63 protein-coding genes, 4 tRNA genes and 1 pseudogene (2 of these 68 cut by a window edge) are annotated in these 54,487 nt (G+C 64.9%); 51 read left to right on the top strand and 17 right to left on the bottom strand.

Features of this window, described 5'->3' with window-relative positions:
* The 5 genes from VGM20_03680 to cysS form a co-directional block, all read left to right on the top strand.
* Positions 1 to 1,003: the 3' portion of a carboxypeptidase-like regulatory domain-containing protein gene (locus VGM20_03680; GenBank protein HEY4099958.1), read on the top strand. It extends 149 nt beyond the left edge of the window; the window shows 1,003 of its 1,152 coding nt (coding positions 150-1,152); its start codon lies off the left edge, out of view; the stop codon is at positions 1,001 to 1,003.
* A 117-nt stretch (positions 1,004 to 1,120) separates the two neighbouring features.
* Entirely contained in the window at positions 1,121 to 1,321 is a 201-nt protein-coding gene (locus VGM20_03675; protein ID HEY4099957.1) for a hypothetical protein, read from the top strand.
* 13 nt (positions 1,322 to 1,334) lie between these two features.
* Complete coding sequence (locus VGM20_03670) at positions 1,335 to 3,533, top strand: hypothetical protein (GenBank protein HEY4099956.1); 2,199 nt, start codon at positions 1,335 to 1,337, stop codon at positions 3,531 to 3,533.
* Positions 3,534 to 3,593: 60 nt separating this feature from the next.
* Positions 3,594 to 4,598, top strand: coding sequence for a mechanosensitive ion channel family protein (locus VGM20_03665; protein ID HEY4099955.1), 1,005 nt, complete (start codon positions 3,594 to 3,596; stop codon positions 4,596 to 4,598).
* Positions 4,595 to 6,097 carry a cysteine--tRNA ligase gene (gene cysS / locus VGM20_03660; GenBank protein ID HEY4099954.1) on the top strand — a complete coding sequence of 501 codons (1,503 nt, stop codon included), beginning with the start codon at positions 4,595 to 4,597 and terminating at the stop codon, positions 6,095 to 6,097. The genes VGM20_03665 and cysS overlap by 4 nt, the downstream gene beginning before the upstream one ends.
* 26 nt (positions 6,098 to 6,123) lie before the next feature.
* On the opposite strand, the gene VGM20_03655 is transcribed toward cysS, so the two are convergent.
* The gene (locus tag VGM20_03655; protein ID HEY4099953.1) at positions 6,124 to 6,873 is read right to left on the bottom strand and encodes a c-type cytochrome; all 750 of its coding nucleotides are present in this window, start codon (positions 6,871 to 6,873) and stop codon (positions 6,124 to 6,126) included.
* Between the two features lie 223 nt (positions 6,874 to 7,096).
* Between VGM20_03655 and VGM20_03650 the strand changes: the two genes are divergently transcribed.
* The 16 genes from VGM20_03650 to VGM20_03575 all read left to right on the top strand — a co-directional run bounded on the left by VGM20_03650 (position 7,097) and on the right by VGM20_03575 (position 22,755).
* Positions 7,097 to 7,172: transfer RNA gene (locus VGM20_03650), tRNA-Thr, on the top strand.
* 37 nt (positions 7,173 to 7,209) lie between these two features.
* A tRNA-Tyr gene (locus VGM20_03645) sits at positions 7,210 to 7,293 on the top strand.
* Between the two features lie 36 nt (positions 7,294 to 7,329).
* Positions 7,330 to 7,402 (top strand) — tRNA-Gly (locus VGM20_03640).
* A gap of 70 nt (positions 7,403 to 7,472) precedes the next feature.
* Positions 7,473 to 7,545, top strand: a tRNA-Thr gene (locus VGM20_03635).
* Between the two features lie 121 nt (positions 7,546 to 7,666).
* Positions 7,667 to 8,869, top strand: a complete 1,203-nt coding sequence (gene tuf / locus VGM20_03630) for an elongation factor Tu (GenBank protein HEY4099952.1) — start codon at positions 7,667 to 7,669, stop codon at positions 8,867 to 8,869.
* 77 nt (positions 8,870 to 8,946) lie between these two features.
* Positions 8,947 to 9,135 carry a preprotein translocase subunit SecE gene (secE, locus tag VGM20_03625; GenBank protein HEY4099951.1) on the top strand — a complete coding sequence of 63 codons (189 nt, stop codon included), beginning with the start codon at positions 8,947 to 8,949 and terminating at the stop codon, positions 9,133 to 9,135.
* Positions 9,132 to 9,689 (top strand): transcription termination/antitermination protein NusG, encoded by a 558-nt coding sequence (gene nusG / locus VGM20_03620; GenBank protein HEY4099950.1) that lies wholly within the window; start codon positions 9,132 to 9,134, stop codon positions 9,687 to 9,689. The genes secE and nusG overlap by 4 nt, the downstream gene beginning before the upstream one ends.
* A 138-nt stretch (positions 9,690 to 9,827) precedes the next feature.
* Positions 9,828 to 10,253: a 50S ribosomal protein L11 gene (gene rplK, locus VGM20_03615; protein ID HEY4099949.1), complete on the top strand. Its 426-nt coding sequence runs from the start codon at positions 9,828 to 9,830 to the stop codon at positions 10,251 to 10,253.
* On the top strand, positions 10,253 to 10,942 hold the full coding sequence (gene rplA / locus VGM20_03610) for a 50S ribosomal protein L1 (protein HEY4099948.1): 690 nt from the start codon (positions 10,253 to 10,255) through the stop codon (positions 10,940 to 10,942). Before rplK ends, rplA begins: the two co-directional genes overlap by 1 nt.
* A complete protein-coding gene (rplJ, locus tag VGM20_03605) occupies positions 10,939 to 11,448 on the top strand; it encodes a 50S ribosomal protein L10 (GenBank protein HEY4099947.1) in 510 nt (169 codons plus the stop codon). The genes rplA and rplJ overlap by 4 nt, the downstream gene beginning before the upstream one ends.
* Before the next feature lie 10 nt (positions 11,449 to 11,458).
* A complete protein-coding gene (gene rplL / locus VGM20_03600; GenBank protein HEY4099946.1) occupies positions 11,459 to 11,830 on the top strand; it encodes a 50S ribosomal protein L7/L12 in 372 nt (123 codons plus the stop codon).
* A gap of 189 nt (positions 11,831 to 12,019) precedes the next feature.
* Positions 12,020 to 16,489, top strand: a complete 4,470-nt coding sequence (gene rpoB, locus VGM20_03595; GenBank protein ID HEY4099945.1) for a DNA-directed RNA polymerase subunit beta — start codon at positions 12,020 to 12,022, stop codon at positions 16,487 to 16,489.
* A gap of 3 nt (positions 16,490 to 16,492) precedes the next feature.
* Positions 16,493 to 21,046, top strand: coding sequence for a DNA-directed RNA polymerase subunit beta' (gene rpoC / locus VGM20_03590; GenBank protein ID HEY4099944.1), 4,554 nt, complete (start codon positions 16,493 to 16,495; stop codon positions 21,044 to 21,046).
* A 90-nt stretch (positions 21,047 to 21,136) separates the two neighbouring features.
* Positions 21,137 to 21,436 (top strand): hypothetical protein, encoded by a 300-nt coding sequence (locus tag VGM20_03585; protein HEY4099943.1) that lies wholly within the window; start codon positions 21,137 to 21,139, stop codon positions 21,434 to 21,436.
* Complete coding sequence (locus VGM20_03580) at positions 21,433 to 22,203, top strand: PEP-CTERM sorting domain-containing protein (GenBank protein HEY4099942.1); 771 nt, start codon at positions 21,433 to 21,435, stop codon at positions 22,201 to 22,203. The genes VGM20_03585 and VGM20_03580 overlap by 4 nt, the downstream gene beginning before the upstream one ends.
* 102 nt (positions 22,204 to 22,305) lie before the next feature.
* Positions 22,306 to 22,755 (top strand): pyrimidine dimer DNA glycosylase/endonuclease V, encoded by a 450-nt coding sequence (locus VGM20_03575; GenBank protein HEY4099941.1) that lies wholly within the window; start codon positions 22,306 to 22,308, stop codon positions 22,753 to 22,755.
* 83 nt (positions 22,756 to 22,838) lie between these two features.
* Here VGM20_03575 and VGM20_03570 read toward each other — a convergent pair whose 3' ends face one another.
* Complete coding sequence (locus tag VGM20_03570) at positions 22,839 to 23,618, bottom strand: PEP-CTERM sorting domain-containing protein (GenBank protein ID HEY4099940.1); 780 nt, start codon at positions 23,616 to 23,618, stop codon at positions 22,839 to 22,841.
* 544 nt (positions 23,619 to 24,162) lie between these two features.
* Between VGM20_03570 and VGM20_03565 the strand changes: the two genes are divergently transcribed.
* The 28 genes and pseudogenes from VGM20_03565 (at position 24,163) to map (ending at position 41,788) form a co-directional block, all read left to right on the top strand.
* Positions 24,163 to 24,840: a PEP-CTERM sorting domain-containing protein gene (locus VGM20_03565; protein HEY4099939.1), complete on the top strand. Its 678-nt coding sequence runs from the start codon at positions 24,163 to 24,165 to the stop codon at positions 24,838 to 24,840.
* A gap of 153 nt (positions 24,841 to 24,993) precedes the next feature.
* Positions 24,994 to 25,395, top strand: coding sequence for a 30S ribosomal protein S12 (rpsL, locus tag VGM20_03560; protein ID HEY4099938.1), 402 nt, complete (start codon positions 24,994 to 24,996; stop codon positions 25,393 to 25,395).
* Positions 25,392 to 25,862 carry a 30S ribosomal protein S7 gene (rpsG, locus tag VGM20_03555; protein HEY4099937.1) on the top strand — a complete coding sequence of 157 codons (471 nt, stop codon included), beginning with the start codon at positions 25,392 to 25,394 and terminating at the stop codon, positions 25,860 to 25,862. The genes rpsL and rpsG overlap by 4 nt, the downstream gene beginning before the upstream one ends.
* 261 nt (positions 25,863 to 26,123) lie before the next feature.
* A complete protein-coding gene (gene fusA / locus VGM20_03550) occupies positions 26,124 to 28,247 on the top strand; it encodes an elongation factor G (protein ID HEY4099936.1) in 2,124 nt (707 codons plus the stop codon).
* 36 nt (positions 28,248 to 28,283) lie between these two features.
* The gene (gene tuf / locus VGM20_03545; protein ID HEY4099935.1) at positions 28,284 to 29,486 is read left to right on the top strand and encodes an elongation factor Tu; all 1,203 of its coding nucleotides are present in this window, start codon (positions 28,284 to 28,286) and stop codon (positions 29,484 to 29,486) included.
* 57 nt (positions 29,487 to 29,543) lie between these two features.
* Positions 29,544 to 29,852 (top strand): 30S ribosomal protein S10, encoded by a 309-nt coding sequence (gene rpsJ / locus VGM20_03540; GenBank protein ID HEY4099934.1) that lies wholly within the window; start codon positions 29,544 to 29,546, stop codon positions 29,850 to 29,852.
* A gap of 2 nt (positions 29,853 to 29,854) precedes the next feature.
* Positions 29,855 to 30,478 carry a 50S ribosomal protein L3 gene (rplC, locus tag VGM20_03535; protein HEY4099933.1) on the top strand — a complete coding sequence of 208 codons (624 nt, stop codon included), beginning with the start codon at positions 29,855 to 29,857 and terminating at the stop codon, positions 30,476 to 30,478.
* Positions 30,471 to 31,346 carry a 50S ribosomal protein L4 gene (gene rplD / locus VGM20_03530; protein ID HEY4099932.1) on the top strand — a complete coding sequence of 292 codons (876 nt, stop codon included), beginning with the start codon at positions 30,471 to 30,473 and terminating at the stop codon, positions 31,344 to 31,346. The genes rplC and rplD overlap by 8 nt, the downstream gene beginning before the upstream one ends.
* Positions 31,346 to 31,633, top strand: a complete 288-nt coding sequence (gene rplW, locus VGM20_03525) for a 50S ribosomal protein L23 (GenBank protein ID HEY4099931.1) — start codon at positions 31,346 to 31,348, stop codon at positions 31,631 to 31,633. Before rplD ends, rplW begins: the two co-directional genes overlap by 1 nt.
* A gap of 2 nt (positions 31,634 to 31,635) precedes the next feature.
* Positions 31,636 to 32,475: a 50S ribosomal protein L2 gene (gene rplB / locus VGM20_03520; protein HEY4099930.1), complete on the top strand. Its 840-nt coding sequence runs from the start codon at positions 31,636 to 31,638 to the stop codon at positions 32,473 to 32,475.
* Complete coding sequence (gene rpsS / locus VGM20_03515; protein ID HEY4099929.1) at positions 32,475 to 32,765, top strand: 30S ribosomal protein S19; 291 nt, start codon at positions 32,475 to 32,477, stop codon at positions 32,763 to 32,765. The genes rplB and rpsS overlap by 1 nt, the downstream gene beginning before the upstream one ends.
* A 1-nt stretch (position 32,766) precedes the next feature.
* Positions 32,767 to 33,132, top strand: coding sequence for a 50S ribosomal protein L22 (rplV, locus tag VGM20_03510; GenBank protein HEY4099928.1), 366 nt, complete (start codon positions 32,767 to 32,769; stop codon positions 33,130 to 33,132).
* Entirely contained in the window at positions 33,132 to 33,812 is a 681-nt protein-coding gene (gene rpsC / locus VGM20_03505) for a 30S ribosomal protein S3 (GenBank protein ID HEY4099927.1), read from the top strand. Before rplV ends, rpsC begins: the two co-directional genes overlap by 1 nt.
* Before the next feature lie 4 nt (positions 33,813 to 33,816).
* The gene (gene rplP / locus VGM20_03500) at positions 33,817 to 34,230 is read left to right on the top strand and encodes a 50S ribosomal protein L16 (protein ID HEY4099926.1); all 414 of its coding nucleotides are present in this window, start codon (positions 33,817 to 33,819) and stop codon (positions 34,228 to 34,230) included.
* A 1-nt stretch (position 34,231) separates the two neighbouring features.
* Positions 34,232 to 34,465 (top strand): 50S ribosomal protein L29, encoded by a 234-nt coding sequence (rpmC, locus tag VGM20_03495; protein HEY4099925.1) that lies wholly within the window; start codon positions 34,232 to 34,234, stop codon positions 34,463 to 34,465.
* Positions 34,458 to 34,727: a 30S ribosomal protein S17 gene (gene rpsQ / locus VGM20_03490; GenBank protein ID HEY4099924.1), complete on the top strand. Its 270-nt coding sequence runs from the start codon at positions 34,458 to 34,460 to the stop codon at positions 34,725 to 34,727. Before rpmC ends, rpsQ begins: the two co-directional genes overlap by 8 nt.
* An 18-nt stretch (positions 34,728 to 34,745) precedes the next feature.
* Positions 34,746 to 35,114 carry a 50S ribosomal protein L14 gene (gene rplN, locus VGM20_03485; protein ID HEY4099923.1) on the top strand — a complete coding sequence of 123 codons (369 nt, stop codon included), beginning with the start codon at positions 34,746 to 34,748 and terminating at the stop codon, positions 35,112 to 35,114.
* Position 35,115: 1 nt separating this feature from the next.
* The gene (gene rplX / locus VGM20_03480) at positions 35,116 to 35,499 is read left to right on the top strand and encodes a 50S ribosomal protein L24 (protein ID HEY4099922.1); all 384 of its coding nucleotides are present in this window, start codon (positions 35,116 to 35,118) and stop codon (positions 35,497 to 35,499) included.
* A gap of 146 nt (positions 35,500 to 35,645) precedes the next feature.
* A complete protein-coding gene (gene rplE / locus VGM20_03475; GenBank protein HEY4099921.1) occupies positions 35,646 to 36,203 on the top strand; it encodes a 50S ribosomal protein L5 in 558 nt (185 codons plus the stop codon).
* 47 nt (positions 36,204 to 36,250) lie between these two features.
* Positions 36,251 to 36,646, top strand: a complete 396-nt coding sequence (gene rpsH / locus VGM20_03470; GenBank protein HEY4099920.1) for a 30S ribosomal protein S8 — start codon at positions 36,251 to 36,253, stop codon at positions 36,644 to 36,646.
* Positions 36,647 to 36,654: 8 nt separating this feature from the next.
* Complete coding sequence (rplF, locus tag VGM20_03465; protein ID HEY4099919.1) at positions 36,655 to 37,194, top strand: 50S ribosomal protein L6; 540 nt, start codon at positions 36,655 to 36,657, stop codon at positions 37,192 to 37,194.
* Entirely contained in the window at positions 37,194 to 37,565 is a 372-nt protein-coding gene (rplR, locus tag VGM20_03460) for a 50S ribosomal protein L18 (GenBank protein ID HEY4099918.1), read from the top strand. Before rplF ends, rplR begins: the two co-directional genes overlap by 1 nt.
* Before the next feature lie 263 nt (positions 37,566 to 37,828).
* Positions 37,829 to 38,311, top strand: a pseudogene (rpsE, locus tag VGM20_03455) (30S ribosomal protein S5).
* Positions 38,312 to 38,314: 3 nt separating this feature from the next.
* Positions 38,315 to 38,581: a 50S ribosomal protein L30 gene (rpmD, locus tag VGM20_03450; GenBank protein ID HEY4099917.1), complete on the top strand. Its 267-nt coding sequence runs from the start codon at positions 38,315 to 38,317 to the stop codon at positions 38,579 to 38,581.
* Between the two features lie 2 nt (positions 38,582 to 38,583).
* Positions 38,584 to 39,057, top strand: coding sequence for a 50S ribosomal protein L15 (gene rplO / locus VGM20_03445; protein ID HEY4099916.1), 474 nt, complete (start codon positions 38,584 to 38,586; stop codon positions 39,055 to 39,057).
* Positions 39,057 to 40,379 (top strand): preprotein translocase subunit SecY, encoded by a 1,323-nt coding sequence (secY, locus tag VGM20_03440; GenBank protein ID HEY4099915.1) that lies wholly within the window; start codon positions 39,057 to 39,059, stop codon positions 40,377 to 40,379. The genes rplO and secY overlap by 1 nt, the downstream gene beginning before the upstream one ends.
* A gap of 96 nt (positions 40,380 to 40,475) precedes the next feature.
* Positions 40,476 to 41,042, top strand: coding sequence for an adenylate kinase (locus VGM20_03435; GenBank protein ID HEY4099914.1), 567 nt, complete (start codon positions 40,476 to 40,478; stop codon positions 41,040 to 41,042).
* On the top strand, positions 41,039 to 41,788 hold the full coding sequence (gene map, locus VGM20_03430; GenBank protein ID HEY4099913.1) for a type I methionyl aminopeptidase: 750 nt from the start codon (positions 41,039 to 41,041) through the stop codon (positions 41,786 to 41,788). The genes VGM20_03435 and map overlap by 4 nt, the downstream gene beginning before the upstream one ends.
* 29 nt (positions 41,789 to 41,817) lie before the next feature.
* Here the strand turns inward: map and VGM20_03425 are convergent, their stop codons facing one another.
* Complete coding sequence (locus tag VGM20_03425; GenBank protein HEY4099912.1) at positions 41,818 to 42,855, bottom strand: hypothetical protein; 1,038 nt, start codon at positions 42,853 to 42,855, stop codon at positions 41,818 to 41,820.
* Between the two features lie 131 nt (positions 42,856 to 42,986).
* Complete coding sequence (locus VGM20_03420) at positions 42,987 to 43,697, bottom strand: hypothetical protein (protein ID HEY4099911.1); 711 nt, start codon at positions 43,695 to 43,697, stop codon at positions 42,987 to 42,989.
* Positions 43,698 to 43,773: 76 nt separating this feature from the next.
* Here VGM20_03420 and VGM20_03415 point away from each other — a divergent pair, with 76 nt between their 5' ends.
* A complete protein-coding gene (locus VGM20_03415; GenBank protein ID HEY4099910.1) occupies positions 43,774 to 44,172 on the top strand; it encodes a VOC family protein in 399 nt (132 codons plus the stop codon).
* A 101-nt stretch (positions 44,173 to 44,273) separates the two neighbouring features.
* Here VGM20_03415 and VGM20_03410 read toward each other — a convergent pair whose 3' ends face one another.
* On the bottom strand, positions 44,274 to 44,819 hold the full coding sequence (locus tag VGM20_03410) for a hypothetical protein (GenBank protein HEY4099909.1): 546 nt from the start codon (positions 44,817 to 44,819) through the stop codon (positions 44,274 to 44,276).
* A gap of 83 nt (positions 44,820 to 44,902) precedes the next feature.
* Here VGM20_03410 and VGM20_03405 point away from each other — a divergent pair, with 83 nt between their 5' ends.
* The gene (locus VGM20_03405) at positions 44,903 to 45,571 is read left to right on the top strand and encodes a L,D-transpeptidase (protein HEY4099908.1); all 669 of its coding nucleotides are present in this window, start codon (positions 44,903 to 44,905) and stop codon (positions 45,569 to 45,571) included.
* Here VGM20_03405 and VGM20_03400 read toward each other — a convergent pair.
* From VGM20_03400 to VGM20_03345, 12 genes are all read right to left on the bottom strand, one after another.
* Entirely contained in the window at positions 45,539 to 46,195 is a 657-nt protein-coding gene (locus VGM20_03400) for a DUF998 domain-containing protein (protein HEY4099907.1), read from the bottom strand. The two genes, VGM20_03405 and VGM20_03400, sit on opposite strands and share 33 nt — an antisense overlap.
* A 118-nt stretch (positions 46,196 to 46,313) precedes the next feature.
* A complete protein-coding gene (locus VGM20_03395) occupies positions 46,314 to 47,450 on the bottom strand; it encodes a hypothetical protein (GenBank protein HEY4099906.1) in 1,137 nt (378 codons plus the stop codon).
* Positions 47,451 to 47,475: 25 nt separating this feature from the next.
* Positions 47,476 to 47,889 (bottom strand): NAD(+)--rifampin ADP-ribosyltransferase, encoded by a 414-nt coding sequence (gene arr / locus VGM20_03390; GenBank protein ID HEY4099905.1) that lies wholly within the window; start codon positions 47,887 to 47,889, stop codon positions 47,476 to 47,478.
* Between the two features lie 369 nt (positions 47,890 to 48,258).
* Positions 48,259 to 50,496 (bottom strand): DPP IV N-terminal domain-containing protein, encoded by a 2,238-nt coding sequence (locus tag VGM20_03385; protein ID HEY4099904.1) that lies wholly within the window; start codon positions 50,494 to 50,496, stop codon positions 48,259 to 48,261.
* Positions 50,497 to 50,627: 131 nt separating this feature from the next.
* Positions 50,628 to 51,152, bottom strand: coding sequence for an SRPBCC family protein (locus VGM20_03380; GenBank protein ID HEY4099903.1), 525 nt, complete (start codon positions 51,150 to 51,152; stop codon positions 50,628 to 50,630).
* Positions 51,130 to 51,495 carry a metalloregulator ArsR/SmtB family transcription factor gene (locus VGM20_03375; protein ID HEY4099902.1) on the bottom strand — a complete coding sequence of 122 codons (366 nt, stop codon included), beginning with the start codon at positions 51,493 to 51,495 and terminating at the stop codon, positions 51,130 to 51,132. The genes VGM20_03380 and VGM20_03375 overlap by 23 nt, the downstream gene beginning before the upstream one ends.
* 81 nt (positions 51,496 to 51,576) lie before the next feature.
* Positions 51,577 to 52,296: an NAD(P)H-binding protein gene (locus tag VGM20_03370; protein HEY4099901.1), complete on the bottom strand. Its 720-nt coding sequence runs from the start codon at positions 52,294 to 52,296 to the stop codon at positions 51,577 to 51,579.
* On the bottom strand, positions 52,293 to 52,460 hold the full coding sequence (locus VGM20_03365) for a hypothetical protein (GenBank protein ID HEY4099900.1): 168 nt from the start codon (positions 52,458 to 52,460) through the stop codon (positions 52,293 to 52,295). Before VGM20_03365 ends, VGM20_03370 begins: the two co-directional genes overlap by 4 nt.
* Before the next feature lie 42 nt (positions 52,461 to 52,502).
* Positions 52,503 to 53,267 (bottom strand): hypothetical protein, encoded by a 765-nt coding sequence (locus tag VGM20_03360; GenBank protein HEY4099899.1) that lies wholly within the window; start codon positions 53,265 to 53,267, stop codon positions 52,503 to 52,505.
* 62 nt (positions 53,268 to 53,329) lie between these two features.
* Complete coding sequence (locus VGM20_03355; protein ID HEY4099898.1) at positions 53,330 to 53,887, bottom strand: GNAT family protein; 558 nt, start codon at positions 53,885 to 53,887, stop codon at positions 53,330 to 53,332.
* 33 nt (positions 53,888 to 53,920) lie between these two features.
* Complete coding sequence (locus VGM20_03350; protein ID HEY4099897.1) at positions 53,921 to 54,298, bottom strand: type II toxin-antitoxin system VapC family toxin; 378 nt, start codon at positions 54,296 to 54,298, stop codon at positions 53,921 to 53,923.
* Positions 54,295 to 54,487, bottom strand: the 3' portion of a protein-coding gene (locus VGM20_03345; protein ID HEY4099896.1) for an AbrB/MazE/SpoVT family DNA-binding domain-containing protein. The gene runs 14 nt beyond the window's last position; only the last 193 of its 207 coding nucleotides appear in the window; its start codon lies off the right edge, out of view; its stop codon occupies positions 54,295 to 54,297. The genes VGM20_03350 and VGM20_03345 overlap by 4 nt, the downstream gene beginning before the upstream one ends.

Below are 54,487 nucleotides of genomic sequence, written 5' to 3'. Positions count from 1 at the left end.
CGATGGCAAGCTGATCCATCAGGCGTTCACCGGCGCCTCGGGCGGTTGGGAATTCACCGCCGATAGCGGCCGCCGCGTCGAAATCCGTTTTGCGGCGATCGGCTATTCACGCCACGCACCGATCGCGATCGACGTCACGTCGTCGCTCGTCACCGTGCCGGCGGTCGTGCTGTTGCCGACGGTGGTCTCCCTCCCCGAACTGCACGCCCTCGGCGGCAAGCGATCGTGTGGCAAGTCCGAACTGACGCCCGAGACATTCGGTGGACTCTTCGACGCAGCCCACAGCGCGTTGCAGGTGATGGACGCGACGATGCGCTCGAGTCACCTCGCCTTCAACGTGCAGCTGGTGCACACCATCGTCACGAAGAAGAATCGAGACAGCACGGTCTCCTCCGATACCAGTGCCGGCTCACTGCGAACCTGGCCGGTGCGATCGATCGCCCCCGATCTCCTCGCGCAGATCGGATTCGAGCGACCGCTCACCGAAGAGCAGGGGGGCGGGGAACTGTACTACGGTCCCGATCTTCAGGTCCTCTTCTCCGACTGGTTTCTCGAAACGCATTGCTTCACCCTCGAGAAGGACCACGGGAGCGGCGACTCCGTGTTCATCCAGTTCGAGCCCGCCGGCAAGCCGAAGCACGTCGACCTGAACGGCACGATGGTGCTCGACCGCGCGACATTGACCCTCCGGCGGCTGAGCTACGTCCACCGCAACCTGCCGAATGGCATCCCCGACAAATCGGCCGGCGGCGACATGCATTTTGGCGAGCCGTCGCCCGGACTCTGGGTCCCGGTCGAATGGGCCATCTGGGCGCCGATCACCAGGACCTCCCGCATGATCGCGCGGCCGATCATCATTGCGCGCCCCGGCGGCCGCGGGAGCGGCTTTGGACCGCCGATGGTGTCGTCGATTCCGCCCGACCAGAGTACCCTGGTACAGGTGGTCGGGCGGGAAGAAAACCAGGGGCGATTGATCCGGATCGTGCCGGTGTCGGGATCGTGAGTCCGCAGTTGCTGCCGGCATCCCTCGTCGGTCGCGTGGCCACCAATGCTGCGCGCTCCGGTACCGTTCAGCGTTCAGGTGTTGCGACACCGGGCTCGACGACTGCCACTCTTCGGCATGCCTCGCCGACTCCTCCTCCTCGATCTCGATCCATTCGCGCCGGCGCCCGCGCCGCGGATCACGCCGCAGCTTCTCCTCCCCCTCCCCGACAGCCGGGTCGCCATTCCTCTCGGCGACGAGCCGGTCGAAGGGGTCCTCGCCTCGTTGCTCCTCGAAGGGATTCCGATTCGGTCATCACGATTGATCGAGGGAAACTGATGGCGGCAGAGCGATGTTGATCATCCTCCTCGCACTGCAGCAACTGCCGGCGCAGAATTTCCCGGCGATCCCGAAGCCGGGAATCATCGCCGACCTCGGCGCCCTTCTCGACCACGCCTGTCCCAGGTCTGGCGCCCAGAACCGCAACGCACTCCTCGACGCCGAGCGACGTGTGGCGCAGCCGGCAATCACCGGCAAGCCCTCGGCAGATCAATGGGTCGCGCTCGGTTGCGCCCGCGCGCGGCTCGATGCCGATGGCGCGCTGGCGCACGACGGGCCGCTCATGGTTGCGGGGAACTCGTGGAGTCAGGGGAGCCAACGCGCCATGATCGAAGCGCTGAAGGAGCGCCCCACTGACACCCGGGCCGCCGAGGTGCTGTCGATCGAAGCGCTGAACGGCGACGAGCCCGACAACATGCGCGACGCCCTCGCGGCAATTCTCTCAGTCACGCAGCACGGGACGCCGACGGCGCCGACACTTCGCGCCTGCGCCGAGTTGGCGCTGCGCGTCAACAACACCATGGCGGCGAAGAGCTGCGCGACGCGTGGGATCGCCACTGGAAGCGATTCCACCTGGCATCTGCTCCGGCTGGCACGCGTCTCGTTTCGTGCTGCCGACACGGTCAACGGAATGAAGGAGTTTCAGGCCGCTGCGAATGCCGCGCACGACTCGGCCGCGCGCCGCGAAGTTGACTGGCATCTGCAATGGTTTCTGACGCCGGACGAGCGGAAGGAATGGGATACGGTGTCCTCAGGCTCTTACGGGCCGTGGGTTCGCGATCGCCTCCTCTCTCGCGATGTGCGCGACGGCCAGCCGTTCGGGGCGCGGATCGCCGAACACTTCGCAAGGCTCGAGTTCGTGGAAGTGAACTTCCGGCTGCATGTCGCGAAGGTGATGCGGAATTCGCTCCGGACAACACCGGCGGTGCGGGAGGACGGAGGACCGCCCGGCGAAGGTACCGCCGACGACTTGAACAGCGCGCCCGATCCTGGAGCCCAACCTGCTGCGCTCTGGCGGGACTACATGCGGTGGCAGACGGACTACGATGATCGTGGCGTGATCTGGATGCGGTTTGGGCGGCCGGATCAACGCGTACCATGGTCCTGCCCAATCACTCCACCGCCGAAGCCCAAACTGCCACATGACACGGTCCCGGCGAAGGGAGGCGGAATCGGCTGCGGTACGAGTCATGTTGTTCGCGAGGTCTGGAAGTACACGATCGACGGTGAAACCATGCTCCTGAGTTTCGAGGGGGAAGGGTTCGACGGGTCCGTTCAGGCCACTCGCCTCGTGACGGGCGTGGTCGGCGACTATTTCTGCGATGTGGATCCGAAACGGTGTGGCATGACGGACTTGGCTAGAATGAAACTTCTCAAGCCCGAAGACGTGGAACACATCCGTGTTCAGGACCGGCAGGCTATCGCAACCGCCACCACCTTCGACGACAACTCTGTCCGCGCCGACAAGACGATCGACATGCGAGCGCGGCTCCATCGCCTTTGGGATCCAGGCAACGGCTCGTCGATCGCACTGGTGACCTACGCCCTCGACGCCAAGGATGTCGCCATCCAGCCCAACGCCCCGACGCCGACTGCGTCGGTCGAGATGGCGCTTCGAACCTGGAATCCGACTGTCGACAGCTGGACCGACACGGCGTTCACCCGTCGATGGAACGTCCCCGATTCCAACATCCACAATCCCGAACTCGACGGCTTTCTCGTCGTGCACTCGACCCCGGGAGTCACCTCCTGGAGCCTCGTCGCGGCACAGGGAACCAGCCGGCGCGGACGTGCGTGGGATGTGATGACGCCGGGCCTCGCGGCGGGGCCGCTCGCCATATCCGATCTGGTGATTGGCACCGGCGGCGAAACGATGACCTGGCAGCTGCGCGGCGAGCCGATCCCGCTTGCACCGGATGGTGCGGTCGATCGCAAGGTCCCGATGTCGCTCTACTTCCAGATCCGAAGCGATGCGCCGCGGCCCGACCTTCGAGCCACCGTGGCGCTCTATCGGGTCGGTGGGAGCAGCCGGGACACGCTGCCGGCGCTGCAGGTCGGGTTCGCGCAGCAACTCCGCGCCGGGATCGACGAGATCGCGCCGCAGATCGATCTGTCCCAACTCGACCGCGGCGATTATCGGATCGAAGTCCTCCTCGGCGATGCCGACGGACACACCCTCGTACGCCGGAGCGCCATCCTCCAGCTGCGCTGATTCGGCCTTGGCACCGTCCCCTCCGTTGACCGCCTGTCCCGCCCCCCGCAAGTTCCCGGGATGACGGCGCTGCTGCATTCCATCCTCCTCCAGCAGACCTCGCTGCTCGATCGCGTGCTCGCCATGTTCGACACCACGCCGGCGATCGCGCGCATCAAGCTGGTCAACGTCCTGACGATCTGGGTGCTCACCTGGATCGGCTGGCAAGTCGTCAAGCTCCTTGCCAAGCGGATCGTCGCCCTCGCGAGCCTCCACCCCGGCGATTCGCCGACACTGCACGAGAAGCGCGCCAAGACACTGGCACAGCTGCTTCGCAGCACCGGACGCGGCCTGCTCGGCATCCTCGCCGTCGTCCTGACGCTCACCCAGTTCATCAACATCGCGCCGGTCCTCGGCCTCGGAGCCGCCGGTGCGCTGGCCGTTTCGTTCGGCGCACAATCGCTGGTCAAGGACTACTTCGCCGGATTCTTCATTCTGCTCGAAAACCAGTTCGGTGTCGGTGATTCGATCGAAGCGGCGGGGAAGGCCGGGGTGGTCGAACGGTTGACCCTGCGCACCGTGACGCTGCGGGACGTCGAAGGAACGATCCACATCATCCCGAACGGGCAGATCACCACGCTCAGCAACAAGACGCGCGGCTGGTCGCGCGCGATCGTCGACGTCGGCATTTCGTACGACAACGACATCGACACCGTGATCAAGGTGCTCAAGGAAGAGGCCGCGTCGCTCGCCGCCGATCCGGACTGGTCGCCGCGATTCGAAGCGGCACCCCAGGTCCTCGGTGTCGAATCGTTCGGAGACAACGGCGTCAACATTCGCACCATGTTGCAGACCCTCCCCGGCGTGCAGGCCGAGGTCGCGCGCGAATTCCGCCGGCGGGTGATGATTCGTCTCGAGCGCGCGGGGATCAAGGGCGCGCGAGCACAGCAGACGATCAACATTCAGCAGGCGCCGAATTCGTCCGCCGGAACGCCGTCCGGTGAACCTGCCGGCGAGAAGGCATCGAGCAATCCGGCACCCAAGCCACCTGATCCGAACGCGTCGCCGATTCCGGGAATGTCATGACCTTGCGCCTCTACAACACGCTGACGCGAACTGTCGCCGAATTCGTCCCGCTCGATCCGGGACGGGTGTCGTTGTACACCTGCGGTCCCACGGTGTACAACTACGCCCACATCGGAAACTTCCGGACCTTCCTCTTCGAGGATGTCCTGCGCCGCTGGCTCGAGGCGAGCGGCTACGAAGTCTTCCACGTCATGAACCTCACCGACGTCGACGACAAGATGATCAAGGGCGCGCTGGCGAAGCACGAGTCGATCGACGACCTCGCCGAGCCATTCATTCGCGCCTTCTTCGAGGATCGTGACTACCTCCGGATCCTTCCGGCGGCGGTCTATCCGCGTGCCACGCAGTTCATCCCGCAGCAGATCGCGCTCGTGTCCGATCTCCTCGACCGCGGCGTTGCCTATCGCGGCGACGATGGCTCGACCTACTTCTCGATCGATCGGTTTCCCGCGTACGGCCGCCTCTCGCAGCTCGATCGGCGTGAACTGCGGGAAGGCGCCAGCGGCCGCGTGCAGAGCGACGAATACGCCAAGGAGGATGCCCGCGATTTCGTTCTCTGGAAGGCGGTGCGCGACGACGATGAGAAGGTCGGTGCCGCGTGGGATGCGCCGTTCGGCCGCGGCCGCCCCGGATGGCACCTCGAGTGCTCGGCGATGGCGCTGTCGCTGGTGAAGGAGAAGTTCGGCCGCGACGTGCTCGACATTCATGCCGGTGCCGTCGACCTGATCTTTCCGCACCACGAAGACGAGATCGCCCAGAGCTGCGCGCATACCGGCGAGGCCGACTTCGCACGGGTCTGGATGCACGGTGAGTTCCTCACCATGGCCGGCACCAAGATGTCGAAGCGGTTCGGCAACATCCTGACGGCGCGCGATCTCCGCATCGACGGCGTCGATGCCGGGGCGTTGCGGCTCCTCTTTGCCACGACGCACTACCGTCAGAAGCTCGACTTCACCGACGACGCGCTCGATGCCGCGCGCGAAGGATCTCGCCGGTTGAGTGAATTCGACTCGCGATTGCGCCAGCGACCCGCCGCGGACTTGGGCAGCTTCGATCGCATCGCCGTGGTGCTCGACGACGAGTTCACGGCGGCAATGGACGATGATCTCAATACGCCACGCGCGCTGGCGGCGCTGTTCGAGGCGGTGCGCGCCGGAAACCGCGCGCTCGACGGCGACGAGGACGTCACGCGCGCGTTCATCGATGTGTGGAGCAAGATGACCGCGGTGTTGCAGGTGGTCGGATCTTCACCAGCCGCGCTCTCGGGTGTGGTGCAGGACGGGTCTGGCGCCGGCAGTGCCGTCGCACAAGGCGATACTCCGCCCGACGACGCCCGGAGCCAGCAGGACTGGGCGGAATACTGGGCGGGGCAAAGGGTTCAGGCGAAAGGTGCGGCTGACTACCCCGAAGCCGACCGGATCCGCGCGCTCCTCGCCGAGCACGGCTGGGAAGTGCGCGACGCGCGTGACGGGACCGCCACCGTCAGGCGCCGGAGTTAGCGCGCTTCAGTCACGCCGTTGGCGCATCACTTCCGCGTCGGCGGCTGCTTCGTCAACATTTCCGTCATCTGCCTCGCTTCCGGATTCGTCGGCTGCAGCTGCAGCCGCTTCTGGAACGCCGCGACTGCCGACGCCGTGTCATGCTCCGCGAGATAGGCCAGGCCAAGCTGTCGATAGCCGAATCCCGACGTCGGCAGCAACTCGACGTTCAGTTTGTAGAACCGGATCGCATCGGCTCCCTTGCGCTCCGATTGCATCGCTGCAGCGACATCGGTCAGCGGGACCTCCCCGAAATCGTACGCGGCGCTACCGTAGTATCTTGCCCGCAACGTGCGATAGGCCGCCTCTGCACTGTCCGCGCCGCCGCGGTGGTAGCTGTCGAGGACGATCTGCTGGATCGTCCTTGGCTGCGCCACTCCGTGATGGCAGGTGGCGCAGCTCACCGTAATCGGCGGATCCCTCCGGGACGGCAGCGCCGCCAGATACTGCGCGTTGATCGCGGCCACCATCCGGATCATCGTCCGCGCCTTTTCCTTCGAGACCTTCTCGTCGGAGGGAAAGTCGTATTGGTCGAGCGACTGATCTTCGCGGCCGACATGGCAATAGGTGCAACGAACGCCGAGGGCGCGGGTAAACCCCTTCATGGAGTCGATCAACGCCGGGATCGCGATGGTGGACGGGAACGCCTTGATGTTGGTCAGCCGTTCGGGCGGGAACTGGGCCGACGCCGGCGAGGCCAGGGCGAACAGGATCAGGGCAGGACAGGCGCTCTTCATCATTTGCTCCAGGATCCCTAATGATCGGGGGCGGTCGGCAGCCGGGGCCAGTACCCGGAGCGGGGAAAGTGGTCAGGGACCGGCAAGGAAAAGGGCGGAAGGAACGGATTTTCTGGCTGGTTGCAAAACGAAACAGATAGACCTACTGAGGGCCGTATCTCTCGGGTTGACCGACGCTTGCGCCACTCTTATCCTTGGTGTCTGTGCGCGGAACGGGCGTTTTGCTGACGTAGCTCAATTGGTAGAGCACCCGATTTGTAATCGGGCGGTTGCGGGTTCAAGTCCCACCGTCAGCTCCAGTGGAAGCGCAGTGGGGTTCGGTTCGGGCAGCGGTTCGGTGGGGTGGCCGAGTGGCTAATGGCAGCAGACTGTAAATCTGCCGGGCTCTGCCCTACGTAGGTTCGAATCCTACCCCCACCATGTAGCAGCGGTCTGCTGGATGCGGCGAAGAACAACGCGGGTGTAGCTCAGTTGGTAGAGCATCAGCCTTCCAAGCTGAGGGTCGCGGGTTCGAGTCCCGTCGCCCGCTTGTGGTCCCGCGAAGCGGGATCATCCCGAGGGAGCGACGCGACCAAGGGATCGCTTGCCGGACGAGGTTCGCTCGCGTAGCTCAGTCGGTAGAGCGCATCCTTGGTAAGGATGAGGTCAGCGGTTCAATCCCGCTCGCGAGCTCTGGAGTGACGGGAACATTCGCCGGGTTACGGGGGAACCGCTCCGAGCCCGGCGCGTTTGTCGAAGGAATCGGGCAGCTATGTACCACGCGCTCTGGCGCGGTGACTGAAGAGGATCGGACATGTCAAAGGCGAAATTCGAGCGGAACAAGCCGCACGTGAACGTCGGCACGATCGGACACGTCGACCATGGCAAGACGACGTTGACGGCGGCCTTGACCAAAGTATCGGCCGACAAGGGCTATGGCACGAAGTACATCTCGTACGATGAGGTGGCAAAGGCGTCGGCAAGCCAGGGACGTCGCGATGCGACGAAGATCCTGACGATCGCGACCAGCCACGTCGAGTACGAGACGCCGAATCGCCATTACGCACACGTCGACTGCCCGGGGCACGCCGACTACGTCAAGAACATGATCACCGGTGCGGCCCAGATGGATGGCGCGATCCTGGTGGTCAGCGCGGTTGACGGCCCGATGCCGCAGACCCGCGAGCACATCCTGCTGGCGCGTCAGGTGAACGTGCCGTCGATCGTGGTGTTCCTCAACAAGTGCGACCTCGTCGATGACGCCGAGCTGCTCGACCTCGTGGAGCTCGAGGTCCGCGAACTGCTGACGCAGTACAAGTTCCCGGGCGACGACACGCCGGTGATCCGCGGCAGCGCGATCAAGGCGATCGAGGGCGACGCGGGATACATCGCGAAGATCGAGGAGCTGTACAGCACCCTCGACAGCTACATCCCGGAGCCGGTACGCGAGACGGAGAAGCCGTTCCTGATGCCGGTCGAAGATGTCTTCAGCATCACCGGGCGCGGCACGGTCGCGACCGGGCGTATCGAGCGCGGCAGGATCAAGGTGGGCGAAGAGGTGCAGCTGGTCGGCTTCGGCGCCGAGAAGAAGACCACGGTGACCGGCGTCGAGATGTTCCGCAAGCTGCTGGACGAAGGGCACGCCGGCGATAACGTCGGGCTCCTCCTCCGCGGCATTGAAAAGACTGACATCGAGCGGGGAATGGTGCTGGCGAAGCCGGGGAGCATCCCGCCGCACACCACTTTCGAGGCCGAAGTCTACGTCCTGGGCAAGGACGAAGGCGGCCGTCACACGCCGTTCTTCAAGGGCTACCGCCCGCAGTTCTACTTCCGTACCACCGACGTGACCGGCAACGTGGAACTGCCGGCCGGGGTGGAGATGGTCATGCCGGGCGACAACATCGGGATGGTGATCGAGCTGATCACGCCGGTGGCGATGGATCAGGGGCTGCGCTTCGCGATCCGCGAAGGGGGCCGGACCGTCGGCGCCGGTGTTGTCACGAAGATCTTGAAGTAAGAGAGAGACAAGAGACGGTGAAGACCATGGCAGAAGTGGAACCGCAACCAGTCGCGGCGAGCCCGAACAGGCTCGTCATGGCACGTGACTTCCTGGTCGACACTCGCGCCGAGATGGACAAGGTGAGCTGGCCGCCGAAGGACGAGCTGATGCAGGCCACGAAGTTGGTCGTCCTGGCGTCACTCGCCCTCGGGGTCGTGATCGGCGTCGCCGACTGGATCCTGCAGCAAGTCCTCATCGGCGGCGTCGCCATGTTGACGCGGTGACGGGAGTCGCAGTGGAGTATCGATGGTACGCGATCCAGACCACGGCGGGGCATGAGAACAAGGTGCGTTCTCTCCTCGGCCAGCGGATCAAGGACGACCCGCGCCCCGAAGGGCAGAAGCTCGTTGCCCAGGCGCTGGTCCCGACGCAGGAAGTGGTCGAGATCAAGAACGGCAAGAAGGTCACGGTCGAGCGGAAGCTCTATCCGGGCTACGTGATCGTACAGATGGGGATGAGCCAGGAAGCACAGCACCTGGTCAACTCCATCCAGGGCGTCATCAAGTTCGTGGGAACCGGCAAGGCGCCGCTGCCGTTGCGTGACGATGAGGTGAATCGCCTCCTCGGCATCGCTGAGCCGGAAGAAGCCGCCATCGCCAAGGAAGAGATTCCGTTCCTTCCCGGGCAGGCCGTCGAGATCACCGAGGGTCCCTTCTCGGACTTCAACGGGATCGTCGAGGAAGTGCTGGCCGACAAGGGGAAGGTCAAGGTCTCGGTCTCGCTCTTCGGCCGGCCGACCACTGTTGAATTGGATTACCTGCAGCTGCGCGGGCACTAGACCGCGCCGTTGAAGGTGTGCGATATGAGGGTGCAGTTCCCGCGACCGCCCGGGTTCACCGGCGGCAGGCACCGCGCGTGACGCGGTTCCGTTACCCCGGCGCCCCGCCTTGCCAGCTGGCGTCGTGAAAGGAGCGACATGGCGAAGAAGATCGCGGCCATGGTGAAGCTGCAGTGCCCCGCCGGAGCGGCCAACCCCGCCCCGCCGGTCGGTACTGCCCTCGGCCCTCACGGGGTCAACATCATGGAGTTCTGCAAGCAGTTCAACGCACGGACCCAGAGCCAGTCGGGGATGGTGATTCCGGTGGTCGTCACGATCTTCAGCGATCGGACGTTCACCTTCATCACCAAGACGCCGCCGGCGCCGAACCTCCTCCTCAAGGAGGCAGGGATCGAAAAGGGGAGCGCGTCCCCCAACCGGACCAAGGTTGGCAAGGTCTCGCGCGCGTCGTTGAAGAAGATTGCCGAAATCAAGATGGCCGACCTCAACGCCTCCGACCTCGAATCGGCGATGAAGATGATCGCCGGTACCGCACGGTCGATGGGGCTGGAGGTCATTGACTGATGCCACTCGCAGGCAAGAAGTACCGCGCCGCGCTGGAGAAGGTCACCGTCGGCCAGCTGTATTCGATCGAGCAGGCGGTCACGCTGGTCAAGCAGACCAGCTACACCAAGTTCGACGCCACGGTGGACGTCGCCGTTCGTCTCGGCGTCGACCCGCGTCACGCCGATCAGGTTGTCCGCGGGACGGTCGTCCTGCCGCACGGCACCGGCAAGAGCGTCAAGGTGCTGGTGATCGCGCAGGGTGATCGCGCCAAGGAAGCGGAAGCAGCCGGCGCCGATTTTGTCGGTGTCGAGTACCTGCAGAAGCTGAAGGATGGATGGCTCGAGTGTGACGTGATCGTCGCGACGCCCGATGTGATGGGGCAACTCGGCGCCCTCGGCCGCATCCTCGGTCCGCGCGGCCTGATGCCGAACCCGAAGGCGGGTACGGTGACGATGAACGTCACGCAGGCTGTCAAGGAGATCAAGGCGGGCAAGATCGAGTTCCGCGTCGACAAGACCGGAAACCTCCACGCACCGATCGGAAAGGTGTCGTTCTCCGAATCGCAGCTGGCGGGAAATCTTCACGCCTTCATGGACACGATCCTCAAGGCCAAGCCTTCGGCGGCCAAGGGGACCTATATCCGCTCGGCCACCGTGTCCGGCACGATGGGACCCGGGATCAAGCTCGACACGGCGGGGTACCGATGAGCAAGACTGCGCGGCAGGACACAGTGGAAGAGCTGACGGCGCAGATCAAGGCGTCGCCCACACTTTTCGTGACCGATTTCAGCGGCCTCAACGTGCTCAAGATGACGGAGTTCCGCCGTCGTCTCCGCGCGACCGGGGCCCAGTACATCGTCGTCAAGAACACCCTGGCGCAGCGCGCGCTGGCGGCCAACCAGATCGCCGCACTCGACGATCACCTGGCCGGGAACACCGGCATCGTCTTCGCGGGCGCCGATCCCATGGCGGCGGCGAAGGTGATCGGCGAATTCGCCAAGGAACACGAACGCCCCACCGTGCGCGCGGGGTGGGTCGATGGCAAGGCCGTCGCACCGGCATACGTCAAGCGGCTGGGCGAGATCCCGTCGCGCGATGTGCTGCTCTCACAGCTCCTCGGGAGCTTCAACGGAGTTCTCTACCAGCTGGTCGGGGTGCTCGATGCACTTCGCGAACAGCGTCAGCAGGCCGGTCAGGCCGAAGGGCAGGCATAACATGGCAACGATGACGAACGAAGAGATCCTCGACGCGATCGGACAGAAGACCGTGCTGGAACTGGCCGACCTCATCGACTCGTTCAAGACGAAGTTCAATGTGACCGTGGCCGCCGTCGCGGCACCGGCCGGTGGCGGCGCGGCTGGTGGTGCGGCCGCCGTCGAGGAACAATCGGAGTTCACCGTGATCCTCAAGGCCGCCGGTGACAAGAAGATCAATGTCATCAAGGTGATCCGCGAGATCACTTCGCTCGGACTCAAGGAGGCCAAGGACCTGGTCGACGGAGCCCCGAGCACCGTGAAGGAAGGCGTGTCCAAGGGAGACGCCGCGGAAATGAAGAAGAAGCTCGAGGACCAGGGAGCGACCGTCGAGTTGAAGTGACCCGCGCTTCGCGGGTCGTCCCCAGCCGCCGCAGGCGGCGAGGGGCCGGCCCGTCAGGCGTTACACGGTCACTTACAACGAGACGGCAATTGACTCGACGCGACCTCGAAATCCGGATGACGACGGTGCCGTCCCCCGCCATGAGCGGGGGGCGCGGCACTGCCGTCCCCTTTTGCCAGGGATGGGCGCATGCCTGAAGTACTGCCAGTAATCTCGTTTTCGTCGATGCAGGGGGGGATGGATATGCCCCACCTGCTGGATATTCAGACCAAGGCGTTCGAGTCGCTGCTCGTCCCCGATGACGTCGGTGGCGACCGCCAGGACGTCTCGCTGGAGCGCGTCTTCCGCGACCTCTTCCCGATCGGTGACGTCAACGGGAAGTATTCCCTCGAGTTCGTCGGCTACTCGCTCGGCGAACCGAAGTACACCGTCGAGGAGTGCATCGAGCGCGACATGACGTACGCCGCGCCGCTCCGCACCAAGCTGCGGCTCGACGTCTTCGAGGAAGTCGACGGCCAGCGCCGCCTCAACAACGCGATCGAGAAGGAAGTCTATCTCGGCGAACTGCCGATCATGACGCCCCTCGGCACCTTCGTCATCAACGGCGCCGAACGCGTCGTGGTGTCGCAGCTGCACCGCTCGCCGGGCGTGGTGTTCGAAGAGGACACCCACCCCAACGGCCAGCGGCTCTTCAGCGCGCGGATCATCCCGTTCCGTGGATCGTGGGTGGAGTTCACCATCGACATCCACGATGTGATCTACGTGCACATCGACAAGAAGAAGAAGTTCCCGGCGACGGCGCTGCTCCGTGCCTTCGGCTACGGCCATAATGCCGAGATCCTGCGGCTCTTCTTTGCCGAGAAGGACCTCGACATCACCGGCCGCGCCGATTCGCGCCAGGAACGCCGCGAGATCGTCGGCGCGATGCTCGCCGCCGATGTTCCCGATCCCGAGCATCCGAAGGGCGAGCCCCTCGGCCACCTGGGCGAGGAACTCACGCCGGAACGCCTCCAGGCGATGCGGCACGTGGGCGTCAAGCAGGTGCGTGTCTTTGCCGGATACACGGTACTCGACCTGCGCGAGGACGAGGCGCCGATCGCCAATCGCGAACGGGCCAATCACGTCCTCGCCTTCTCGGTGGCCGAGCCGGAGACCGGCGAAGTCCTCGCCGAGGCGGGGAAGGAACTCACCGACAAGCTGCGAGAGAAGCTGGAGAAGGCCGGCGTCCACAAGGTCGAGGTCCTCATCCCGGCAGCACGTGGCGAGTCTCCGCTGATTCGCAACACGCTGGCAAAGGATCCGACGCATTCCGAACAGGAAGCGCTGGAGCAGATCTACGCGCTCCTGCGTCCCGGCGATGCGCCGAACCTCGAAACCGCACGCCAGCAGATCCAGAAGCTCTTCTTCAACCCCAAGCGCTACGATCTCGGGCGGGTGGGGCGGTACAAGATCAACCAGCGGTTGCGCCTCAAGGTCGACCCGAATCACACGGTCCTGACCGAAGAGGATTTCATCGCGATCGTGAAGTACCTGATCGACCTGCACGATGGCCGCGGCAACACCGACGACATCGACCATCTCGGCAACCGCCGGATCCGGTCGGTCGGCGAGCTGATCGCCAACCAGTTCTCGGTCGGCCTGTCGCGGATGGCGCGCCTCGTCAAGGAGCGGATGAGCATCAACTCCGACCCGGAGAAGATCTCGCTCGACGACCTCGTCAATGCGCGCACCGTGTCGGCGGTGATCCAGGCATTCTTCGGATCGTCGCAGCTGTCCCAGTTCATGGACCAGACCAACCCGCTTGCCGAGCTGACCAACAAGCGGCGTCTGTCGGCCCTCGGTCCAGGTGGCCTGACCCGTGAGCGCGCCGGCTTCGAAGTCCGCGACGTGCACTACTCGCAGTACGGTCGGATGTGCCCGATCGAGACGCCGGAAGGGCCGAACATCGGCCTGATCACGTCGCTTTCGACCTACGCGCGCATCAACGAACTCGGCTTCATCGAGACACCGTACCGCGTCGTCAAGAACGGCAAGGTGACCGGTGAGCTGCACTGGCTCTCGGCCAGCGAGGAAGAAGACTTCTCGGTGGCACAGGCCAACGCGCCTCTCAAGGAGGACGGCCACTTCGTCGATACACTGGTGCTCTGCCGCCGGGGTGACGATTACCCGTTGCTGGCGCCAAACCGGATCGACTACATGGACGTGGCGCCGGAACAGCTGGTGTCGATCGCCGCGGCGTTGATTCCGTTCCTCGAGCACGACGACGCCAACCGCGCGTTGATGGGCTCGAACATGCAGCGTCAGTCGGTCCCGCTCCTCTTCCCGCAGGCGCCGCTCGTCGGCACCGGGCTCGAGTCGAAGGTGGCGGTCGACTCCGGTGCGGTGATCATCGCCAAGCGCGCCGGGACGATCACTCGCGTGACCGCCGATGAGATCATCATCGACGCCGGCACCGCCGGGCACAACAAGTCGATGCCGCTCGGCCGCCTCGCGCGGATCGACCGGTATCGGGTCAAGAAGTTCTGGCGCACGAACCAGGACACCGCGATCAATCAGCGGCCGCTGGTGGCGCAGGGGCAGAAGGTCGCCGCTGGCCAGATCGTCGCCGACGGTGCCGCCACCGAAGCGGGCGAACTCGCCCTCGGCTCCAACGTCCTCGTGGCGTTCATGCCGTGGTACGGGCACAACTTCGAGGACGCCATCGTCCTCTCCGAGCGCCTGGTCAAGGACGACGTCTACTCGTCGATCCATATCCAGGAGCTCGAACTGCACGTGCGCGACACCAAGCGCGGGCAGGAAGAGATCACCCGGGAAATTCCGAACGTCTCCGATGAATCGCTCGTCGATCTCGACGAGCGCGGCATCATCCGCATCGGCGCGCACGTCAAGCCGGGCGACATCCTCGTCGGCAAGATCACGCCGAAGGGCGAAACGGAACTCTCGCCCGAAGAGAAGCTCCTCACCGCGATCTTCGGTGAGAAGGCGAAGGACGTGAAGGATTCGTCGCTCAAGGTCTCGCCGGGGATGAAGGGGACCGTGATCGACGTGAAGATCTTCTCGCGCGTCGAAGGTCCGGTGGTCGACAAGGACCGCGGCGAGCGGATCGGTGAAGTGCGCCGTCACGAAAGCGAAGAGAAGGCGCGCATCACCCAGGCGATGATCGAGGAAGTGAGCGAACTGCTCGAAGGACAGGACGTCGGCCTGATGCTGCAGGCCGGCACCGTCGAGGAGCTGCGCCCGCAGGGATTCAAGCTCACCAAGGCGACGCTCAAGGAGATCGATCTCGGTGAGGTCGACCTCAAGACGCTGCGCGTGGCCGACAAGGGCGCCAACGAGCGGATCCGGACGACCCTCGATTCGGCCGCCAGCGAGCGCGCCAAGGTCGAGGAGAAGGCCGAAGACCAGATCGACAAGATTCTCCAGCCCGATGAACTCCCGCCCGGAGTGATTCAGCTGGTCAAGGTGTACATCGCCGAGAAGCGGAAGATCTCGGTGGGCGACAAGATGGCCGGCCGCCACGGCAACAAGGGTATCGTGGCACGCATCGTCCCCGAGGAGGATATGCCGTTCCTTCCCGATGGGTCCCCGGTCGACATCGTCCTCAATCCGCTCGGCGTGCCGAGCCGCATGAACGTCGGCCAGATTCTCGAGACGCACCTCGGCTGGTGCGGCCGGATCCTCGGCTTCAAGGCGAAGACGCCGGTCTTCCGTGGAGCGGAAGAGAGTGAAATCGGCGTGCTGCTCCGCCTCGCCGGTCTCGGCTGGGCGTCACAGTCGATGCGCCTGACGCACCAGGCGCCGGAGCCCGATGCCGCTGGCGTCGAAGCGCTGGTCCAGGACCTCAAGGGCGCCAAGTTCGAGGGGGCGACCCTCGACGGTACCGGCGTCGAGGCGCTGTGGGTGAAGGGCGCGTCGAAGACGACCGTCGCTCTTGCCAAGGGCGTCGAAGCGTTTCTTGCGGCGTCGGCCACCGAGCTCGCCGCTCGCGAGCGGGCGCAGCGTGAGACCGAACTGTCGGTGCAGGACACCTTGCTGGAGAAGGCGACCGGCAAGGCGAAGACCGAGTTGCAGACGGCGCGCAAGGCGCTCGCCGAGCGTGCCAAGGGGAGCGACGCCGAACTGCTCGCCGACGTGGGGCTCGATGCCCTCGCCAAGGTGAACGCCGGCAAGAGCGACCCTGCCGAACTCGGCCGCGCCGCCGATCAGCTGATTCGTCACGCCGGGCTGACGCCGGCTGGCAAGGCGCGGCTGCGCGACGGTCGCACCGGCCAGGAGTTCAAGGGCGACGTCACCGTCGGCACGATCTACATGCTCAAGCTGAGCCACCTGGTCGACGACAAGATCCACGCCCGTTCGATCGGGCCGTACTCGCTGGTCACGCAGCAGCCACTCGCCGGCAAGGCGCAGTTCGGCGGACAGCGGTTCGGCGAAATGGAAGTGTGGGCGCTCGAGGCCTACGGCGCTGCACACGTCCTGCAGGAGATGCTCACGGTCAAGTCCGACGACGTCAACGGACGCAGCCGTGTGTACGAAGCGATTGTGAAGGGGCAGAACTTGCCGGAACCCGGAATTCCCGAGTCGTTCAACGTGCTCGTCAAGGAACTCCAGGCACTGGGATTGAAGGTCAATCTCGGCACCACGGCGGAAGGGGAGGAATAAGCCATGATCGATTTCCGAAGCGGACGCGAGCCCAAGAGCTCGAGCTTTGATTTCATCAGCATCCGGATCGCGGCACCCGAGGAGATTCGCGGGCCCCGCGATCCCAAGGAACGCGAGCGCCTGGAGTTGCAGGGCCAGCGGTACTGGTGGTCGTGTGGCGAAGTCACCAAGCCCGAGACCATCAACTATCGCTCGTTCAAGCCGGAGAAGGATGGCCTCTTCTGCGAGCGCATCTTCGGTCCCGTCAAGGACTGGGAATGCCATTGCGGCAAGTACAAGCGGATCCGCTATCGCGGTGTGATCTGCGATCGGTGCGGCGTCGAAGTCACGCTGTCAAAGGTCCGGCGCGAGCGGATGGGGCACATCGAGCTCTCCGTGCCGGTGGCGCACATCTGGTTCTTCAAGACCCTCCCCTCGCCGATGGGGAACCTGATTGACATCACCCTCAAGGAACTCGAGCGGGTGGTGTACTACTCGAGCTATATCGTGCTCGATCCCGGTGAGCAGGAAGTCGAAGAGAAGCAGCTCCTCGACGAGGACGAGTATCTCGCGCTGCGGGTGAAGGCGCGCGATGCCGGTGACAACGCCTTCCGCGCCGAGATCGGTGCGCCGGCGGTGCGCGAACTCCTCAAGCGAATCGACATCAAGAAGCTCGCCGAGGAGCTCCGCGCCTCCGTGGCGGTCGAGACCTCGCAGCATCGCAAGAAGCAGATGCTCAAGCGTCTCAAGATCGTCGATGCCTTCCTCTGCTCGGGCGACAACGGCGAGACGCCGAACGACCCGGCGTGGATGATCATGGACGTGGTGCCGGTGATTCCGCCGGACCTCCGTCCGCTCGTCCCGCTCGACGGCGGGCGCTTTGCCACGTCCGACCTCAACGACCTCTACCGCCGGGTGATCAACCGCAACAACCGGCTGCAGAAGCTGATCCAGCATCGCGCGCCTGAAGTCATTCTCCGCAACGAGAAGCGGATGCTCCAGGAAGCGGTCGATGCGCTGTTCGACAACGGCCGCCGCAGCAAGGCGATTCGCGGCCGCGGCAAGCGTCCGCTCAAGTCGCTCTCCGACATGCTCAAGGGGAAGCAGGGGCGGTTCCGCCAGAACCTCCTCGGCAAGCGCGTCGACTACTCCGGCCGTTCGGTCATCGTGGTCGGCCCGGAACTCCGGCTCCATCAGTGCGGCCTCCCCAAGACGATGGCGGTCGAGCTCTTCAAGCCGTTCATCATCCACAAGCTGGTCGAGAAGGGGATCGCCGAGACGGTCAAGCGCGCCAAGAAGATCGTGGAGCGCGAGAGCCCGGAGGTGTACGAGATCCTCGAGGAGATCATTCAGGATCACCCGGTGCTGCTCAACCGCGCACCGACCCTTCACCGTCTCGGCATTCAGGCGTTCGAGCCGAAGCTGGTGGAAGGAAAGGCGATCCGCATCCATCCGCTCGTCTGCGCGGCGTTCAACGCCGACTTCGACGGCGACCAGATGGCGGTGCACGTGCCGCTGTCGTTCGAAGCACAGCTGGAAGCGCGCCTGTTGATGGTGTCGAGCAACAACATTCTCAAGCCGTCGGACGGGCGGCCGATCGCCGAGCCGTCGCAGGACATGGTGCTCGGCTCCTACTTCCTCACCAAGCTGCCGGCGACGTTCGAGGAAGAGCTGCGCCTCGCCGGCCCCAAGGTCGAGGAAGTGAAGGTGCGGCTCTGGAAGGGTGCACCGCACTACTCGTCGATCGCCGAGCTGGAGATGGCGCTGATGCACGAGAAGGTGCAGCACCAGCACGCCATTCATTTCTGGTTCGTCCCGCCATCCGAATCGGCGGATCCCAAGGCGCGGTGGATCAAGACCACGGTCGGCCGCGTCCTGTTCAACAACATCGTGCCGCGCGCGGTGATCGCGGAGCTTGGCTTCCGCGACGAACTGATGAAGAAGAAGCAGCTGTCGGAGGCGGTGCTGCAGAGTTACCGCCGTGCCGGCCTGCGCGAGACGGTCGAGTTCCTCGACCGCCTCAAGCGCTTCGGCTTTGAATTCGCCACCGGCGGCGGCATCTCGATCGGCATCGAGGATCTCGAAATCCCGACCGAGAAGCACGAGCTTCTCGCCGAGGCGCAGAAGCGCGTCGAGCGGTTCCAGAAGGCGTACAACACCGGGCAGATCACCTTCGGTGAGCGGTACAACAAGGTCATCGACGCCTGGACCCACGCCAACAACGACGTGGCCGAGGCGATGCTCAATCACATGCGGAAGTCGCGTGGCGGCTACAACCCGGTCTTCATGATGTATGACTCGGGCTCCCGCGGTTCACGGGACCAGATCCGTCAGCTCGCCGGGATGCGCGGCCTGATGGCGAAGCCGCAGAAGAAGCTCACTGGCGGAATCGGCGAGATCATCGAGTCACCGATCAAGTCGAACTTCCGCGAGGGGCTCACCGTGCTCGAGTACTTCATCTCGACGCACGGCGCCCGCAAGGGTCTCGCCGACACGGCGCTCAAGACCGCCGACGCCGGCTACCTCACCCGCCGCCTCTGCGACGTGGCGCAGGATGTCACCATCACCGAGGAAGATTGCGGTACGGTGATGGGACTCGACACGGCCCCGCTCAAGGAAGGCGAAAACATCGTCGAGCCGCTGCGTGACCGCATTCTCGGCACTGTTGCCGCCGAGGACGTCACCGATCCGCATGAACTCGACGAGTTCGGTGATCCGAAGCTCCTGGTGCAGGCCGGCCAGGAGATCGACGAGGAAGTGGCGCAGAAGATCGACGACGCCGGCATCGAGCACGTCAAGATCCGTTCGGTGCTCACCTGCGAGTGCAAGCGCGGCGTCTGCCGCATGTGCTACGGCCGCAACCTCGCCACGATGGAAATGGTCGATCTCGGCGAGGCGGTCGGCATTCTGGCGGCGCAGTCGATCGGCGAGCCGGGTACGCAGCTGACACTCCGGACCTTCCACATCGGTGGTACGGCATCCCGTATCGCCGAGGAAGCGGAACGGCCGGCACGGACCGACGGCATGGTCACCTACACCGGCGATCTCGAGTGGGCCGATGTGCCGGTGGAATACGAAGACGGCCTCAAGGCGTCGATCCGGATCGCGCTCACGCGTGAGGCCGAGTCGGCGACCGATGAAACCAAGGCCGGTATCGTGCTGGTCGATCCGAACCATCCGGATCGCCCGCTCAATCGGTATCCGGTCCCCGAAGGCGCGCTGATCCAGGTGAAGGAGAAGGACATCGTCACCAAGGGTGACAACGAGCACCGCGCCTCGATTCTCTACACCTGGGATCCGTACAACGACCCGAGCATCATCAAGGTCGACGGCGAGCTCCGGTGGAAGGATCTCGTCCCGGGTGTGACACTCCGGGAGGAACTCGACGAAGGAACCGGCCTCCGCTCGGTCGTGGTCGTCGCCGACCCCGATCGCGAACTGCATCCGTCGGTGCTCGTCTATCAGAGCAACCGGAAGGATCCGCAGGAATACACCCTGGCCGAAGGCGCTCGCATCATCCTCGGCTCGCCCACCGATCCGGTGTCGCGCGCCATGGGTCTTCCGGACGCCGCCAACCCGTGGTCCGAGAAGTTCCACGTCGAGGAGCGCCCGATCAACGAGGCGTGGCCGAGCAAGACTAAGAAGGAGAGCAAGGACAAGTCCGTCTTCCTCTCGCCTGCAGTCAAGGTGCTGAAGGGCGTCACGATCACCAAGATCCCGCGTCTCGCCTACAAGACGCGCGACATCACCGGTGGTCTCCCGCGCGTGGCCGAGCTATTTGAGGCTCGCCGTCCGAAGGATCCGGCGACGATGTCGGAAATCGACGGCGCGGTCAAGTTCGGCGAGATCAAGCGCGGCAAGCGCGAGATCTGCGTCTATCCGCTCAACCCCGACGGCTCGGTGGTCGAGGATGCGGAAGCGCGCGTGTACGAGGTTCCCGCCGGGAAGCACCTCCGGGTGCACGAAGGCGACCGCGTTCGCGCCGGCGACCGTCTCACCGAAGGGCCGGTGTCGCCGCACGAGATCCTGGGCATCAAGGGACCGCGCGCGGTGCAGGAATACCTCCTCAATGAAGTACAGGAGGTCTACCGGCTGCAGGGCGTCCGGATCAACGACAAGCACATCGGCGTGATCGTGCGCCAGATGCTGCAGAAGGTCCGCGTTACCGATCCGGGTGACACGACCTTCATGGAAGGGGAGACCGTCGACCGCCAGTCATTCCGCGACGAGAACGAGCGCGTGATGAAGCGGAAGATGAAGCCGGCCATAGCTGAGCCGGTCCTCCTCGGGATCACCAAGGCTTCGCTCACGACGCAGTCGTTCATTTCGGCGGCGTCATTCCAGGAGACCACGCGGATCCTCACCGACGCCGGCATTCGCGGCGCCAAGGATGAGCTGCGCGGGCTGAAGGAGAACATCATCATCGGCCACCTGATTCCGGCCGGTACAGGGCACTATCGCTACGTCGACCTCGAAATCCAGCCGCCGGCCGGGTTCGAGCCGCCGCCGCCAGCCCCCGAGCAGCCGGAAGCGCCGGCAATCGACCTGGCATTGCTCGCGGAGGAAGTCGAAGCGTAGCCAGACCGGCTCCGCCGGGAGACACAGACGGGACCATCGACTCGCGTCGATGGTCCCGTCTGCATTGGTGGCCTGGGGCGGGGCGATGTATTGATCGATCAATACAATCGCATTCATTTCGGTCGTGCGCCGATGGCGGAATTCCTCGCGCCGCGCGTTGCCGTGAAGCGCAGCCGCGACACGCCGATCCGTATCCGCCCGGTGTTTCATGACCTCAACATTGTCGAGAAAATACAGCAGGCTTGCTGCGAATTCAGATTCAGAATTCGGCGACAGACGCACGCGTGCATTCGGCGTGTGGAAAGACAAACCGGCGTGCTTCTTGCCGCGCTGCGCAACGTTCGCGCTGCACTGCAATTCCTTCCAGCTCCATCCAGGAGAAGTCGATGAATCGTTCCGCTGGCGGTGTTCGTCTCGCGACGCTCGCCGCTGTCCTTGCGTCATTCGCGTCGGCCGGGTCACTCGCGGCCCAGGGGATTTCGCCCACTGGTACCTTCGGCTCGCAGCCGACCTTCACCTTCGGCGGCACCGACATCCCCAATAACGCGGTGATGACCAATTCCAACGCAGGATCACTGGGCGTGATTCTCGGCCTCACCGCCACGCAGCGCTTCAACAACCCCGCGCTCACCAACGACGGCGCCGGGACGTTCTTCGCCCAGCCGGGAATTGACGCAAACGCGCCGAGCGGCCCGACTGATCCGTACGCGCTGTGGAACTTCGATTTCTTCGTCGGTGGAGACAACGCGGCCAACTTCACCTATGAGCTGCTGTACGACTTCGATCCGGGGTTTGGCACGGCTCAGGCGGATCTGGGGTCCCTCGATCCGGTCTGCATTGATGAGATCATCGGATGCCTGGAGCAATTCCCGCCCTCGTTCCCGGTCCAGGACTCGTGGAACCTCGGTATGGACTTCCTTTCCGAGCCGATCTTCATCACACCGCCGACATTCTCACCGTTCGATCCCACGGCAAGCGGCGAATACACCTTCGCCCTGCTGGCGTTCGACGCCAACGAGAACGAAGTCGCCCGGTCGTCGATCAATGTCGACGTCGGATCGGCGGCAGTGCCCGAGCCGGCGACGATGTCGATGCTCGCGTTCGGGCTGGTCGGCCTCGCCGGGGTCGGGCGCCGTCGGAAGAAGCGCTCGATCTAGCTAGCTGCGATATACCTGGAGGACCTGGGCAGCGGCCCGGCACCACATGTGGTGTCGGGCCGTCTCTTTTCCGGGTGCAGCTCCGCCGTATCTTGTGCGTCGATGCGACTCTGGACGCTGCACCCCAGGTATCTCGATGCTGCAGGCCTCGTCGCGCTATGGCGTGAGGCGCTCCTCGCCCGCAAGGTCCTGCGCGGCAACACGATCGGCTATCGACACCACCCGCAGTTGCAGCGGTTCCGGAATAGCGGGCGGCCGGTCGCGAGTATCAACGCGTATCTGCGCGCCATCTACGTGGAAGCGATGCGGCGCGGATATCGGTTCGACGCGAGCCGGATACGGGGGCCGCGTGCCCGGACGAAGATCCCGGTGACAGCCGGGCAGGTGGCAGCTGAATGGCAGCACCTGCTCGCGAAGTTGCGGCGACGCTCGCCGAGACTGTTCGAGCAGCTGGAGCCGATGGGGAGGCCACGATTGCATCCTCTCTTTCGGTCTCGCTCGGGGCCCGTGGAATCGTGGGAGCGCGCGCGACCAGACAACGCGCCGCCTTGAACGGGGTGGGGGCCAGAGAAGAAAAGCGAACGGCCGCCTCAATGAGGCGGCCGTTCATCTCTTGCGGCACTATGGGGCTGGCTTCAGCTCTTCTTGCGGCGCCGGCGGCCCGCGGCGGCCATCCCGGTCAGACCGACCGCGAGGAGCGACATGGTGCCGGGTTCCGGAACCGAGTCCTCGAGGGGAATGCTGATGTCATCGGTCTGGCAGAACTTGTCGGCGTTGGTCGAGACGTCGTTGCACTCGAATGAATTGCCGTTCAGCCCTTCGACTGCCTGTACCTTGAACGCCCAGGTCAGGTTGTCGAGCGTGGTCTGGGTCAGCCCGCCCAGCGAATAGAGGAACGAAATCTCGAGCCAGTCATCGTGGTTTCCGAACGCCGTGCCGTTCCCTTCACAGGTGGCAAACTTGGTTCCACTGCCGCCCGTCGGGCCGTCGCAGGTGGTCACGCCACCATTGCCGCCCGGGCCGCCAGCGCCGGCCTGGGTGGTCATGCTCAGATCGGCGAAGCCGCTGCTGAACGCCCAGCCGCCGTCGGAGGCAAGGGCAGTTGCCCCATTGCTGTCCAGCGTGAGCGTGGTGGGATTCCAGTCGTTGTAGTGCACGCTGTTCAACGACCAGGTGCCCGTGGTCGGCAGCGCACCGATCGCGAACTGCGTCAATGACGACTGCCAGTTGACGCCCTCGCTATTGGAGCCGTTGAAAATGAAGGCGTTGATGGTGTTCCCGCCGCTCAGCGTGAACAGCACCGTCACGCAGACGTGGGCCGCTGCCGGGGCGCACTTTTGCTCGGCCTGGGCGCTGGCTGCCGCCGGAAGTGCGACTGCTGCTGCGAGTGCGAGTCCTGCGATCGATTTCTTCATGTTGCTGGCCCGGTCATTGGGTCGTTTTTGCGGCGCCGGGGAGTCCCGGAGACTACGCCGATCATCACCTGTCACACCGACTCAGACGCTGCCTGTTGCAACTGTGCCACAAACTGTAGCAATCCGACGCCACAACACAGGAGCTAAGTCATTGATCTACAACGCCGATCGGTGCCTTCGACCAGAGGTCTAGCAGGTTCCGGGCCACTGGGTATTTCCACTGACTCGACCACTGCACCGATTGCCAAGCAAAATCTTGCGACCACGGGGGGCACAGTTTCGGATCCCGCCCGCTGCTTCCAGACCGCTGGACCACCACCTCACCTGCAGCCGCGACTCGACATATTCACCGGCGAAAGTGTGGCGGCGAATCGACGAACCGCACTCCCTCTTCCGGCGGAAGCAACTTCTATCCCGTTGTCTCGGCTCGCCTTACGCTGGCCCGCCAGACCGGCCCGCCGGTTGCATTTCCATTCCGCGACTGGCCGAAAGCTTGAGACGTTGCCGGCTGGGCCAGGACCACATTCAGTTCGAGGGAGACGTGATGCGACTTCAGAACCTGCTCATCCCGACTGCGTTGCTCGCCGTTGCCGTGGTACCGCTGGCGGCGCAGACGCAGCTGACCGACAAGTCGCAGATCAATCCCGCGACCATTCTCGACTGGTCGACCCTCGGCGCGGACGGCTTCACACCCACGAACCCGTTCACGCTCTCCTTTGCCAGCCAGGTCTCGACTGACGGAGATTTCATCCTCGCGGTCGACAATGTCGACTGGCAGGGGGGCTTCCTTCCGAACGAAACCCTCCTCTTCGCTCAGGATGGCGCCACCTATATCGACCTGATGTTCGACCAGAACCTGACTGCCTTCGGGACGCAGCTCTGGCAGAAGTTCTTCGATCCGGGTAGCCCGATGTTCACCCTCCAGGCCTTTCTCGACGGGACGCTGGTCGCGACCTACACGACGGAGGCCTCGGGCGGAAACGACACCAACAACGGCGACGCTCCGTTCCTCGGCATCTCCGATCCGGACGGCTTCAACCAAATCCTCCTCACCAGTAGCGGGAACACCCATGGCGGCAACACCTTCGCCATCAACCAGGAACTGACCCTTGCGGCGGGGACACCTACTGGTACGGTCCCGGAACCGGGGACGATGTCGCTCCTCGCCACCGGCCTGGTCGGTCTGGCGGGGGCCGGTAAGTGGCGGCAGCGCAAACGCTGATCTGATCGTTGGACTTGCGCTGTCAGGTGCCCGGCTAGGCTCCCCCTACCGGGCATCACTTTTACCCGGATACCGAGGATTGACCGCCGCTCTTAAGTCGCCTATCTTGCGTGTCTGTGCCGTTTTGGGCCTCAGAATCAAACACCGGAAAGTATGCCGACGATCAACCAGCTCCTCCGTCACGGACGCCGTGATGCGAACTACAAGGGCAAGGCGCCGCACCTGCAGCAGAACCCGCAGAAGCGTGGCGTTTGCACCCGCGTCTACACCACCACGCCCAAGAAGCCGAACTCGGCGCTGCGCAAGGTGGCCAAGGTCCGGTTGACGAACGGGATCGAAGTGATCGCCTACATCCCGGGCGAGGGACACAACCTGCAGGAACACTCGATCGTGATGATCCGCGGCGGGCGTGTGAAGGATCTCCCCGGCGTGCGCTATCACATCCTGCGTGGCACGCTCGACGCCGCCGGCGTCAACGATCGCCGCCGCAGCCGTTCCAAGTACGGCGCCAAGCGTCCCAAGGCCGGTGCTCCCGCCAAGGGCGCCAAGAAATGAGCCGCCGCAAGAACGCCATCAAGCGGCCCGTTCCGCCCGATCCGCGCTACGATTCGCAGACGGTGTCGAAGTTCGTGAGCAACCTGATGTTCGAAGGGAAGAAGTCTCTCGCCGAGGGGATCTTCTACAAGGCGATGGACATGATCGAGGAGCGGACTGGTCAGCCGGGCGTTGCCGTCTTCAAGCAGGCGGTCAACAACGTCAAGCCGGCGGTCGAGGTGAAGAGCCGCCGCGTCGGTGGTGCCTCGCTCCAGGTCCCGGTCGAGGTTCGTCCGGAGCGCCGGACCGCGCTGGCGATGCGCTGGATCATTTCCTACTCGCGCGATCGCAGCGAGAAGACGATGGCCGAGCGGCTCGCCGCCGAGCTGGTTCTGGCGAGCAAGGGCGAAGGGAACGCCATCAAGAAGAAGGAAGACACGCACCGGATGGCCGAGGCCAACCGCGCGTTTGCACACTATCGCTGGTAGGTAAGAGAGGGGTCCGCGGCGGCGTCGCCGACCGAGGGTCACCTGCAGGACACATCCGGGTCATGTGAGCGAGTTCGCGCACCTCTGATCCTTCGACATCGCCGGGATGCCAGTGGCATCTCTGTCTCGGGAGCAATCCCGGACATGGCGCGGAGCGAAACCACGGACCAGCGGTCCGAAGGTCGCCCCGCTTTTTCGCTGGTTGGGCCTGGACATTGAACGGGCGTGCAGTCGGCGCCGAGCAACGAACGGAATAGCTACATGGCGCGTCACACATCGCTTGATCTGTATCGGAACATCGGCATCATGGCCCACATTGATGCCGGGAAGACGACCACGACCGAGCGCATCCTGTACTACACCGGAAAGAACTACAAGATCGGTGAAGTACATGACGGTGCCGCGACGATGGACTGGATGGAGCAGGAGCAGGAGCGCGGCATCACCATCACTTCCGCGGCGACGACCTGCTTCTGGAAGCGGCACGGCGAGAGCGACAGCGAAGGAACCGGCCCCGAGTACCGGATCAACATCATCGACACCCCGGGACACGTCGACTTCACCGTCGAAGTCGAGCGATCGCTTCGCGTCCTCGACGGCGCCGTGGCACTCCTCGATTCGGTCGCCGGCGTCGAGCCGCAGACCGAAACGGTATGGAAGCAGGCCGATCGCTATCGCGTCCCGCGGATGATCTTCGCGAACAAGATGGACCGCGTCGGCGCCAACTTCGACCGTTGCATGTCGATGATCAAGGACCGGCTCTCGCGGCGCGCATTCGCGCTGCAGCTCCCGGTCGGCACCGGCGAGACGTTCACCGGCCACATCGACGTGATCGCCCGTCGCCAGTACATCTTCGACGACGCCACGATGGGGAAGAATTTCCAGGTCGTCGAGCCGCCGGCCGAGTTCAGCGCAGCGATCGAGGACGCCCGTCATCAGGCGATCGAAGCCGCGGTGGAGTTCGACGACGAGCTGCTGGAGAAATATCTCCAGGGGACCGAACTCTCCGAGGAGGAGATTCACCGCGCCATTCGCAAGGCGACGCTGGCGATGGAGTTCATCCCGGTCCTGTGCGGTGCCTCCTTCAAGAACAAGGGCGTCCAGGCGCTGCTCGACGCGGTCATCGACTATCTCCCGTCGCCGATGGATGTCCCCGCGATCAACGGGCATTCGCCCGCCGACGAAGCCGAGATCATCACGCGTCATCCCGATGACGGTGAGCCATTCGCGGCGCTGGCGTTCAAGATCGCGACCGATCCGTTCGTCGGCCGGCTGACGTTCTTCCGTGTCTACTCCGGGAAGCTCGAGGCCGGGTCGTACGTGTACAACGCGACCAAGGACAAGAAGGAGCGCGTCGCCCGGCTGCTGCAGATGCACGCCAACAAGCGCGACGAGATCCAGGAAGTGCTCGCCGGCGACATCGGCGCCGCGATCGGCCTCAAGGACACCCGCACCGGCGACACGCTGAGCGATGAAGACAAACCGGTGATTCTCGAGGCGATGAAGTTCGCCGAGCCGGTGATCTCGATGTCGATCGAGCCGAAGTCGAAGGCCGATCAGGACAAGCTCGTCATCGCGATGCAGAAGCTGGCCGAAGAGGATCCGACCTTCCGCGTGCGCACCGACGCGGAGACAGGCCAGACGATCATCGCGGGAATGGGCGAGCTCCATCTCGAGATTCTCGTCGACCGGATGAAGCGCGAGTTCAAGGTCGAGGCGAATGTCGGGCGGCCGCAGGTCGCCTTCCGCGAAACGATCACGAAGCGCGTCGAACAGGTCGAGGGGAAGTTCATCCGGCAGTCGGGCGGCAAGGGCCAGTACGGCCATGTCGTCATCAACATCGAGCCGGGCGAAGTCGGCAAGGGCTTCCAGTTCGTCGACAAGATCGTCGGCGGCACGGTGCCGCGCGAGTTCATCAAGCCGGCGGAAGCCGGGATGCGCGAGGCGCTGGAGAACGGCATTCTCGCCGGGTATCCGATGGTCGACGTGAAGGCGGAGCTCGTCTTCGGGTCGTACCACGACGTCGACTCGTCGGAAATGGCGTTCAAGATTGCAGGTTCGATGGCGATCAAGGACGCGGCCAAGCAGGCCGGTCCGGTCATTCTCGAGCCGGTGATGAAGGTCGAGGTCGTCTGCCCCGAGGACTTCCTGGGCTCGGTGATCGGCGATCTCTCGTCACGCCGCGGCAAGATCGGCGGGATGACGCAGCGCGGTGAATCGCAGGTGGTGGCGGCCGAAGTGCCGCTCGCCGAGATGTTCGGCTACTCCACGTCGCTGCGCAGCGCGACGCAGGGGCGCGCCGCGTACACGATGGAGTTCGACCATTACGAAGAAGTGCCCAAGGCTGTCGCCGAGCAGATCATCACGAAGGCGGCAGGGAAGTAGCTCAGCGATGTCGCACACGACCAGAGGATTCCGGACATGAGCAAGGCCAAATTCGATCGCACCAAGCCCCACGTCAACGTCGGCACCATCGGCCACGTCGACCACGGCAAGACCACGCTGACCGCCGCCCTGACCAAGATCTCGGCGGACAAGGGGTTCGGGACGAAGTACATCCCGTACGACGCAGTGGCCAAGGCCAGTGAGTCGCAGGGTCGCCGCGACCCGACCAAGATCCTGACGATCGCGACGAGCCACGTCGAGTACGAGACGGCCAAGCGCCATTATGCGCACGTCGACTGCCCGGGGCACGCCGACTACGTCAAGAACATGATCACCGGTGCGGCCCAGATGGATGGCGCGATCCTGGTGGTGAGCGCGGTCGACGGCCCGATGCCGCAGACCCGCGAGCACATCCTGCTGGCGCGCCAGGTGAACGTGCCGAGCATTGTGGTGTTCCTCAACAAGTGCGACCTGGTTGACGACGCCGAGCTCCTCGATCTCGTCGAGCTCGAAGTCCGCGAGCTGCTCACGCAGTACAAGTATCCGGGCGACGATACGCCGGTGATCCGCGGCAGCGCGATCAAGGCGATCGAGGGCGACGCGGGATATATCGCCAAGATCCAGGAGCTGTACGACACGCTCGACAGCTACATCCCGGAGCCGGTGCGCGAGACCGACAAGCCGTTCCTGATGCCGGTGGAAGATGTCTTCAGCATCACGGGGCGCGGCACGGTCGCGACTGGTCGTATCGAGCGCGGCAAGATCAAGGTCGGCGAAGAGGTGCAGCTGGTCGGCTTCGGCGCCGAAAAGAAAGTGGTCGTCACCGGCGTCGAGATGTTCCGCAAGCTGCTCGATGAGGGAACCGCCGGCGACAACGTCGGCCTCCTGCTGCGCGGCATCGAAAAGAACGAAATCGAGCGCGGGATGGTGCTGGCGAAGCCGGGGAGCATCCCGCCGCACACGAAGTTTGAAGCCGAAGTCTACGTGCTGGGGAAGGACGAGGGCGGCCGTCACACGCCGTTCTTCAAGGGCTACCGGCCGCAGTTCTACTTCCGCACGACCGACGTGACCGGAAGTGTCGAGCTGCCGGCGGGGGTGGAGATGGTGATGCCGGGCGACAACATCGGGATGGTGATCGAACTGATCACGCCGGTGGCGATGGACGAGGGGCTGCGCTTCGCGATCCGCGAAGGCGGGCGGACGGTCGGCGCCGGGGTCGTCACCAAGATCTTGAAGTAGTTGCGGCAGTGGTGCGGCATGATGCCGCACCATGATGAGCAGAAAGGGTATCGATCGATGGCAGGAAAGATTCGCATCCGCCTCAAGGCGTTCGACCACGTGGTCCTGGATCAGGCCGCGGCGGATATCGTGCGCACTGCGGAAAAGACCGGCGCCCAGGTGTCGGGTCCGATCCCGCTTCCGGTGAAGATGGAGCGGTGGACGGTCCTCCGCTCGCCGCACGTCGACAAGAAGAGCCGCGAACAGTTCGAGCTGCGCACGCACAAGCGGCTGCTCGACATTCACGACTCACGCCCGCAGACGATGGACGCGCTGACCAAGCTCGACCTCCCGGCTGGCGTGGACGTCGAGATCAAGGTCGAATAGTCATGACGACCGGAATCATCGGGCGCAAGCTCGGCATGACACGTGTCTTCGCGGAGGACGGCACTGCCGTTCCCGTGACCGTGATCGAGGCCGGCCCGTGCGCCGTGCTCCAGGTGCGTGAATCGCAGGCGCAGCTTGGCTGGGGAAAGAAGACTCCGGTGCGGACCACCCGCGCTGAACTCGGCCACGCCAAGGCGGCGGGGCTCGACTTCGCGCCGCAGGTGGTGCGCTCGTTCCCGCTCAACGGCGCCGAGCTCGCGCCGGGTGCGACGGTCACGGTCGAGATCTTTGCCGCCGGCGACATGGTCAAGGTGACCGGGACGACCAAGGGTCGCGGCTTCCAGGGCGTGGTGCACCGGTACGGCTTCCACGGCGGTCCGGCGACGCACGGCAACACCCGTCACCGCAAGCCGGGATCGATTTCTCCGGGCACCGACCCGTCACGCGTGATCAAGGGAAAGCGGATGCCTGGCCATATGGGTGCCGAGCGGCACACCGAGCTCGGACTCACGATCGTGAAGATCGATGCCGAGCGGAATCTGCTCTTCGTGCGTGGCGCCATCCCGGGATCGAAGAACGGGATCGTCACGGTGGCGAAGCAGGGAGGGAAGAGCCGCCATGATTAATGCTCCGCACTATTCCGCGACTGGCGCGAAGCACGGTCACGCGTTCGCACTTCCCGACGACACCTTCGACGGGGTGGTCAACGACGCGGTGCTGCACCAGGTGGTGAAGGCGCATCTCGCCAACCAGCGCCAGGGAACGGCGAAGACCAAGACGCGGTCATTCGTCTCGGGCGGCAACCAGAAGCCGTGGAAGCAGAAGGGAACCGGCCGCGCTCGTCAGGGGTCGACGCGTGCGCCGCACTGGCGCGGCGGCGGCACCGTCTTCGGACCGATCCCGCGCGACTATCGCGCCGACACCAACCGCAAGGTGCGCCAGCTGGCTCGCCGGTCGGCGCTCAACGCCCGCGCGCGCGAGGGGATGCTTCACGTGATCGACGCGATCACGATGGACGCCCCGAAGACGAGCGCCCTCCTCGGCATCCTCGGCAAGCTGACGCTCGCGGATACCAAGACGCTGATCCTTACCGACGGCTCGAAGCCGCCGGTCTATCTCAGCTGCCGCAACGTGCCGCACCTCGAGGTGCTGCCGTTCAGCGACGCGACGGCGTACGACATTCTCCGCGCCGATGCGCTGGTAATCGAGAGCGGGGCGTTCGGCGCCGGCGGCTCGGATGCCGACGGTGATGAGGGCGAGGCAGAGACAGGTGCACCGCGGAAGCGCACGGCCAAGGTCGCCAAGAAGGCGTCGCCGCGCGCCGTGAAGTCTGCGGCGAAGAGCGCCGCGCGTTCGTCGGCCAAGGCAGCGAAGCGCGCTCAGAGCAAGAGCGAAGGGAAGAGCGCCAAGCACGCCGCGAGCAAGAAGGCCGCGCCGAAGCACGCCGCAGCCAAGGGTGCGAAGAAGTCGGCGCACAAGAAAGCGAGTGAGTGATGGCTGACCTGCATCATGTGCTGGTTCGTCCGTTGATCACCGAGAAGAGCTCCGCGGCATGGCAGGATCGCAAGGAGTACGTCTTCGAGGTGCACCCGACGGCCACCAAGGGACAGATCCGTGAGGCGCTGAAGCAGTTGTTCGGCGTCACCGCGACCAGTGTGCGCACCATGCAGATGCGGCGGAACGCGATGATTCGCGGGCAGGACCGCGGCGTGTCGGCGCGCTGGAAGAAGGCAGTTGTCACCCTCCGGCCCGGCGATTCGCTCGCCGTCTTCGAGAGCTGATCATGGCCATTCGTCAATTCCGTCCGATCACCGCCGGGACGCGGTTCCGCTCGGTCTCCGGGTTCGATGAGATCACCCGGAGCACCCCGGAGAAGTCGCTGCTGGAGCCGATCAAGTCGACCGGCGGCCGCAACAACCAGGGCCACATCACGTCGCGCTACATGGGCGGCGGCCACAAGCGGATGTACCGGAAGATCGACTTCAAGCGGAACAAGTTCGGAATCCCGGCGCGCGTCGCCGAGATCGAGTACGATCCGAACCGTACCGCGCGGATCGCGCTGCTGGTGTACGCCGACGGCGAGAAGCGCTACATCCTCCACCCCGCCGGCCTCAAGCAGGGCGACACGGTGGTGAGCGGGCCGGGGAGTGATGTCCGGACCGGCAACACGCTGCCGCTCTCGGAGATGCCGCTCGGTACCATGGTGCACAACATCGAGACCAAGATCGGCAAGGGCGGTTCGGTCGCCCGGTCGGCGGGTCAGGGTGCCCAGGTGATGGCGCGTGAAGGCGACTATGTGACGCTCCGGATGAAGTCGTCCGAAATGCGGATGATCCACGGTCGTTGTCTCGCCACCGTCGGCGAAGTCGGCAACGCCGAGCACGAGTTGCTGTCGCTCGGCAAGGCCGGCAAGAATGTCTGGCTCGGTCGCAGGCCGCACGTTCGCGGCGTGGCGATGAACCCGGTCGACCACCCGCTCGGCGGCGGCGAAGGGAAGACGTCAGGCGGACGTCCGCCGGTGTCGCCGTGGGGGAAGGCCGAAGGGAAGAAGACGCGGAAGCGGAAGAAGAACTCGAACCGACTCATCGTGCGCGGCCGCAAGCGCGGGAAGGCGACGCAATAATGGCGCGAAGCATTCGCAAGGGCCCGTTCGTGCAGCAGGCGCTGCTCGACAAGGTCGAGGTCCTCAATTCGAAGAACGAGAAGAAGGTCGTCAAGACCTGGAGCCGGGCGAGCACGATTCTCCCCGAGTTCGTGGGGCATACCTTCGCGGTGCACAACGGCAACAAGTTCGTGCCGGTGTACGTCTCGGAAAACATGGTGGGCCACAAGCTCGGCGAGTTTGCGCCGACACGGCTCTTCCGCGGCCACAGCGGCAAGCTCGTGGTCGACAAGAAGGCGAAGGCGGTCTGATATGGCGGGACGCGCGATTCAGCGGTCGGTCCGGCAGTCGCCCCGCAAGATGCGGCTGGTGATGGACCTGATCCGCGGCAAGGACGTCAATGAGGCGTACGCGATCCTCCAGTTCAACAAGAAGCTGGCGGCGAAGCAGATCGCGAAGACGCTCAAGTCGGCGGTGGCCAACGCCGAGCAGCATGCGCAGAACGCCAACGAGTCGTTCGATGTCGACGAGCTCGTGGTGATCGACGCGCAGATCCAGATGGGGTCGCCGCTCAAGCGGTTCGGTGCCGCGGCGCAGGGACGCGCCACGCCGATCCGGAAGCGGACCAGTCACGTGCATATCGCCGTGGCCTCGCGGGCTGAGGGGAGGGCGAAGTAATGGGTCAGAAGACACATCCGATCGGGTTCCGTCTCGGCGTCACCAAGCAGCCGCTGTCGCGGTGGTATGCGTCGGCGAAGGAGATGCCGATGCTGCTGAGCGAAGACCGGCTGATCCGGGACTACATCCAGAAGCGCCTCGGCCACGCGGCGATCGCCGAAGTGCACATCGAGCGGAAGCCCGGCAAGGTGACCGTCACGATTCACACCGGTCGTCCCGGCGTGGTGATCGGCAAGCGCGGCGCCGAGGTCGACAAGCTCCGTGAAGAGCTCGCCGTCGTGCTCGAGCGCCAGTTGCACCTGACCCGCGACGTCGCGGTGAATGTCGAAGAGATCAAGCGTCCCGAGCTCTCGGCCAAGCTGGTCGCCGACAACATCGCGGCCCAGCTGGAGCAGCGCATCTCGTTCCGCCGCGCGATGAAGCGCGCGGTGCAGAGCTCGATGCGGATGGGAGCGCAGGGGATTCGCGTGCGTGCGGCGGGACGCCTTGGCGGCGCCGAGATCGCGCGGGTCGAGGGGTATCGCGAGGGACGGGTGCCGCTGCACACCCTTCGCGCCGACATCGATTACGCCACCGGCACCGCCAAGACGACCTACGGCACCATCGGGATCAAGGTCTGGGTCTTCAAGGGTGAAGTCGTGGAAGATATGAGCGGCAAGACTTACAGCACGGGAGCCTGAGGCCATGCTGGCACCGAAGCGGATCAAGTTCCGCAAGACGTTCAAGGGGAAGACCAACGGCATCGCCACGCGCGGCAACACCGTCGCGTTCGGCGAATGGGGCGTGGTCTCGCTCGAACCGGGATGGGTCACGGCGCGGCAGATCGAGGCGGCGCGCGTGGCGATGACCCGCGAGATGAAGCGCGGCGGCAAGGTGTGGATTCGCATCTTCCCCGACAAGCCGATCACCAAGAAGCCGGCCGAAACCCGCATGGGCAAAGGCAAGGGCAATCCGGAGGGCTGGGTGGCGGTGGTCAAGCCGGGCCGGGTGCTGTTCGAGGTGGACGGCATCGAGGAGCCGCTGGCCCGCAAGGCGCTGGCGCTCGCCGAAGCGAAGCTGCCGGTCAAGACGCGGGTGATCCGCCGCGAGGAGATCTGAGATGGACGACAAGACGAACCTGCGGCGGCATCGCGACGAACTGCGCGAGCTGACCGTGGAACAGCTCGAGACCAAGCTCGCCGAATTGCGCGAGGAGCGGTTCAAGCTGCGGATCCGTTCGGCGACCGAGTCGATCGAGAATCCGATGCAGTTCCGTGCCCTGCGTCGCGACGCGGCGCGGGTGATCACCATCCTGGACGAGAAGCGCCGCAACGGAGAGAAGCAGAATGGCTGAGACGACGACGCCAACGCGGCTCTCGCGCAAGACGCGCACCGGGCTGGTCGTGAGCGACAAGATGCAGAAGACCGTGACGGTGCAGTTGTCGCGGCGGCTGGCGCATCCCAAGTACGGCAAGCAGGTGACCCGTACCAAGAAGGTGAAGGCGCGCAACGACCACGACGCCAAGGCCGGCGACACGGTGCGCATCATGGAAACGCGTCCATTGGCGAAGACGGTGCACTGGCGCACGGTCGAAGTCGTCGAACGCGCACGCTGAGACCGGGGAGACGACACGATGGTGCAACAAGAGAGCATCCTCAAGATCGCGGACAATTCCGGTGCGCGTCGCGCGCTGGTGATCCGTGTCCTGGGCGGGTCGCGGCGGCGCTATGCGTCGCTCGGCGATCGCGTCGTGGTGGCCATCAAGGACGCCATCCCGACCGGCCAGGTGAAGAAGGGTGAAGTCGCCAAGGCGGTGATCGTGCGGACGGCAAAGGAGGTCCGGCGCAAGGACGGCTCCTACATCCGCTTCGACGAGAACGCCGCGGTGCTGATCAACGATCAGGGCGAACCGAGGGCCACCCGCATCTTCGGCCCGGTCGCCCGTGAACTGCGCGAGAAGCGATACATGAAGATCGTGTCGCTCGCGCCCGAGGTGCTGTGAGATGAAGCCACTGGTGCACAAGAAGGCGAAGCGGCCGCGCCCGGGTGGGCGGATCGAGCGGCAGAGACTGCACATCACCAAGGGCGACACCGTCCAGGTGATCTCCGGCGACGACAAGGGGAAGCGCGGCACGGTGTTGCGCGTCTATCCCAAGACCGGCCGCGTGTCGATCGACGGCATCGCGCTGGCGAAGCGGCACCGCCGCGCGACGCAGAACACCGAGTCGGGGGTCATCACGTTCCCGGCGCCGATTCCGGCGTCGAAGGTGATGCTGATCGATCCGAAGTCGAATCTTCCGACCCGCATTCGCCGGCAGAAGAACGACGACGGCACGTTCGAACGGGTTGCGACCAGGACCGGCGTGACCATTCCGAGGAACCGGTAACGATGGCGAAATCGACAGAAGGCGAAAAGGCCGAGAAGCCGGCCGCGAAGCGCGAGAGCGCGCCGCGCGCCAAGGGGAAGGGGAGCGCGGCCGCGGCTGCGATGGCGACCGAGGCCGAGCCGAAGGCGAGCATCGGCAAGCCGCGGATGCAGCGCTTCTACGAGGAAACCGCGCGGGCGCGGCTGGCGAAGCAGTTCGGCTTCGCCAACCCGCACCAGGTGCCGCGGATCACCAAGATCGTCCTCAACGTGGGACTTGGCGAAGGCGCCAAGAATCCGCGCCTGATCGACGCGGCCGCCGAAGAGCTGGCGATCATCACCGGGCAGAAGGCAGTGATCACCCGCGCCAAGAAGGCGATCGCGAACTTCGGCCTCCGCGCCGGCCTGCCGGTCGGGGCGTCGGTGACGCTGCGCGGCGCCCGGATGTACGAGTTCCTCGACCGGTTCATCAACCTGACGGTGCCGCGCATCCGCGACTTCCGCGGGTTGCCGAACAAGAGCTTCGACGGCCGGGGGAACTACACCTTCGGGATCAAGGAACAGACGATGTTCCCCGAGATCGATTACGACAAGATCGAGAACGTCCATGGCATGGACATCACACTCGTGACCAATGCCAAGCGCGATGACCTCGCGATGGCGCTGCTGCGCGAGTTCGGCTGGCCTTTCCGCGGTGAGACGCCACACGCTGTGCGTGCGGCCTGAGGGAGACGGGATACCATGATGGAGCGTAACACGAGGGGCGGCAACGCATGAGCATGACTGATCCGGTCGCCGATATGCTGACTCGCATTCGCAACGCCTGCTCGGCGGGGCACCGGCGCGTGGATGTTCCCGCGTCGAAGCTCAAGCACGAGCTGGCGAAGCTGCTGCGGGACAATCACTACATCGCCGATTACAAGATGCTCGATGACGGCCAGGCGGGAACGCTGCGGCTGTATCTCAAGTATCACAACGAACTGCCGGTGATTCGCGAGCTGCAGCGCGTCTCCTCACCCGGGTTGCGACGGTACGTCAAGTGTCGCGATCTCCCGCGCGTGAAGAACGGGCTCGGCATCGCGATCGTGTCGACGCCGAAGGGGCTGATGACCGACCGGGACGCGCGCACTGCCAACCTGGGCGGCGAATTGCTCGCCGTCGTCTGGTAGGAGGGGCGATGTCACGCATCGGAAAGAAGCCGATCACACTGCCCAGCGGCGTGTCGGCGACGATCAACGGGCGCGAGGTCACCGTCAAGGGTCCCAAGGGGACACTGACGCGACAGCTGCACCCCGACATGCTGACCAAGCTCGACGGCAACACGGTGACCGTCGAGCGGCCAAGTGACGAGACGCGGCACAAGGCGCTGCATGGTCTCTCGCGCACGCTGGTGGCCAACATGGTCGAGGGTGTGGCGAACGGCTACAAGAAAATCCTCGAGATCCAGGGCGTCGGCTACAAGGCGGAATCGAAGGCGTACGGCATCAACCTCGTGGTCGGGTTCTCGCATCCGGTGGAGATTCGCGCCCCGGAAGGGATCAAGCTCGTGGTCGAGACGCCGACGCTGGTACGGATCGAAGGGATCAACAAGGAACTCGTCGGCCAGCTGGCCGCCGAAATCCGCAATGTCCGTCCGCCCGAGCCATACAAGGGGAAGGGCATTCGCTACCAGGGTGAAGTCGTCCGGCGCAAGGCCGGCAAGACGGGAGCCAAGTAATGCGTCCGATTCACGGACCGAAGCTGCGCCACGAGCGGCGCTATCGCCGGCACCTGCGGGTACGGCTCCGCGTCGCGGGCGACGCCGAGCGCCCGCGGCTGGTGGTGTTCCGGTCGCTCAAGCACATCTACGCCCAGCTCGTCAACGACGAGTCGGGGGCGGCGCTGCTCGGTGTCACCGACACCAGCGACGGCATTGCGATCGACGGCAAGGGAAAGGTCGCGCGCGCCAAGGCGGTCGGCCAGCTGATCGCCGCACGCGCCAAGGCGGCCGGGATCACCAAGGTGGTATTCGACCGCGCAGGCTATCAGTACCATGGCCGCGTGAAGGCCGTGGCCGAGGGCGCCCGCGAGGGCGGATTGGAGTTTTGATGAGCGATCAGACTGGCGGAGCCGAACCGGAAACCCGCCCTGCGGCCGAAGCACCTGCTGAAGCGCCCGCGCGTGAGCGCAGCAGCGGCGGCGGTGGTGGCGGCGGTGTCGGGACCCACGGTGGGTCGGGCGGTCGCGGACGCGGCGGTCAGGGTCGCGGCGGCCAGGGTGGCCGTGGCCGTGGTGGCCAGGGCGGCGGCGGCGGCGGTGGTCGCGGCGGCAACCGGCGCGACGATCGCGGTGACGGCGCGAGCGACTTCGTCGAGAACGTCGTGTCGATCAATCGCGTCGCCAAGGTCGTCAAGGGCGGCCGGCGCTTCTCGTTCAATGCCCTCGTCGCCGTTGGCGACGGGAAGGGGAAGGTCGGCGTGGCGAGCGGCAAGGCGAACGAAGTTGCCGAGGCGGTCCGCAAGGCCGTCGAAGCGGCGAAGCGCGCCATGGTCGAAATCCCTCGCGGCGGCACCACGATTCCACACGAGATCATCGGTGAACACGGTGCCGGCCGCGTGCTGCTCAAGCCCGCTGCCAGCGGTACCGGTGTCATCGCCGGTGGCCCGGTGCGCGCAGTGCTCGAATGCGCCGGCATCACCGACATCCTGACCAAGAGTCTGGGATCGAACAATCCGCACAACATGGTGCGCGCCACGATGGCCGGGTTGCAGGGCCTGGTGAGCGCCAAGCAGGTTGCCCGCGAGCGCGGCATCGAGCTCGATCAGCTCGGTTATCGCGCCCGCCAGGAGGTGTAACAGATGGGACGCAATCCAGTAGTCGGACGTCAGGGGCCGGCGTATCACGCAGCCGTCATCCCGGGCGAAGACGAGGCGAAGCGCCTCCGCGTCAAGCAGATCCGTTCCGGGATCGGCCACGCGGAGACGATGAACCGCACCCTCAAGGCCATCGGCCTGAGGCACTATCAGGCTGAAATCGAAATCGACAACACCGCGAGCGCGCGGGGGATGCTCTTCAAGGTCCGCCACATGGTCACGGTGACGCCGGTGAAGGGGAAGGGTCGCTGATCATGGCGCAGAAGAAGCCAGCAGAAGGCACCGTCGAGCGAGTCACGCTATCGACGCTGCGTCCCGCCGAGGGGTCGCACCGTGCGCGGCGCCGCGTCGGCCGCGGTCCCGGCTCGGGGCTCGGCAAGACGTCAGGCAAGGGAAACAAGGGCCAGAAGGCGCGGTCGGGTGGCAACACGAACACCGGCTTCGAAGGCGGCCAGATGCCGATGTACCGCCGTCTCCCGAAGCGCGGCTTCACCAACCCGTTCAAGGTGACCTATCTCGCCGTGAATCTCAGCGACCTCGAACGAGTCACCGGCGATGAAGTCTCGGCCGATTCGCTCGTCGCGGCGGGTGTGACGCGCAAGGCGACCGAGCCGGTCAAGCTCCTCGGCCATGGCGAGATCACTCGCGCCATCGTGGTGAAGGGGCTCAAGATCTCGGCGTCGGCGAAGGCGAAGATCGAGGCGGCGGGCGGCCGGGTCGAGGCCTGATGACCGGCCCACGCGTACCGCAGATCGATCCCGAACTCCGGGACAAGCTCCTCTTCACGGCGCTCGCCGTGCTGATCTATCGCGTCGGCGCCCACATCACGGCGCCGGCGGTCGACGTGCAGGCACTCTCCGACTTCATCAAGAACTCGGCGGGGACCGGCACCGGCACGCTCTTCTCCCTCTACGACGCCCTCGGCGGCGGCCTCTCCAAGGCGACGATCTTCGCCCTCGGGATCATGCCGTACATCTCGGCGTCGATCGTCTTCCAGCTCGGCGGCGGCGTCCTCCCTACCATCGGGAAGATGCAGAAGGACGAAGAAGGGCAGAAGACGCTCACGCAGTGGACCCGCTACCTCACGGTGGCGATATCCTTCTCGCAGGCGTACACCTTCACGCTCTTCGTCGAAGGGATCCCCGGCGCCGTTCCCAACGCCGGATTCATCACGCGACTGGTGATGGTGACCACGCTGACCGTCGGCGCGATCTTCGTGATGTGGCTCGGTGAACAGATCACCGAACGCGGCATTGGCAACGGCATGTCGTTGCTCATCACCGTCGCGATTCTCGAACGGGTCTGGCCGTCGGCGATCACGACGATCGGCTACGTCCGCGATGGCGTGGTGACCCTCGGCGGCGTGGTGGTGCTGCTGATCGTCCTCCTGGCGATGATCACCGCAGTGGTCGCGATGACCCTTGCCGCCCGCCGCATCCCGATCCAGATCCCGCGCAAGGTGATGGGGCGAGGGCGGATTCGCGAAGGGCAGAAGACGTTCATTCCGATCCGGCTGATCACTGCCGGCGTGATGCCGATCATCTTCGCGCAGACGGTCATCATCGTCCCCGCTACGGTGGCGCAGTTCACCCGGATCGACGCGCTGCAGGGGATCGCCCAGTTCCTCACGCCGGGCGGCATGGCGTACGACATTCTCTTCGCCTTCCTGATCGTCGTCTTCTCCTACTTCTACACGTCGATCGTCTTCAACTCGGTCGACCTGTCGGAGAATCTCAAGAAGCAGGGCGCGTTCATTCCGGGTGTGAAGCCCGGTGCCGCGACCGCCGACTACATCGACGGCGTCCTCGGCCGGATCACCTTCCCGGGATCGCTCTTCCTTGCCGTGGTGGCGATCGTGCCGATCGCGGTCGCGGCGGGAGTCGGAATCCAGCAGTTCCAGTTCGGCGGCACGTCGATCCTGATCGTGGTGGGCGTACTCCTCGACACCATCGCGCAGATCGAGCAGCACCGCCAGCTGCGCAAGTACGATGGCTTCATGAAGTCGGGACGGATCAAGTTCCGCGGACGGCAGAGCCGGTTCGGGATGTGATTCCGGCGCCCTGAGGCGCCGGAATCATCCTGAGCGGAGCGGCGGCTTCGCGGCCGCGAAGTCGAAGGATCTGCTCGAATCAACTAAATTTCCCGTATGGACATCCTCCTCCTCGGACCGCCGGGTGCCGGCAAGGGCACCCAGGGCGAACTCCTCTCCAAGGCGCTCTCACTCCCCCGCTTTGCCACCGGTGACCTCCTCCGCGACGCGGTGAAGCAGGGAACACCACTCGGTCGCCAGGCCCAGGCGGTGATGGACGCCGGCCACCTCGTCAGCGATGAAATCATCCTCGGCGTGATCCGCGAAGAGCTCTCGAAGCCTGCAGCCGCAGGCGGCGTGATCTTCGACGGAGTGGTGCGGACCATCCCGCAGGCCGAAGGAGTTGGTGAGGTGCTCCGGTCCATGGGGCGGAAGATCGACCACGTTCTCTTCTTTGACGTCGCGGATGCCGAGCTGGTCCGTCGCCTCGCCGGTCGGCGCGCCATCGAAGGCCGTGCCGACGACGATCCCGCGGCGGTGGCCACCAGGCTCGCCGCGTATCGTGCCCAGACCGCGCCGGTGATCTCATGGTACGAGAAGCACGGTGGCGTCACCCGGATCGAAGCGGTCGGCACGGTGGACGAGGTGTCGGCGCGCGTGCAGGAAGCCGTGGCGCGCCCGTGATCACGATCAAGTCGCCGCGCGAAGTCGAGAGCATGGCGGCCGCGGGGCGGATCGTCTTCGAGACCCTTGAATTGATGCGCCGGATCGTGCGGCCCGGGATCACGACCGAGGATCTCGATCGCGAGGCGGAAGCGTTCATCCGCTCACATGCCGGCGCAACGCCGTCGTTCAAGGGACTGTACGACTTCCCCAAGACGCTCTGCACGTCGATCGACCAGGAAATCGTCCACGGCATTCCGTCGACCAAGCGGGTGCTTCACGAAGGATCGATCGTGTCAGTCGACGTGGGTGTGCAGATGGGGGGATTGCACGCCGATTCCGCGACGACGATTCCGGTCGGCACGATCGAGCCGGAAGTCCAGCGACTCCTCGACGTGACGCAACGCTCGCTTCAAGCCGGAATTGCTGCGGCGGTGGCCGGCAATCACGTCGGCGACATCGGCTACGCGGTGCAGCGGGTCGCGGAGGGGGCGGGGTTCGGCGTGGTGCGCGAGCTGGTGGGTCACGGAATCGGGACGCGCTTTCACGAGGAGCCGCAGGTTCCGAACTTCGGCAATCCCAAGCGCGGTGCAGCGTTGCGGCCGGGGATGACGCTCGCCATCGAGCCGATGATCACCATCGGAAAGCCGGCGATCAGCACCCTCAAGGACAAATGGACTGTCGTGACGCAGGATGGATCATTGTCGGCGCACTTCGAGCACACGGTGCTGATCACCGACGGTGAAGCGAGAATTCTGACGAAGTAGCAGGTCCGGTGCCTGTCAGGTCAGCGACGTCAGGCCGGCCCTCCTTCCGCCGCGATCGTGTCCACTGCCGCTCGCCACTCTCTTGCGATCCGCTCCCACGATGCACCGAAGAGACGCAACAGCTCTGCTCGCACCTGGTTGGGCCCGGGCCCCGCGGTGAGAAATGCCCGCACCGCAGGAGTGCCACCTCGACGAAAGACGATGTCACAGAGGACGGCACCAGCAGCGTAGGTGTCAGTTTGCGGAATGCTCCCTTGCGTGATCGCCGAATCGAGCGTCGCAGTCGGATGGGATCGCAAAAACGTCCGCAGCGATCTGACCGATTCCTTCCACGTCATCCCGGATGTGCCGCCCAGCCACGTGGCAACCCCTTCGGTGCCGACAATCGTCAGGGGTCCCGACCGGTACAGTGGCAGGAGCACGACGTGGGTCAATTCGTGCCGATAGTTCTCTCCCCACATGGGGATGCCAGCGAACAACTGATGATTCACCGGCTTGGAAAACCCTCCGCTGGGCCCATACCGCGTCGGAGAGTCGACGCCGAGGGCGTCCAGCGCCGCGTCGACCGTGGGGACGACGTAATAGTCCAGTGCATCGAGGCGGGGAAGGTCAAACGCTGCGGTTAGCGAGTCGACGAACTTCGCCGCTGCGATCGCCCGCGTGCGGTTGAAGGTGAGCAATGGCGCGACGAAATACCGGATCTGCCCCACTCGCTCCGTGTGCCAGTTCCGCGTTCTTTGCGGCAAGACGTTCGCCAGCAACCACCTTCCTGCGCGCTGTTCGACGATCCACGTCGCCGTTATCCGCGTCCGCGCGGAATCCGTTGCCCGGACCAGGCGCGGCTCGGTGAATCGGACAACGATCTCATATGCAACCGGATCCCTGCCTTGGACGCGCCGGATGTTCACGACGTGCGGAATGGCGCCGGCAGGTACGTAGAATCCTGCGAGATCGTACATCGGCCACTGTGCCTGTTCGTTGGCAACCCACAGCGGCGACGGCGTTCCTGCCCCGTCGGCAAGGTCGCCGCCCTTCGACTGGAAATACGCCTGCCAGGTGCGGTACACCTGGGCCTCGGGCGCCGCCGACGTTGAATCATCCCACCGTCGCGTCGGCTGTTGCGCTCCCGACGGTTGTATGCGACCCGCGAATCCAAGCGCGAAGGCGATTGCTGTAATCGTTCGCGATCCTCGATGCGTCACTGATCGCACGTCCTGTCACTGGCCGTCCGTGCGGCACAGGCGAGTATCCCCAGAAGCTGCTCATCACGCCTCAGCCACGGCGAGCTCTGGTCGGGGTCGCGAGGAAATCCATAGCGCCAGTAGTCGTTCCCCCCCCGCACTTCGATCGCGTAGGTGAACCCGTCAACCATCAGCTGACAGATGCGATCAACCGGGAGCCTCCCCGGCACCGGTGACGGTGTGAAGTGATCGTCGCAGTGCCGCTCCGCGACTGGAGCCGTCGGAAGATCACCAAGACCGGTCGAGTCGAGTCGTCGAACGATCGCGGCCCAGTCGTGATCCTGGAGGGTGCGGGCATCGCATAACCCACCGGCTCCATTCGACCAGCGCTCGAGGCAGAGGGTGTCTGCCTGCGGCGAATTCACCGTCGTGCCGATCCAGAGCAGGAAGAGGCGGCCGGAGGTGCGACCACCACTCTGGCGCAATATGAGAAGTCGATCTGGCATCATGTTGCCACTCGTCACCCAGAACCGGATCTCCCGCTCGCCGGAAGGGAGCTGCGTTGCGCTCAATTCCGGAATGCCAGCCGCCTTGAGTCCGCAGCGAAGATAGAAGGCGGCATTCCTGCAATTGGGGGCCGACGATTGCGCGACGGCAAACGATGGCGTTCCGACGATCAGGAGCGCGAGCCACGCGACGAGAATCGTTGCCGACTGCGGTTTCATCACGTCACCCCCGTCCTTCAATCATACCTACCCTTCCCGCTATTATTGGCCCCTCATCAAACCTCTGCCAGGATCCGCCATGCCCGCATTCCGCGCCACCACGCTCGGTTGTTCCCTCACGTGCAAGAACGTCGAGACCTCGGTCCAATGGTACCGCGATGTCCTCGGCTTTACCGTTGCGATGCCGTTCGAGCGCGACGGCAAGCTGGTCGGTGCGATCATCAGTGCCGGCGACATCCGGATCGTCCTCAATCAGGACGATGGCAAGCTCGGCTGGGACCGGATCAAGGGGCAGGGGTTCTATCTGCAGCTCAACGTCGAAGGCCCCGCCGATGTCGACGCGGCCGCCGACCGGGTCCGCGCCGCCGGCGGCACTCTACTCAGCGAGCCGGCAGATCGGCCGTGGGGCGCCCGCATGTTCCAGCTCCGCGATCCCGATGGATTCAAGCTCGGCGTGTCGACACCGCTTCAGGCATAGCCCGCAGTTCAGGTCGCGGCAGCATCATGGGCCGGCAAGGGGAGGATTCAACCCCTGTTCGGCCTCGTCGTCGCGCGTGTGAAGGCGCTCAATCGCGGCGATCAAGTTGACGGCTGCCGATCTGATCGGGTATCCAGCTTCCTGGCGATAGCCGCGATCGTGTTCCAGTTCCGCGTGGTGACAGGTGCTCCGAAGATCTGGTCCAACGAGCCAAGGTGGCTGATGACCTTCATTTCACGCCGGTAAAGTCCGACGACGAAGTGGTCATCGTGCGCGAGAACCTTCACCATCCACCTGCCGCGGGAGGGGAGGCTCGCAGGAACCTGCAAGGCGACACCGGGACGTCGCGAGAGCACGCTGACGAATCGTACGATGTCGGGCCGTGCCCGTTGGCCCGCAAAGAAATCCCCACCCGCCAGTTCGACGATCTTTCGCCCGGTGCAAATCATGATCTCGGCATCGAAGGGGAGCCGGCGCGCCAGTTCAACGCGAAGCCTCGCCTGGGAAATCGATTGCCGAACCACGAACGTCCCGGCCGCGCCGACGTTGATCACGTCCAGGTGCTTCAGTTGCTTCGCGAGCACGGCCGGGCGAAAGCGGCGGTGACCGGCCACGTTGATCCCTCTCAGGAAGACCACCTGTGCCATCCGTCTCGATCTCCTTCCGTGTTCAAACCTGCCAGGGCATCGTCAACCGGTAGAGAGCCACAAAGATCATACCGGAGTGAATGATGATCGAGGACAATCGGACGTCCCTGAGCCGCCGGGTCCGGGCCGCAATGTGGCTCGTGATGGCATCCCTTGCCGCGATCGCCTTGACGGTGGGCGCGCTTCCGGCCCAGGTCCGCGCCCGCGCGCGAGCGCGACGCGTACCTCCAGTACATCTCGTCGCCGATCTCGCGCAACGCAAACTCTACGTGATTTCCGGAAGCGACACCGCGAGAGCGTACACCATCGCCATCGGTGACTCGGCGCATCCGACCCCTGCCGGCCGGTTCCGCATCTCGCGGATCGTCTGGAACCCGAAATGGACCCCGCCCGAGGAAGACTGGGCTGCAGAAAAGACCCCGCAGCAGCCAGGCGCTCGCACCAATCCGATGCGGCTCGTCAAGATCTTCTTCCGGGAGCCGTCGTACTACATCCACGGCAGCAACGAGCCACGTAGCGTCGGATATGCACTATCGCATGGCTGTATCCGCATGGAACCGATGGACGCCTATCGCCTCGGCCGAACGCTCATGGAACACGGTGGCGCGCATCACACTGCCAGATGGTACGCCAGCGTGCTGCGGACCCGTACCATCACCCGGACCGTGCGTCTGTCGCGGCCCATTCCGATGGAGATCATCGGCGAGTCGAGCGTCGCGTCATCTCCTCGTTCCGGAAGAGGTCCGCAATAGCGTCGTCTGCTCGGACAGCATGAACGGCGTCCCCGCGCTCAACCGCCGAAGCAACGCGAACATCCACACCAGAGGCACGGCCACTGCCGCGCGCTCGAACGTCCCCGCGTAGCCGTGCGACCTGACACTCCAGATGCCGTACACCACGACGCAGCCGACGACGGCAAACGCCGCCACCCACGACCAGACCGACCACCTGCGCCACGCGGGATCGCCACGGAAGCGAACGGCCATCACGGCGAGGGAAGCCACCGAAGCGAGTGCAGCCACGCCGGCAACGGCGAGATGCACCAGGCCGAGCGGTGTCGGCGACGTCAGTGCAAGGCCGGCAGGATCGTAGCCGGGCGCCGGATCCTGCCGAACCATACCGACCACGACGAAGCTGGCACCGACGATCGCGGTGAGGACTGGATACGCAGTGTGTCCCGTCCCGCCGGCAAGAATCCGGCGCCAGGTCGGAACGGTGCTCAGCATCACCACGCCCAGGCCGATCAGGTTGATCATCTGGACCCAGCCGCCCGGGCCGAGACTCAGGGCGCTCATCGCCTGCTGCCAGGGGTCGAAGCCGTCGCGGATAATCCCTTGGACAGTCGTGATGGCGAGAAAGAGCGCACCGCCTGCCAACGCGATCCACAGTCGGAGCAGCAGCGGGGGCGCGACCGGGATGGTGTCGCTCCTAGCTCGCTCGCGCTTCGCGCGGTGCGCGTCAGATGAGGACGACCGCAGGCGAACCAGCCTCTACCTACAACGAATCGCGCGGCGGGGGCTCGACGCCACCGGTCGGTTGCCAGTCACATCCCGCCGTGCTCACGACCATCGACAGCAGCCGGTTACGGGTACCCGCGCTCTCGACATTGCGCGTCAGGAGCAAGACGGTGTCGGCGGACAAAATCGGCCGGGAGAGGACATCTGTGGTCAGCGGAAACTTCCCATCGACGCATACTTTCTGCATGTTTGCCGAGACGACCGACACGTAGTACCGCATGTTGACGCCGCGGGTCTGTTCACCGCTGCGGCTGACGTCGACATCACCGGAGATCACCAGCCACTCCCCGGACGCCAGTCGCTGCACGCCGAGCGCCATCGAGCCGGCGAGCGCACCGGGTTGCTTCGCCGCCAACTTCTTGCGCTTGTCCATCAAGTCACCCGGTTCGCCACGCCGCCGCGCCACGGGAATCCGGACGAACCCGGTCGGCACCGCGTCGCGATTGAGCACGAAGAGCCCAGGCTCCGTGGGGAAGAGCGCCACGTATCCGGAATCGGTCGCGACGATGGAGCTTTCGCCGTAGGCAATCCCTGCAAGTTGGGCCCGCCTCGGCGTGCGCCCGCTCGGTACGATCGAATCGCCGTGCCACGCCCATTTGCCGAGCGCTGCGCGTGCCGCGGTGAAACCGAAGACGACGGTGTCATCACGGCGCGACCATTCCTGACTGACGAACTGCATCGGTGGCGTCCCGATCTCGCGGCGCAGAACTGCGTCGTCAGCACCGAAGACGACGATCCGGGCGCGATTGACGTCAGTGACTGCGAGAAGCGAATCGCCCGGAAGCAATCCAATCGATGCTGGCGTGCGGAGCTCTCCGGGCCCGTCCCCTGCCCGACCCAGGACACCGCGGAATCGGCCGCCGGCGTCGAAATGGAGCACCTTGCGCAGCCCTGCGTCGGCAACGAAGAGGTCGCCGCGTCCGCTCCGGGCGATGTACGAAGCGTATTCGCCGAGGGGAAGGGAATCGGGTTCGGCGATCGTGATGGAATCGACGACGGTGACAGTGGGGCCACGGGTGGACGGCGGCAAGTGGCGCTGCGTCGGATCGTCGTGTGCGCCACACCCGGCGAGGAGGAGCGACACTGCCGCGAGCGAGGCGAGCCATCGCATCATTCGTGCTCCATTCCGGTCCGGGCCGTCAGTTGATGATGTCACCCTTGCTGTTGCCCAACCTCCGACGCCATTCCGCGATCTGGTCCGGCGTCTGCCTCACCCAGTCGGTTGCTTCGCCAACAATGCGCAGCGGTGCGAGCGACCGATACGAGCGGGTCGGATTCCCTGGAAATTTCTTGTCGGTGACGTTCGGGTCGTGCTCGAACGCGCCGGTCGGTTCCACGACATACACCCGTTCGCCCCCGTTGCCGCTCGCCAACGCCGCTGCCAATCCCGCCCCATCCATGAGCGCCGTGAAATAGATGTGATTCATCGTCAGCCCCGCCTTGTAGTTGGAGGAGCCGCCCGGTGTCAGCAGATCACCAGCGGACAGATCTGCCCTCGTGCCGTGATAGAAAGGTCCCCGGTCCGATGGTATCCCCTGAAACGATGCCGCCAACGCCCGGTTCTCCGCCGCCCGCGCGCGGTCGCCGAGCAGCTCATGGCACGCGGCAATGTTCGAGTACAGCGACGGATACGCGCTCCTGATCGTGTCGTCATCGACTCGCGACGCATGCATCACGGCGGTCTCGAGCCACCGCAACCTTTCCCCTGCGTCGTGCTGCTGTCGCGCGACGAAGTGAGCCGCGAGAAACCGCTCGAAGTCGTTCGTCGCTTCGTGCCAGGCCCGAAGGAAGAGTTGCCTCGCCTCGTCGGAGTGGCCTGCATCTTCCGCCGCCATTCCCTGCAAGCAGAGCCTGACGACAACATTGTGCGGACTGAAGTCTGTCAGGCGAGTTCCCCCGCCGTCATTCTCAACGTGATCCGTTCAATTCGCCGCGCCGAAGGTGAACTCCTTCGGCGGGTCGGTGTTCAGCAGCCAGCGCACGAAATAGTCCCAGCGCTTCCGCATCATGTACTGCGACGCGGTGTAGCCGTGATTGTTGTTCGGCAGGATCAGCAGGTCGAAATCCTTGTTGGCCTTGATCAAGGCATCGACCACGAGGAACGTCGAGTACGGCGGCACATTCGTGTCCATCGAACCGTGCGCCAGCAGCAGATGCCCCGTCAGGTTCTGCGCAAAGTTCTCATTCGCCTCGGCGGTGTAGCTGTCGGTGCCGTCGGCGTTTCGCACCACCAACCCCTGATACCGCTCGCCCCAGTCATCTTCGTTCTGCCGATTGTCGTGATTCCCCGACTCGGCGATCCCGACCTTGAAGAACTCCGGATAGCGGAACATCGCGTCGGCCGTGGCAAAGCCGCCGCCGGAGTGTCCCCAGATCCCCACCCGGTCGAGGTCGATGAACTTGTACCGGTCGGCCAGCTGCTTCATCCCCGTGACTTGATCGGGAAGGGTATTGTCACGCCCGATCGCACCGTAATAGGAGTCCTGGAATGACTTCGAGCGGCCCGGATTCCCCATTCCGTCGATCGTCACCACCACGAAGCCGAGCTCGGCGAGAGCCTGCCGATCGCCGCGGACCGCCGTGAAGGCGCGACTGCCGACGCTTCCGCTCTGCGGGCCGGGATAGATGTTGTTGACGATCGGATACTTCTTCGTCGAATCGAGGTGGGTCGGGACGAACATCATTCCGTAGATCGCCGTCTTCCCGTCGTGCGCGATCATCCTGACCGGAATCGGCGGCTTCCATCCGCTGGCGAGCAGCTTCGAGATGTCGGCCTTCTCGAGTGGCAGGATGAGATGGCCGTCTGTGCCGTTGCGCAGCGCGACCTCCGGCGGCACGTCGGGCTGCGAATACGTGTCGACGACATACTTGCCGTCGGGTGAGATCTCGGCGGTGTGCGTGCCGACGTCCGGCGTTAGCGACGTCTGGTGTGTGCCATCGAGATTGACGCGGTAGATGTGCGAGAAGTACGGATCCTGTTCCGCTTCCTTCCCGTTGGCGGCAAACCACAGCGTGCGTATCGCCGGATCGACGCGCAGGATCTGCATCACCGGGCCGTCGCCGCTGGTAATCCGGTTCTTGAGCTGGCCGGTCGCCAGGTCGTAAAGGTAGAGCTGCCCCCAGTCGTCCCGATCGGAATACCAGATGATCTCGTTGGTGGACCAGAGCACCTGCCACCCGGTCGGCGCCTTGTACTGTGTCTTCTCGGTCTCGTCCAAGACGTGGCGGACGTCGCCGGTCGAGGCGTTGGCGACGGAGATCCAGACGTGCTTGTTGTCGCGCGACATCGACGCGATCGCCAGCTGCGATCCGTCGGGACTCCACTTGGTGTCGCTGAGTTCGATGTTGTCTTCGCGGGTGCCGCGATGGAAGTCGGCGGGCATCTTGAGCCGCAGCACGTTGCCGTTGTCTGCGTCGACGATGACGCGATACATCATCGTCACCACGCTGTCGCCCGGGAGGGGAAACGGCACCTGGCGAAGCACCGGATGGCCGCCCTGGCGCCCGTTGGCGCTGAACGCGCCGCCTGTCGGAGTCGAGACGAGGTACATCTTGCCGACGTTCCGCTCGTCCTGCTGCTGCGTCGCAAGGCGCTTCGAGTCGGGAGACCAGACCGCCATTGCATCTGGGCCGCCGGCCCAGCCCGCGTTGTCGGTCGCGTAGCCGAAGTCCTCGACGCCGTCGTGTGTCAGCTGGCGTTCCGCTCCGCTCGACATATCGTGGACCCAGAGATTCCAGTCGCGCACGAATGCGCCACGGGTGCGGTCGGGGGAGAGCAGGAGCGGTTCCCCTTTCGACGCCATCGGGCCGGCACCGCGCCCTCCACGCCCTCCACCACCGCCGCCGCGTCCGCCCCGTCCTGCCGAGGCCGTCACCGGGAGGCCGGCGGTATCCGCGACGGCGGTGCGGGTCTTCTTCACCGGGTCGACCATGTACGTCTGCGTTCCCGCGGCGGTCGTCGACCGATACCAGAATCGGTCGTCGCGGTCATTCGGCATCCAGTTTGGCGCGACGCTTCCGCCGATCACCAGGCCGTTCATCCCGGGGCCAAGAAACTTCTCGGCCCGCGCATAATCAGCGGCGGTGACCGGCTGCTGGGCGCCGGCGGATGCAGCGGCGAACGGAGCGATCGCGAACGCAAGGAGGAATGCGCACTTCATCGGAACTCCCGGTGGACACGGACGAATGACGAGGGAGGCGCGGAGAAGCGCCGACTCAAATGATACCTCATCTCCCGGTCAGTCCGCTCGCGAGCCGCCCTCCATCCATCGAGGGCGGCCCGGGCACCGTCTCACGCCGATGCTGCGGCTTCGCCCTGGGTCGCGAGGAACTCGTCGAGCTGGACGAACTGCTCGCTCCATCCATTGACACTCCCCGAAGCAATCGCTTCGTCGAGCGCTTCCTTCGAGGGGAAGAGCTCGCGCACGACGACCAGCGTCTTGCCGCCCTGCGCTTCGAACGTCACCGTGGTGACCTGCCCGGCGTCGCCAGCTTCCTCATTGGTCCAGACCAGCCGCGATGGCGGCGTCACTTCGATGTACTTGCCGAAGAACGCCATCGGCTCGCCGCTGGCAGGATGGGAGAAGACCATTTTGTAGCCCCCGCCGGTGCGCGCGTCGATCTCGCACGAGACCATGTTGATGCCGAACGATTTCGGCGCCCACCACTGCTTGAATAGGTCGGCGCTGGTCCACGCCTTGAACACGAGGCGCGCCGGCGCGTCGAACTGCCGGGTGACGACCAGCTCACGATCCGATTGGCGTACCTGCGTAGTCTTCCTCGTCGAGGCCGATTTACCTGCTCCGTCTGCGTTCATGGCGCTTCTCCTTCCGTTTGAGTTCGTCGATGACCTGGTCCAGTGCCTCGAAGCGTGCGTCCCAGAGCCGGCGGTGCTGTTCGATCCACGCCGCCGCGTCGCCGAGCGGTTGGTCGCCAAGCTTGCAGGTCCGCACCCGCCCGACCTTCTCCGTGATGACCAGCCCTGCGTCCTCCAGGACTCCGATGTGCTTTTTCATCCCGGTGAGCGTCATGCGGAACCTTCCCGCAAGCTCGCTGACCGATGCGTCCGACCGTCCGAGCTGTTCCAGCACACCGCGCCGGGTGGCGTCGGCGAGCGCGGCAAAGGAAGCGTCGAGATGTGTACTGCTATACTGAACCATGTGGTTCAGTATATGGCCGCGACGAACGGTGCGCAAGGGACCTGGTCCAGCGCCCCATCCCGCGTCAGGATTGGTGCAGGATCACCGACTCAGCGCCACCATCTCGGGATAGTGGTAGAGCGCCGAATCCGCCGGCGGCTGCAGCGCTGTTGCGATCATCGCCCTGGCGATCTGCTCGACGGTGATCGATTTCCATTTCGCCGGCGTGGCGAACGCGAAGATCGGGAGCACCTTCTCGAGCAACCGCGGCGTGTGGTCCGAGCCGATGATCAGCGCCGGCCGGAAGATGCTCACGACCGGTGGTCCGCTCTCCTGGACCGCGATCTCCGCCTCTCCCTTCACTCGGCGGTACCGTGCCATCCCCGCGGCACCGGAACCGCTCGCGGCCGCGGTCGCATCGGATCCGACGGCGGACATGAAGGCGAGGTGCTTCACCCGTCCCGACGCGCGGAGGGCGCGGGCAAAAGCCGCATTCAGCTCGACGTCGACGGCACGATGCTGGTCCATTGTCAGGTGCCCAGTTCCCGCGCCGATGCCGAGCACGGAGAAGGAGGCGACATCGCCATCGAGCGAGCCGATCGCTTCGAGCGTCGCAGCCTCGAGCGAGGCGGGATCCATCGTCGACACAATGATCTCCCGCAACTCGACTCCGGCGCTGTTGGCGGCGGCGAGCTGATCGGGTTGCGGCCGACGGACGAGGGTCACGATCGGAGCGAATCCGCCGTTGCCGATCAGTTCCTTGACGAGTGCGCGGCCGACCGAGCCTGACGCGCCGAGGACAATGGCGGGCTTGGGGGTCACGGCCGCTTGAGGAAGCGGAAGTAGAATGCTCCGAAGATCAGGACGATTCCGACGTTGACCGCCAACCGTTCCCAGAAACGATTCCGGAAGAAGAGCATATCAGTCGCGATGATCACGAAGATCATCACGACGAGATAGAGCGAGGCGATCGATTTGCTGGTCATTGCGGCAATGTCACTCGATGCCGATGTTCCGCGGCCGCCACGCTAGGGGCGATCAACGACATGCGCCTGCGTCATGAGCGTTCGCAGTGAATCGTTGAGCACCGGGCCGTTGTCATGCGTCACATGTGCCTTGGTATCGAACGCGGAGGATGCGCTGTATACCACGACGGTCACATGGCGCGTGGCATCATACCACACCGCTGCCTGCACGTGGAGCAACACGTCGTGGTACGGAACGAGGTCGGTCTGCCAAGCCGTGGTCGGCGGCATTCCGAGGCTGTGCGCCAGCGGGGTCGACCCCGCGCTCAAATCGCTGTGACTCCGCATCTCGCCGACGTAGAGCGGTCGGACGCTGCCGTCGATGGTGATCTGCGACCGGCGAAGTTGCCCGATCACTTCTGCCAGGGGAGCCGGGTCGCCCATTGCCGACAACCAGGCGCGCTGGTCGTTCTCTGTCAGGTGCGTGATCATCTCGCGTTGGCGCGCTTCATCGTTGGCCGACACCGAGTCGAGCGCGCCGACCACGACATACGCGCCGAGCCATGCCTGGTACAGGTGTGACGTGGGGTCGGACCGCGCCGAGAAGTCGTTCGGGGCCACGGGAGCGCCAAAGGCGTAGTAGTTGACGCCTTGCATGCCGAGCGACTTCCAGATCGGGTCCATCACATTCTGCTGGACCGCCCATTCGGCGGGCAACTGTCCAAAGGTCACGGCAGGCGGCGTGGGAGCCTGCGCCGCAATGGACGGGGAGAGGAAGGGGAGTGCTAGAGCCCACAGTACCGGTGCGGCGAATCGTTGGGCAGGCATGGTCTCTCTCTGGGATTGGGCCCGGGACTTCGACGGGGCGGAGAACGGGAAGGTAGAGCGGCTCAGAGAACCGGGCCAGCGCCGGGGGGCGGATCTCCAGCAAGTATCGCGTACACCGCGTGATCGCGGAATGCTCCTGCGACCAGATGGGACTGTCGACGAATTCCCTCGAACTGGCCACCAACGCGCTCAGCAACCCGTCGTGACGGACCGTTTTCGGTCCGGCACTGGAACTCTACCCGGTTGACCTGACCGGCGGCGAAGAGGTGATCCGCGACCATGCGCGTAGCTCGTGTCACGAGGCCGCGGCCTCGAGTGTTCGCCGACAGCCAGTATCCCAGTTCTGCAACGCGATGAACCGGGTCAATTGACCAGCAGACGACTCCACCGATCAATTGTCCGTCGCGGCGCAATCCCCAGTGAAAGCCTCGTCCGGCTCGTTCGCGTTCCGCTGCATCCTCGATGACGCGTCGCGCATCCTCGACCGACTGAATCGTGCTCGACCAGCGCAGCCACCGATCGAATGTCTCGCGATCGGCGCCGAGAATGGCGAGCAATGCGCCGGCATCGTCGGAAGTGAGCGGCGACAAGGTGATGTCAGGAGCGACGGTGAGCGGCATGGCCCTTCCCAACCGAAGGTTGTGGTCGATGAGCTATCGCTGCTTCGCGATATACCGCACCTTGGGCAGGCCATCGAAATCGGCATCCATCGTCCAGAGCGTCGCATCGAACTGCTGCGCCGTTGCAAAGATGATGCTGTCCGCCAATGGCAACTTGTTCTCCAGGCCAAGCTTCGCGGCGGCAAGTGCCAGGCCGCTATCAAGCGGGACCACTTCGCCTTGATGCAGCAATGCCGCCGCTTGAAGCGCCGCGTCCTCGCCGCGCTGCTGCATGACACGGCGGGTGACCTCGAGGACGACGATCGACGGCACGAGCAGGTCGTCCGGTGACTCGATCACCGCCGCAAACCGCCCGGCGTGGGCTCCTCCGGCGAAGTACTCGAGCCACGCCGAGGAGTCGACGACGTTCATACCCGGTCCCGGTCCCGCACCACCGTCGTGTTGATTCCCTTCAGGAATCCACGCATCGAACGCATCGAGCGCACGGGAATGAATTCGATGCGGTTCTGGTACTGCAGCGCCTGGACCTTCTGCCCGGGCTGCAGGCCAAGCGATTCCCGGATGGCGAGGGGGATGACGACCTGGAACTTCGGCGACACG

The sequence above is a fragment of the Gemmatimonadales bacterium genome, assembly GCA_036500345.1.
Taxonomy (GTDB): domain Bacteria; phylum Gemmatimonadota; class Gemmatimonadetes; order Gemmatimonadales; family GWC2-71-9; genus Palsa-1233.
Note: the sequence above shows the minus strand (reverse complement) of the source record. Positions and strands in the feature narration are given on the sequence as shown.

What these genes read in the sequence shown, in the direction of transcription:
- VGM20_03675 (HEY4099957.1), top strand. Translation starts at nt 1,121, where the DNA reads ATGCCTCGCCGACTCCTCCTCCTCGATCTCGATCCATTCGCGCCGGCG.
- VGM20_03410 (HEY4099909.1), bottom strand. Translation starts at nt 44,819, where the DNA reads ATGGCACAGGTGGTCTTCCTGAGAGGGATCAACGTGGCCGGTCACCGC.
- rpsQ (HEY4099924.1), top strand. Translation starts at nt 34,458, where the DNA reads ATGGCTGAGACGACGACGCCAACGCGGCTCTCGCGCAAGACGCGCACC.
- rplE (HEY4099921.1), top strand. Translation starts at nt 35,646, where the DNA reads ATGCAGCGCTTCTACGAGGAAACCGCGCGGGCGCGGCTGGCGAAGCAG.
- rpsS (HEY4099929.1), top strand. Translation starts at nt 32,475, where the DNA reads ATGGCGCGAAGCATTCGCAAGGGCCCGTTCGTGCAGCAGGCGCTGCTC.
- rplP (HEY4099926.1), top strand. Translation starts at nt 33,817, where the DNA reads ATGCTGGCACCGAAGCGGATCAAGTTCCGCAAGACGTTCAAGGGGAAG.
- rpsJ (HEY4099934.1), top strand. Translation starts at nt 29,544, where the DNA reads ATGGCAGGAAAGATTCGCATCCGCCTCAAGGCGTTCGACCACGTGGTC.
- VGM20_03405 (HEY4099908.1), top strand. Translation starts at nt 44,903, where the DNA reads ATGATCGAGGACAATCGGACGTCCCTGAGCCGCCGGGTCCGGGCCGCA.
- rplD (HEY4099932.1), top strand. Translation starts at nt 30,471, where the DNA reads ATGATTAATGCTCCGCACTATTCCGCGACTGGCGCGAAGCACGGTCAC.
- rplK (HEY4099949.1), top strand. Translation starts at nt 9,828, where the DNA reads ATGGCGAAGAAGATCGCGGCCATGGTGAAGCTGCAGTGCCCCGCCGGA.
- rpsG (HEY4099937.1), top strand. Translation starts at nt 25,392, where the DNA reads ATGAGCCGCCGCAAGAACGCCATCAAGCGGCCCGTTCCGCCCGATCCG.
- VGM20_03580 (HEY4099942.1), top strand. Translation starts at nt 21,433, where the DNA reads ATGAATCGTTCCGCTGGCGGTGTTCGTCTCGCGACGCTCGCCGCTGTC.
- rplL (HEY4099946.1), top strand. Translation starts at nt 11,459, where the DNA reads ATGACGAACGAAGAGATCCTCGACGCGATCGGACAGAAGACCGTGCTG.
- VGM20_03355 (HEY4099898.1), bottom strand. Translation starts at nt 53,887, where the DNA reads ATGCCGCTCACCGTCGCTCCTGACATCACCTTGTCGCCGCTCACTTCC.
- VGM20_03570 (HEY4099940.1), bottom strand. Translation starts at nt 23,618, where the DNA reads ATGAAGAAATCGATCGCAGGACTCGCACTCGCAGCAGCAGTCGCACTT.
- rplX (HEY4099922.1), top strand. Translation starts at nt 35,116, where the DNA reads ATGAAGCCACTGGTGCACAAGAAGGCGAAGCGGCCGCGCCCGGGTGGG.
- rplA (HEY4099948.1), top strand. Translation starts at nt 10,253, where the DNA reads ATGCCACTCGCAGGCAAGAAGTACCGCGCCGCGCTGGAGAAGGTCACC.
- tuf (HEY4099952.1), top strand. Translation starts at nt 7,667, where the DNA reads ATGTCAAAGGCGAAATTCGAGCGGAACAAGCCGCACGTGAACGTCGGC.
- rplN (HEY4099923.1), top strand. Translation starts at nt 34,746, where the DNA reads ATGGTGCAACAAGAGAGCATCCTCAAGATCGCGGACAATTCCGGTGCG.
- rplB (HEY4099930.1), top strand. Translation starts at nt 31,636, where the DNA reads ATGGCCATTCGTCAATTCCGTCCGATCACCGCCGGGACGCGGTTCCGC.
- rpoC (HEY4099944.1), top strand. Translation starts at nt 16,493, where the DNA reads ATGATCGATTTCCGAAGCGGACGCGAGCCCAAGAGCTCGAGCTTTGAT.
- rplV (HEY4099928.1), top strand. Translation starts at nt 32,767, where the DNA reads ATGGCGGGACGCGCGATTCAGCGGTCGGTCCGGCAGTCGCCCCGCAAG.
- VGM20_03380 (HEY4099903.1), bottom strand. Translation starts at nt 51,152, where the DNA reads ATGAACGCAGACGGAGCAGGTAAATCGGCCTCGACGAGGAAGACTACG.
- VGM20_03655 (HEY4099953.1), bottom strand. Translation starts at nt 6,873, where the DNA reads ATGAAGAGCGCCTGTCCTGCCCTGATCCTGTTCGCCCTGGCCTCGCCG.
- rplC (HEY4099933.1), top strand. Translation starts at nt 29,855, where the DNA reads ATGACGACCGGAATCATCGGGCGCAAGCTCGGCATGACACGTGTCTTC.
- rplR (HEY4099918.1), top strand. Translation starts at nt 37,194, where the DNA reads ATGCGTCCGATTCACGGACCGAAGCTGCGCCACGAGCGGCGCTATCGC.
- rplW (HEY4099931.1), top strand. Translation starts at nt 31,346, where the DNA reads ATGGCTGACCTGCATCATGTGCTGGTTCGTCCGTTGATCACCGAGAAG.
- cysS (HEY4099954.1), top strand. Translation starts at nt 4,595, where the DNA reads ATGACCTTGCGCCTCTACAACACGCTGACGCGAACTGTCGCCGAATTC.
- rplJ (HEY4099947.1), top strand. Translation starts at nt 10,939, where the DNA reads ATGAGCAAGACTGCGCGGCAGGACACAGTGGAAGAGCTGACGGCGCAG.
- VGM20_03350 (HEY4099897.1), bottom strand. Translation starts at nt 54,298, where the DNA reads ATGAACGTCGTCGACTCCTCGGCGTGGCTCGAGTACTTCGCCGGAGGA.
- VGM20_03435 (HEY4099914.1), top strand. Translation starts at nt 40,476, where the DNA reads ATGGACATCCTCCTCCTCGGACCGCCGGGTGCCGGCAAGGGCACCCAG.
- VGM20_03360 (HEY4099899.1), bottom strand. Translation starts at nt 53,267, where the DNA reads ATGCCTGCCCAACGATTCGCCGCACCGGTACTGTGGGCTCTAGCACTC.
- rplF (HEY4099919.1), top strand. Translation starts at nt 36,655, where the DNA reads ATGTCACGCATCGGAAAGAAGCCGATCACACTGCCCAGCGGCGTGTCG.
- VGM20_03665 (HEY4099955.1), top strand. Translation starts at nt 3,594, where the DNA reads ATGACGGCGCTGCTGCATTCCATCCTCCTCCAGCAGACCTCGCTGCTC.
- rpsL (HEY4099938.1), top strand. Translation starts at nt 24,994, where the DNA reads ATGCCGACGATCAACCAGCTCCTCCGTCACGGACGCCGTGATGCGAAC.
- VGM20_03415 (HEY4099910.1), top strand. Translation starts at nt 43,774, where the DNA reads ATGCCCGCATTCCGCGCCACCACGCTCGGTTGTTCCCTCACGTGCAAG.
- secY (HEY4099915.1), top strand. Translation starts at nt 39,057, where the DNA reads ATGACCGGCCCACGCGTACCGCAGATCGATCCCGAACTCCGGGACAAG.
- VGM20_03565 (HEY4099939.1), top strand. Translation starts at nt 24,163, where the DNA reads ATGCGACTTCAGAACCTGCTCATCCCGACTGCGTTGCTCGCCGTTGCC.
- VGM20_03395 (HEY4099906.1), bottom strand. Translation starts at nt 47,450, where the DNA reads ATGATGCGATGGCTCGCCTCGCTCGCGGCAGTGTCGCTCCTCCTCGCC.
- rpmC (HEY4099925.1), top strand. Translation starts at nt 34,232, where the DNA reads ATGGACGACAAGACGAACCTGCGGCGGCATCGCGACGAACTGCGCGAG.
- rpsC (HEY4099927.1), top strand. Translation starts at nt 33,132, where the DNA reads ATGGGTCAGAAGACACATCCGATCGGGTTCCGTCTCGGCGTCACCAAG.
- VGM20_03670 (HEY4099956.1), top strand. Translation starts at nt 1,335, where the DNA reads ATGTTGATCATCCTCCTCGCACTGCAGCAACTGCCGGCGCAGAATTTC.
- rpoB (HEY4099945.1), top strand. Translation starts at nt 12,020, where the DNA reads ATGCCTGAAGTACTGCCAGTAATCTCGTTTTCGTCGATGCAGGGGGGG.
- rpmD (HEY4099917.1), top strand. Translation starts at nt 38,315, where the DNA reads ATGGGACGCAATCCAGTAGTCGGACGTCAGGGGCCGGCGTATCACGCA.
- VGM20_03375 (HEY4099902.1), bottom strand. Translation starts at nt 51,495, where the DNA reads ATGGTTCAGTATAGCAGTACACATCTCGACGCTTCCTTTGCCGCGCTC.
- fusA (HEY4099936.1), top strand. Translation starts at nt 26,124, where the DNA reads ATGGCGCGTCACACATCGCTTGATCTGTATCGGAACATCGGCATCATG.
- VGM20_03385 (HEY4099904.1), bottom strand. Translation starts at nt 50,496, where the DNA reads ATGAAGTGCGCATTCCTCCTTGCGTTCGCGATCGCTCCGTTCGCCGCT.
- VGM20_03365 (HEY4099900.1), bottom strand. Translation starts at nt 52,460, where the DNA reads ATGACCAGCAAATCGATCGCCTCGCTCTATCTCGTCGTGATGATCTTC.
- secE (HEY4099951.1), top strand. Translation starts at nt 8,947, where the DNA reads ATGGCACGTGACTTCCTGGTCGACACTCGCGCCGAGATGGACAAGGTG.
- rplO (HEY4099916.1), top strand. Translation starts at nt 38,584, where the DNA reads ATGGCGCAGAAGAAGCCAGCAGAAGGCACCGTCGAGCGAGTCACGCTA.
- tuf (HEY4099935.1), top strand. Translation starts at nt 28,284, where the DNA reads ATGAGCAAGGCCAAATTCGATCGCACCAAGCCCCACGTCAACGTCGGC.
- rpsH (HEY4099920.1), top strand. Translation starts at nt 36,251, where the DNA reads ATGAGCATGACTGATCCGGTCGCCGATATGCTGACTCGCATTCGCAAC.
- VGM20_03575 (HEY4099941.1), top strand. Translation starts at nt 22,306, where the DNA reads ATGCGACTCTGGACGCTGCACCCCAGGTATCTCGATGCTGCAGGCCTC.